This is a genomic window from Paenibacillus sp. FSL K6-2862, from assembly GCF_038005125.1.
In the GTDB taxonomy this organism is placed as follows: Bacteria; Bacillota; Bacilli; order Paenibacillales; family Paenibacillaceae; genus Paenibacillus; species Paenibacillus illinoisensis_A.
On record NZ_JBBOSN010000001.1, the window covers coordinates 5,362,223 to 5,419,893 of the forward strand.

Genomic DNA, 57,671 nt, shown 5'->3' on the forward strand with positions numbered 1-57,671 from the left:
GCGTCGGTTCAACCCGGAAGGCGCGGTCTTCCGGAAGGAACATCAATATTTGGTTCAGACCCTGCAGATCTCGCAGTGCAAGCTTGTCGGTGGTCGGAACAACATATTCCCCTTTTTTCTCATATTGCTTGCCTTCCAGGCCATTGGACAACAGTGCCTGAAGTTCCGGTTCGTTTAATTGATCCAGGAATGCGAGCACCTTTTTCAGATCTTCTTCCGTTTTCACACCACTTTTGGAGACGGCGATCATACCGGAGTAACCTGAGGTTGGCATGTCACGCAGCCCTTTCGGTCCTTCCACCGCCTGAAGCACATCCACCCGTCCTGTGGCCGATGGGTCCTTCTCCAGAATTTTTTGCTCCATCCGCTGTGCGTTATCCGCTACATCAATCATGACACCCGCCTGCCCGTTGACAAACGGATCAGGCAGCTTGGTCGCATCCATCACGGCAAAGTCCTTGTTCACCAACCCTTCGCTGTAAATCTGACGAAAAAACTTCAGTGCCTCCATATACTCGGGTGTTTCGTGTGCAGGAATCAAATTACCGCTGCCATCATCGCCCCATTTGTTGGGTGCACCAAACCAGATTTGCATGTTGTCCCACGGTCCGTTAAATTTGCTCGCTACCAAACCGTACGTATCATCCTTGCCGTTGCCATCCGGATCATCTGTAGTGAATGCTTTCAGCACATTATAAAGATCGTCCAGATTTTTGGGTGCTTCCAGACCCAGATTTTCCAGCCAATCCTTCCGGATCGTAATTCCGTTACGTCCCAGCGGCCTTCCCCGGTAGATGCCGTAGGTTTTTCCGTCAATGGAGGCATTGTTCGTAATAATTTCGTTCATCTGGCTCAAGTTCGGGTAGTCTTTCAGATAAGGCCCCAGCTCCCAGAAAGCCCCGGTACGTGCAGCGTTAATGAAGCTTGGGGATTTGCCGAGCACGACCATCACGTCGGGCAGCTTGCCCGAAGCCAGAGTAATGTTGAATTTATCCTCATAAGAGCTGCTCGGTACCCATTGCAGATTCACATCCACTTTGGTTAATTCCTCAAGTTTCTGGATGACCGGACTGTTTTCAGGCGGATTTTCCGCTTCAAAGTTCGGAAGCATGATGGTAATTTGATCGGTTCCACCTGAAGCCGCTTCGCCCGTATCGTTGGTTTTGTCCGTGGAGCAAGCTCCCAGAACCGTGCTCAGTAACAATGTTGCCGAAAGTACAAGTGCTGTTTTTTTGATTCCCGCTTTCTGTCCCATACGTTCTCCCCCTTGGCTTTTAGCCTTTGATTGAGCCTAACATGACACCTTTGGCAAAATGCTTTTGCAAAAACGGATACACGAGCAAAATCGGAATGGTACCTACCACGATGACGGCCATTTTAATGGACTGTTCCGGTGGCTGTACGAAATTGGGATCCATATTGGCCATATCCCCAACGCTTGCCTGCGAGAGCAGCACAATCTGCCTCAGCATCACCTGCAGCGGCCATTTGTCACTGTCGGAAATGTACAGGAGTGCCGAGAAGAAGTTATTCCAATGCCCTACGGCATAAAATAACGCAAACGTGGCAATCACCGGTTTGGATAAGGGCAGGACAATTCGCCAGAGTACCCCGAGATCCGAGCAACCGTCGATACGGGCCGCTTCCTCCAGCCCGGGCGGCATTTGCTGAAAAAAGTTTTTGACAACAATTAAATTAAATGCGCTGATTGCGCCAGGAAGCATAAGGGCCCAGTAAGAATCGAGCAATCCTAGTCCACGGATGACGAGATACGTCGGGATCATTCCTCCGCCGAACAGCATGGAGAAGATCACCATATTCATCATGACGTTGCGTCCCCAGAAGTCGCTTCTGGATAGCGGATAAGCCATCGTCAGCGTGAAGAACAGATTGACCAGCGTCCCTGCTACCGTTACAAATACGGAGACGCCAATGCTGCGGAAAATGGTGGACGAAGAAAAAATATATTCATACGCGCTGAAGGAGAAGACTTTCGGAATGAGAAAGAAGCTGCGTTCCGTAATCTCGGCTTCAGTCGCGAACGAATTCCCTATAATATACAGGAAAGGAAGGACAGTCAGTATGCCCAGGATACCCAGCATGACGTAGTTGAAAATATCAAATACTTTGCCGGCAGGGCTGTTGTAGAGACGGCTGTTCATGGGCTTTCCTCCTTATGAATTCATGCAGAATGCCTGCTTAATAAATCCCTGGATGACCAAATCTTTTGGCAAGTTTATTGCTGCCGAGCACCAGGATGATACCCACCACCGATTTGAATAATCCTACTGCGGTACTGTAGCTGAATGCCCCTTGTGTGATCCCTACCGTATAGACATAGGTATCAAATACATCGGCCACATCGCGATTAAGCGAATTGGTCATCAGATAAATCTGTTCAAATCCCGTATCCAAAAAGTTCCCCAGTCTAAGGATTAGCAAAATGACAATGGTTGTGCGAATCGCCGGCAGCGTAATGTGCCACATGCGTCGCAATCGTCCCGCACCATCCACAATGGAGGCCTCATACTGCTCGGTGTCCACGCCTGCGAGTGCGGCCAGGAAGATGATTGTTCCCCAGCCCATCTCCTTCCACATCATTTGAATAATAATAAGTGGACGGAACGAACCCGGACTGGATAATACATCAATTGGCTTTCCAGTTATCCAGGCAATCAGGTCGTACAGTACCCCGCCTTGAGGGGTCAGGAAGACGTAAGTGATACTGGCAATAATCACCATGGACACGAAATGGGGTACATACACCAGCGTTTGAATCGTTCTCTTGAAGAAAGCTATCCTGATTTCATTTAATAAAAGGGCGATAATGATCGGTGCCGGGAAAAAGAATATGAGATCATATATGGCAAGGACCAGCGTGTTACGCAGTAACCGGAAAAAGTCCGGATTGGAGAAAAAGGTCGTAAAGTTCTCCATGCCCACCCATTCACTGTTCTTGATACCGAGAAAAGGCTGATAGTCCTGAAAAGCAATGACGATTCCCCACATGGGCAAATATTTAAAGATAACAAAGTACAGAAATCCGGGAAGCACAAGCACGTACAGCCATTTGTTGCGCTTGATCTGCCTCTTCCAGTTGGACTCTCGCTTCATCGGCATGGTGGCCATTTCCGCCTGGGCTGCCGCTGCGGCATTTCCATTCCATTCGGTCTTTCCGTTCATAATCTCTCCCCTCCCTTATTTATGTAAGCGTTATCAATTGAACTTGTAATTCAGACTATACAGAGCCCCATTTTCCGGCAACCTTCATTTTTTGCTCATGTACTGGGAGAGGCCACAAAGCCCGCTATGACGCCACTTTTGCTTCAATTTGGACATTTTGCATAATACCCCATTGCACATTTTTGCAGCCTTATCCTTCTTTGTTTTCATCCTCCTTCATAACAAGAAAAACCGGAATCCGATGAGTCGGATCCCGGTGAGACAGCAAGGTGGTACACAGATCATTTACCAAACCACTGATCCCGATACTGGCTTGGCGTTACCCCCTCCTGTTTTTTGAAGATGCGATTAAAATAGCTATGCTGATAACCAACAGCAGCTGCGATGTCATTAATTTTCATTGTTGTCTCACGCAGCAGCTGTTTGGCCGCCTCCATTCGGACCTTTGTCAAATAATCAATAAAGTTCATGCCCGATACTTGCTTGAAGGCTTTGCTGAGCGCATAAGGTGTCATCTGTTCTGCATCTGCGCAGCCTTCCAGTGAAATTTCGTTACGATAATGCTCATCCATATACTGCATCGTCCGTTCCACCACCTGTTTGAGCGGTTCCTGCGATCGAATCTCGATTTCCTGTATATAGGGTACCAGCACCTTACTCATCATCCAATGCTTCATCTGTTCAGGTTCGCGGATTGCAGACAATCGCTCGTACATATTGCTGCCTCCGAACAGCTTATAAGGTGTTACCCCCGTCTGCAGCATCATATGCTGAACACTTCCGAGCAGCTGCAGCATCATCTGCTGCACCTGAAACTCGGTACTGCCCGCCCGGGCGATTTCGCCCATAAACTGTTCCAGCACCCGATCCGCTTCCTCCTGCTTGCCGAGCCTGATCGCCTGAATCATCTCACGTTCCAAGCCCAGCGGATAAGCTGCTTCTTCTGCTCTGCGGAAACACTGTTCATCTTCCAGATCGAGTATCTGACTCCCTTCCTCTATGCTGCGATAAGCAACCGCCTGTTCCATCTCAACAAATATGCCGGGCAGCTCATGCAAGGAATCAGCGGAGTGACTAATCATGACCGTGACATTCATTTTTAGCGTCTTCCCGATAACCTCTACCAGCTCCTGACCCCAGAGCAATGCCTGCGGTTTGAGCTGTTCATCCTTCGGTGCTATGACAAGCATGGCTGAAGAGAGGTCATGAAAGTTCATCATACTGACTTGGTTAAAATAGTTTTTGGCCACCTCTTCAATGATGTTTACAGCTGCAAAGGTCACCAGGCCAGTATCCTGGCTTCCAAATCGTCCCTGCAGCCGGGCATAACCCGTGAAATACATTTGCAGCAGCAAAAATTGCTGGCCCTCCACTTCGAATCCGAGATTCTTCATTCGCTTCTGGAGGTCTTCCTCGTTGTAGGCATATAAGTGTCCTTGAACCAGCTGCAGTACAAAGCTGTCACGCAAATGCGGCAGCTGCTCCTGCAGTTGACGGTGTGCGGTAAGACTCCGGGAAGTCAGCTCATTCCATTGCTGTTCCAGCAGCTGGAATTCGTCCAGCTTCGGATTGGCCTGAGCCTCATGTTTGCCTGGTGTCAGTAGATGAAGCATTCTCGCCACAGGGGAGTAAATCCGCCGTGAAGCAAGCCAGGATAACATGAGCCCCAGCAGCAGGCTGCCTGCGCTCGCAATGACAATAATTTTGGATACCAGCTTCACCGGTGATGTCACAGATGTCAGCGGTGCAGCGGAGACATACGTCCATTCCGAATCAATTCGGCTTAAGGAGCCGTAGGATACGGAGTAGGTCTGATCTTCATATTTGAACAAGAAAGATGTGCTGTCAGCATGCTGTGCAACCTCTTCCTTAAGCTGCTGTTCAAAGGCTGAATTCTGCTGGCCCCCTCCCGGATTACCGGTGACCAGCGTATTGCCTTCCTGATCCATAAGAAAGGTTAGGCCTTCGTCATAGGGAGTAAGCGTTTTCAATAAACTGGCGACTTTCTCGTTGTCCAGGGTAATGATCAGTGCACCGAATGGATTATTATGCTCGCCCGGGATTTTATGTACCAGAACCAGCGCGTTGCCTGCATCGGTATGCAGCAGGCTGCTATTCATGGCAGCTGCTGGTTCAATGCTCGCGTTTGATACCCAGTCTGTCCAGTACACATGATTGCCCATGGCTAGGTAACGGTCATAGGCTTTTATTTTCGCATCATCTAATAATTCGTTATACTCCCGGTTAAACAGGATCGGCTTAGGTTCCTGCAAATACAGCTGTGCAGACTTAATCAGAGGATGTGACCCTTCCAGTACATATAATGTGGTGACGATCTCCTGCGTTTCATTAAAATAATAGACAAAGTCGAGGGTTCGCAGTGCATTGCCAAACCTTGGTTCAAAGGCCCAATGCGACAGGGTCATCTCCAGGTAGGCCAGCTGGTCGTCCACATTGCGTGCCCGATTCTCGATCTGGCTTTGATGCATGCGATTGAATTCATTTTCCATTCTGCCAACAACCAGCTGGTACATCACGATTCCTGTAATCAAACCGGGGATGCTGGCAATGAGCAAAATAATCATCAGGCTATTCCGGTAAAAACGTCCTTTATGGCGTCCAGGAGTAAATCGGGGCAAACGCACCCATCGACCTGGCGGCCTCTCTCTTTTAGTCGTTTCCATCATCATTCACCTGCCTGCTTGCATGTGGTCTCACTATCATGGGAACTTCCCCAACTCCCCTGCTGAGAAAATATGGATGAAATCCGTTTCCTGTATTATACTCACAATTTCCGGCGGAATGGAACGGTACACAGCCGATCATTTTTTAACCAATGTTTTATTAAGATGCCAAAATGGATTACAATAGGATAAAGCAAAACATGAAGGAGGCTTTTTTTAATGAAAGAACAGGCTTATTTTCAGGAGAATAGAGAAAAACATCTGGCAGAACTGAATGAATGGCTGTCCATTCCCAGTATTTCGGCCATTTCGGCGCATAAAGAGGATATTAACCGTGCTGCACAATGGGCGGCAGATGCACTGACACGTGCAGGCATGGAAAATGTAGAGGTTATTCAAACCGCTGGACATCCCATTGTTTATGCTGACCACCTGCATGCTCCTGGCAAACCAACAGCACTGATCTATGGACACTATGACGTACAACCTGTCGATCCGCTTAACCTGTGGGACACGCCTCCCTTCGAACCTACTGTTCGGGACGGAAAACTGTTCGCACGTGGGGCAACAGATGACAAAGGACAGATCTTCTTACATATTAAAGCAGTAGAAGCCCTGCTCGCTGAAAACAAGGAACTTCCGGTTAACGTGAAATTCTGTATCGAAGGCGAAGAGGAAATCTCCAGCCCGAACCTGCCGATTTACCTGAATGACAATACGGACAAGCTTCGTGCAGACATGGTATTGATCTCCGATACTTCCCTGCTCGAAAAAGGGAAACCGGCGATCTCCACAGGCCTGCGCGGTCTTTGCTCGCTCGAGGTGGATCTGAATACGGCCAACACCGACCTGCACTCCGGCTCCTTCGGTGGTGGCGTACCGAACGCACTTCATGCGCTCGTATCCCTGCTCGCTTCGCTGCATGATGAGCAAGGCCGCGTGAGCGTGGATGGTTTCTATGATGGCGTTCTCCCCCTCTCACCGGAAATGAGAGAAGAGTTCGTGAAGCAAGGCTTCAATGAAGAGCAGCTTCGCCAGGATCTTGGACTCGAGCAACTGTACGGTGAAGAAGGCTACTCGTTCGTGGAACGTGTTGGCGCACGTCCAACGCTGGAGCTGAACGGTGTATGGGGCGGCTTCCAGGGTGAAGGTACCAAAACCGTCATTCCAAAAGAGGCTCATGCCAAAATCACATGCCGCCTTGTTGCTGACCAAGACCCGCAACAGGTGCTGGATCGCATTGAAGCACACCTCCGTGCACACGTACAGCCAGGTGCCACGCTGCATGTGAAACAAATCGAGAAAGCCTTTGCGTTCAATACCGATCCGACCGATCCGATCCTGCAAAAAGCGGCTGACGCTTACGAGCAGGTGTATGGTGTTCGTGCCCTGTTTACCAAAGATGGCGGTTCCATCCCGATCGTTGAGAAGCTCTCCCGTGTACTCGGCGTACCTGCCGTGATGATGGGCTTTGGTTTGCCGGATGAGAACCTGCACGCACCGAATGAACACTTCAACCTGGAGAACTTTGATAAAGGGTTGTTGACGATCGTACAATTCTTGAAGAGCTTGTAAGTTGAAAAACTCGTTACACGAGGACACTACGCAGGGAGAACAAGCTTCCGATCGCTGTTATCCCCGGATTTCTTTGATTTCCTTTCTCAAAGGGAGAAATTCCGGTGATAAACGCGAACGCTCCACTTCTTCAGCCTTTTTCTCCCCGCTCCGTTAATCGTGTAAATAGTTACCCAACTTAAGTTATATAGAGGAATAACAAAATAAAAGCGATGGCCCTAACGGCTGTCGCTTTTATTTGGGTCGATTTCGTTCCCTTCACTATTTTTCAGCATTTCCCGTAACTTAATTTACGATCGAGGTTATCTTTACATGTGGATAGAGGTTAAGTGCAATCAAAAAGAGTGTCCCATTTGATTTATGACGGGACACTCTTTTTGTCGTTAGAATTAGTAGCGCTAGAATAGAAGTTAATGTTTAATCGGGCAGTAGACCATTTAACGAACTGAGCGAGCGTTATTAGGCTGATTCTATGAGATGGTTGGGTTAACGTATCAGAGACGTGTTATTCCATGCTGTGGACGTATCCCGAATAGGTAAACGTTGTATTAACGTGACTGGAGTTCGTTATCTTCGGCATTCTTTACGAATCCTTGCGATAAGGTGGTATGGATTCGTTAGGATTGTTGCAATACAAAAGAGAGACTCCCCTTGTGGAAGTCTCTCTTGGTTTACATCACTTATGTTCTAAATGTCGTAAATCTTAGCTTGTGCACCATCTGCGTCAGATGGGTAATCTCCTGCTGAACATTGGACGTATCCGTCCCCGCCATCGCCTGATTGGCCCGCAGTGTTCTACGGGTATTCAGCATGCCATCGATCAATTTCATGACTGTGTTTCGTCCACGATGATCGACAATCATATATTTTTTGCGTGCATCCAGCTCTACCCATACGATATTGCGGAATGAGTTAAACAGGTGTCTGCGGTACTGCTCCATATCGGCTTCATTGTAATGCTCACCATAAAAGGCATAATATCCGTGCACGTGCAGTTTTTCCGCCAGCTCTGTGAGGAATGGATCGAACTCGAGCATAGCGTTACGTTCCATGTTTCACGCCTCCGTTATGCGTGATCCGCAGATCCCGTCTTTTTTTGAGACTATTTTAACATATTACTCACCCGATTGCCTCTTCAGCGGAAAACCGTCATGCTTCCAATCTTAGTCCCTGATGATAAAGTTCTGTTCTTTTCCCTCACCAAACACCCTAACCGCAAATCAGTCTGCCTTTAACCCATACACCCTCAATACCCAATTCCTGGTTAAGCAAAACGATATCTGCCTGTTTCCCTGCAGCCAGGGAACCGGTGCGATGGTCGATTCCGAGCAGGCGTGCCGGGGTGAGACTAGCTGCGCGAGATGCAGCGCTCAGGCTCATGCCCACGTCTTGTACCAGATAGCGGAAGCCACGAATCATCGTTAGTGTGCTTCCAGCGAGGGCACCGCCATCCTTTAATCTGGCTACGCCCTCCTTCACGATCACGGGCAAGTCGCCGATTTTGTATTCCCCGTCTTCCAGCCCGGCAGCGGACATGGCATCTGTGATCAGCACGAGTTGATCGGCAGACTGCTTGAGCTGGGCCAGGATGGATATTGCCGCAGGGTGCACATGAATGCCATCAGCAATCACTTCAGCGCTGATTCTAGGATCACTCAGCACGGCTCCCGCGGCCCCGGGATTACGATGATGCAGCGGAGTCATTGCATTGTACGTATGTACCGCGTGATGCAGCCCGGCTTCAACTGCTCGCTCCACCTCTTCGTATGTCGCATCCGTGTGACCGAGCGCTGCTGTAATCCGCTGCTGACGCAGCCATGCAATGACTTCAAGTGCCCCTTCCCGTTCTGGTGCCAGCGTAACCTGGCGAATCAGGCCGGGATACTCTTTTTCCCATTCTGCGAGCCATGAAACATTGGGCAGTACGATATGCTCCGGATTTTGTGCACCAGGCCATTTTGGACTGAAAAACGGTCCTTCCAGATGCACACCCTCAAGCTGCGCGTATGGCATGGGCTTGGAACGATAACGGTCCACTTCAGCGAGCACCTGATCCAGTCTGCCCTTCGGAGCAGTCATGGACGTTGCAAGCATGGCGGTTGTACCCTGCGTGCTGTGAAATGAAGTAATCTTGTCCAACACTTCTTGGCTCGCATCCATGAAATCCTCTCCATAACCACCGTGGACATGGATATCAATGAACCCGGGGACGATAACGCCCCCATCGGGTATAGTCAAGACTACCGCTTGATCACGAATGGATGCCGGCAGACCTTCCAGTGACCCAGCATATATGATTTTCCCTTCCGTCCAGGCGAGCAGGCCATCCTGCGCCAGACCTTCAGGCAGTACCATTTTACCGCGAAGAAGATATATGGGGCTGCCGCTCTCTTTGTTGGATTGGACTATATCAGTTCCGTTCATTTTACCAACCTCCCGGCAGCACGATCCAGCAGTACAACCACATTCGGATGGCATTGCAGCAAGGACGCAGGACACTGGGTTGTGATCGGCCCCATGAAGGCCTCGCGAATGATTTCGGCCTTTTCCTCACCGCGGGCGATCAGCAAAATTTGTTTGGCTTTCAGAATCGTACCTACGCCCATCGTTATGGCCTGAGCAGGCACTTCATCAATACTTGCAAAAAAACGGGCATTGGCCTTGCGGGTCTCTTCTTTCAGATCCACCACATGCGTGCGTCCGGTCAGTTCATCCCCCGGTTCGTTAAAGCCAATGTGACCATTGTGTCCAATACCCAGCAGCTGAAGATCTACAGGTCCGCGATCATCCAGCCGCTGTTCATACATGGCACATTCCTGGTCCAAGTCGGTTGCTTGCCCGTTTGGTACATGCGTTTTCGCCAGATCGATATCAATATGATGAAAGAGCTGCTCATTCATGAAGCTCCGATAGCTCTCCTGATGCTCCACCGGAAGCCCGACGTATTCATCCAGATTGAAGGAAGAAGCCTGCGCGAAGCTTACCAGCCCCTTCTGGTACAAGTTAATGAGCTGTTTATAAATGCCCACCGGAGAACTTCCCGTTGCGAGTCCGAGCACAGCCCGTGGTTTCGTTTGCAGCAAGCTGGCAATCAGGCCAGCACCTGTAGCATTAAGATCTTCTTCATTTTCAAAAATACGAATGTTCATCTCACGCACCTCCATGTTGTTGAACTCGATAGGACTGCACATTGTGATACGATTGTTCCAGTTTGGGGATAAAGCGGTCGAAATCGGCACTCATCATGCCTGTGAACAAAATATCAATGACATGCAGCAGCGCAATCCGGGAAGCCATATCTCCCCGTCTCATGCCCTCTTCCAGTGAAGACGTAAATAGCGGAATATCGGATACTCCGGCAAGCTTGTTGTTACCGTAGGAAGTAAGTGAGATCGTTGCAGCTCCCGCCTGTTTGGCGCAATGCAGGGCATCGATGGTCTCAGGCGTTTCACCCGAGTAGGACACGGCCATGGCCACATCTCCTTCACTTAGCGAGGAAGCTGACGTAATCTGCATATGTGAATCCGAAAAGGCCGTACAGCTTTTGCCGATTCGCACGAGTTTCTGATAGAAATCCTGTGTCACGATGGATGAGGTCGCAACACCGTACAGGTCAATGCGACGGGCTTGGCATAATAGCTGAACCGCATGCTCCAATCTGCCCAAATCCAGCAGCCGGGTGGTATCCGCAATGGAGGCAAGGTGGTTGGCCTCTATGGCCTCCACAATTTTGGACAACGGATTGCCTGCCACGATATCCTGATAAGCCGTTTTGTCCGTTGAATGAGACAGCTCTGCAGCGAGCTTCATTTTGAAATCCGGGAAGCCCTTAAAGTGAAAGGACTTACAGAAACGGGTGACCGTTGCCGGACTGGTACCGCTTTGTTCAGCAAGATAATTAATCGTCCAGCCGGGGATATCCGACGGAGATTGCAAAATAACCTCTGCAATTCGCCGTTCCTGTGATGGAAGTCCATCCAGCTCTTGCTGTAAGGCATGTATGATGGCTGCCATGAGCATACTCCTCTGAAAATAATTTTTATATTTTTATGATAAATAAAGAAAATAATTTTTATAACTTCATTTTAATCAAGCTCCATCTGCAAATCAAGGGAATTTACTCCATGTTCAAAATGAAAGTTTAGAACGACGCTTCTTGAAGCAGACAAGTCATAAGGCTTATAGTAAGAGATGAATGCAGTCTATGGATCAACGAAGGAGCTCCCCCAAGTGAATCAACGACAACAACAAAAGATCATCCCTTCCTCCTGGGTTATTGCTGTCAAGCAAAGCGGTGGTCGGGACTATTATGCCCTGTATGCAATCGACTGGAAACGTGGCGGAAGAATGAGCTGGGAAGGCTGGGACCGCCTGGAGGATTTGTTGCAGTTTCATATTCCAGTCAGGCGAAAAGCAGGAAGTCGGAAGTCTGCTTCGCAACCAGCTGCCAAAATTGCCAAAAAGGCGCTCTATCTGCATCTGGATGAGGCCCGGTACGAGGCGTTGGAGCAGCTCTTTTATCAGCCTTTTTCGAAGAGATCATGGAGATTGTTTATTCGAGAAAACAGCCTTATGTAGGAGGATCATTTCTTTTCAGGTTATAACAAAAAAAGCCTCTCCCTAATCCGACTAAGAACAGGGAAAGACTTTGAAATGAACCCAAATATACTTCCATCCATTCCGTTAACTCATCTTATACATTGTGTGGCAAGGCTATCTTGTCTCAAATCAATAAACTACTCCAGACCGTCATACCGCTTCAAAAACTCACTGGCCAGGCTACTTTCTGTCATCAATACAACCGATTGATTTTCCAGTTCTTCAGCCTCATCATCATCGGTCATGGATATGAAGAACGTAATGTCTGCCTTGGAATGTCCGTAACGGGCAAAAAATTCATCAGGTGTTTCATTCACGACCTTGGCAATCAGTTGTATCATCTCATCCTTATAATTCTGAACATCTTCCGTTGCATACAACAATCGGCTGATATGGTTGAAATGCGTATCTCCTCCATACTGATATTCTGAGCAGCCCCATCGATAGTAGATTTCATCCTGTTCACTGTCACACAGGCCTTCTTCTTTCATCCTGGCAATATGCCTCGCAAGCGATTCCTCCGTATTTGCTGCCATAAACAGGGTGATCCAGTCACTGTCTGTTCCAAACACGCAAGCATATACTTTTTCATGCTGCATCTCTTGCAGCGTTTGCTCCAGATCGGGAAGAAAGCCGGCTCTAAACTTTTCCTCAAATTCCTTTAAGAAGTGATCCATTTTTCTTTCCTCTCATTTCGTATGTAATCATGATCTATAAGCTTATTATGGTTGATTTTAACAATGGGGGCAACCGCTATCACTCGATTTTGACTTGTCACTTTATGATTGGCCACCCGTCTAAAAAAGCAAAAAAGCCTTGCCCCATTCTTCATCATTGGAGAATAGAGAAAGGCTTTCATGCTGCTTCAACTTCCTAACTGTTATTCGCGTCAGATCTTCAGTTCTCCGAGCTTAATCAGCTCTACAACTGCTTGCGAACGACCCTTAACATTGAGTTTCTGCATCACATTCGAAATATGGTTACGCACCGTTTTCTCGCTGATGAATAACTGCCCTGCGATGTCACGCGTCGTTTTGTCCTGAACCAGCAATTCGAATACTTCGCGTTCACGGTGGGTCAACAAAAATTTGCTTTTATGATCGATACCCTTCAATGTTCACCCCTCCTTGCTCGGGTTGTGTTGGTGTAACAAGGTTAAGGGGATACAGTCAACTCATCTTATGTCAGGTCAAGGGCGATGGTTCAGTTTTATGAAAAAAATGGGCTGCCATTTGTTGATCCTTCGTAATGGAAGATACACACCGTTATGTAGTTCTGCTTTTTCTTAGATGTTGCGATATAAAATATGCCTTTGCCACTGATGTTCCCATCCGCGCAAAGGCATATTTGTTTAGCTGTTGTTACCGATGATTAGGATTCATAATGCCATCATTGTTGTTATTGTTACGGTTCATCATGCCATCGCCGAGGATTCCATCACGACGCTGATCCATGGCATTAGTCGGGAAGATACGCTCAACCATGGACTGGAACGTGTCGATCATGCCGCTAACCGGTTTGCCGTTACGAATATCGTCGGCATATGTCTGCACATGATCAACGAAATCCGGGTTTGCCGATACATAGACATTCTCTACATTCGGTGCAAATTGCTTGATTTTTGCCGCAACTTTGCCTTTGATCTCTTCAGACGTGTTGTCATCCGAGCTGTCCTGACGTTGTCCTACGCCTTGTCCTTCACTTTGCATTCCATAATGGCCATCACTCATCGTACGTTCTCTGCCCGTGTTCGTGAGTCCGCGCATCATGCCGAAGGTTCCGGTACCCATCGTTCCGTAAATGCTGCGGTCATTCCCCATATGGCTGCGGTCTGTAGCCGAACCGGTGTTCAATCCTGGCGCAATACCACTGGTCGTGTACGGTGACATCGTTCCGTCGCCCGCATGAACGCGCATACCACCCATATCCTGATTCATGCTCTCCGTTCGCATGGTTCCACTCGCACGATTCCGCAAAGTACCGTTCATCGTGCTGTTATGGTTCCCGTTACGATTTGATTGACTATCCATCTTGCCGGCATGACCGTCTGTTAAACGGACAGCAACATAAGCGTTACGGTCGGTTAACAGTACATTGGCCGACTTGATCTCTTTCATTTCGGTAATGCGTTTTGCCAGTTCATCACTGGATTTCAGGTCAGTGACATTGTGCATGCGATAACTCTTGGCACGAATGCCATCCATTCCATTGGTCTCCACACCATAACGGTTCAGCCCGCGAACTTCCTGACCCGCATTATTGGTTTGCATATTGTTGTTATCCCGGCCATCACCACACCCTGTCAGTCCGGCCATTACAAAAATTGCAGTAGACAATGATAAGCTGATTGCTTTCGCCTTTTTGGCTGCTGGCATGTCTCATCCTCCAATGTGTATGGTTTTGGTCACAAGGATAGGATGCACTTCTGGTGTACCCGATATGCTGAAAGGATCTGGAACCTCTACCTGCACAAAATAAACGAAAAAACGGCGCCAACACATAATGTGCAGCACCGCTTCTTTCCAAATCAACATAACGGTTTGGTTTACCTAAACCGCGTAAATCCACTTTTCCAAGACTACTCAGTGGATGAGGTTGAATCTTCACTTCCAGTTCCTGCATCGTCAGCTGCCTTCACCGTATCGGGAAACTTCTCCGCATCCTGCAAGGCATCCGCCTGAAGGGAATATGCCCACTGACCATCTGGTGTAATCACGTAGATGATACCGGGTTCCGATGCAACGGTAAGCCCCCGGTACACGTCGGTTACATTCTCTCCATTTACTTTCTGCTCAACGGAAAGAGTGAATCGTGGTACAGCATCCTTGAGCTCGGAAGCTTTACGGACTTCGTCTGCAGTGGAAAGATTTTTTATTTTGCCGATGAGAGATACGGCTTCCGTGGATTCAACCGTCTCACCATTGAGCGTCCATGTCCGATCGGCCGCACCGTCTTCCGAAGCCGACTTCAGTACCCAGGTCGCTGCTTCTCCTTCCCAGTCCAGAGAAGCCACATTCGTATCATCGAGATTAAACGGTGTTGTATCGAGTAGATCATGCCTTGTCAGCTCCACATTGCTGATCGACTCAGACTTTACAGCAACAACAGGCCCGGAATTCACCTGCACATAACGGGCATCATCTGCCGGAAGCTGTCCGCCGATCTTTAATGTGATGTCACGGCTGTCCTTGGTTTTGATATCCAGACGGGAAGCAGTCGAACCCAATCCATACTTCTCCAGATCGGTCGGCGTCTCTTCCACAACCAATTCCTGTTCTGCTCCGCTTAGCGCATCAAGCCAGCTGCTGATGGTATAACCGTTAAGCGGATACGCCTTGGGTTCCACCATGCTCCATACGCCGTCTTTCAGCTCCAATTGGGCAGATGAAGAGGATGAATCCTCTGCTTCGGTCTTACCTGTACTAAGGTCATGAATGGTAATTGACTGGATATCATCAGACTGAATGCCAAGCAGCTGGACCTTCACCGCTTCTTCTTCGCGAAAATAATTCTGATTGGCCGCATAAATCCAGCCCACAATCAGTACCAACACGACCAGAATCGTCGGAATCCATTTCTTCATACGCGTCTGCGCCTCCACCATAAGAATACACCTATGATAACAAAGATAAGCGGGAAACCCACAATCGCAACGAAGAAAATCGTTCTGGCCTGCTCACCATTCAGGTAAGCCACTTCATAACCAGCCTGCACCCGCGGGCGAATGGTTAACCCGTCCTCTTTTTCACTTAAATAATTGAAGGTATTCAAAATGAAGTCACGGTTACCGCCATTCCCGATTTCCGAATCCTGCATGAAGATGGAAGATCCAAGGATCACAGCTTTCGGTTTGCCTTCGATCGTATCTGCTGCATATCCTAGCTCGACAGGTCCCTGGATATCCTGATCCGGATCATTCGCTGTTTCGTTTTGCAGCAAGCCTTCAATATTCGTCTCACCATAACTATCATTCGAAGATTGAATCAGTGGCGACAGTGTATATTTCTCCTGTTCCTTGCTTGTTAGGGCAATCGACAGGGATAACATCGGATACAACTGACTTGCGGACAGTTTATCTGTAATGGCATGTGTACCGTATTCGGGTACAACCCATAACGGGCCCATCGTGCTGGCCTGCTGGTTGTCCACCATTACGGCATGCTCATCAACCACACCATAATCCGCCATGAGCGTATCAATATTTTTCCAACTCGATTTCATATCCTCCACAAAACCGAGGGACAACATCAGCTTGCCACCATTGCTCAGATAGGTTCGAATGGCTTTTAATTCAGCATCACTAAGATCACGCTGCGGGCCAATGATCGCAAGTACGTCCGCATCTTCGGGAACCACTCCGGCCTGATTGAGCTGCAGTTCTTCTGTTGTAATATTGTTTTGCTCCAGGGACGAACGAAGCGTGGTCAACTGATCCAGGCCAAGCTCCTCATGCCCTGTAAGGAATACCATTTTCTTCATTTCGGTGGAAGACAGATTCATCAGAGCCTGTGTTAATTTTTCCTCCCCCGTGAATTGGTATGACCCATCACTGCCATCCCCTACTGCTGTAAACAGACTGGCGATATCAATAACTTTATATTGATCCCCCTGCTCCAGGACGATGGAACTGCCTGTGATGCCGTATTTCGAGGCCAGCGTCGGTTCCTGTGTCAGATTATACTGTTCCATCTTCAGCTTGCTGTTTCGCTTGGTATACTCTTGAACCATGTCCGTCACTTCGCGATTCAAGACGGTATTGTTGGCGTTCTCCACCGTTAATACCTTAATGCTAACGTCATCCTTTACATTTTTGATCGCGGTCAGTGACTGGTCCGATAAGGTGTAATGTTTGTTTGCCGTCAGATCCAGCTGGAATCCGCCAAGCGAATTCAGAAACAGCGTAAGCAAAATGAAAATGCCGATGACCGCTACAGACAGCACCGTACTATTCGTATGACTTAACCATTTTTTCATCTTCTCACCTCCACCGCTTCCGTTCCACGATTTGAATGCTCAGTAGCAGAAATACGCCCGATAGCGTCACATAATACAAGATATCCGGTCCACTGAGCACACCCTTCATGAAGCTGTCAAAACGGTTTGTCAGCGCAAATGGATCAAGCCATTTCTGCAGAGCAGAACCGGTATTACCTGCAAATGAATCAAGCATCCACAATACGAGCAAAATAATAAAACCAGCCACTGCAGACACCATCTGATGCTGAGATAACGTAGAAGCAAACAATCCGATCGCCATCATACTGCCGCCCAGGAAGAAGAGTCCCAGCGCCGACAGCCAAACCGAAGTCACATCCAATGTTCCGAAGAACGACATGATGAACGGATAGACCAAACTGCACAGAATAAGCACGATCAGAATGGCCAGAGAGGCCAGATACTTACCAAATACGACTTCGGTTACCCGAGCCGGGGAGGTCAGCAGCAGCTCATCTGTACCCTGCCTGAATTCCTCTGCCACCAGTCTCATGGTTAATAAAGGCACCACAAACAGCAGCATGGATAAGGTATCACCGAGCACAAGGCGATAATCCACAATACTGGGCTGGTAATACACGAAACTGGAGTAAAACAATAAACTTGTCATCAGCACATAGACCGCGAAGGCGAAATAGGATGTGGGTGACAAAAAATACGCCTGAAGTTCCTTATTGCAAATAGCCATCATTCGTCTCATTTGGATTCCTCCTCTGTTGGCGAATCCGCAGAGTCTTCACGAACCGGGTCAGGCGTATCTTTATCCGGTGACTCATTGTCTAGTTCCGTTGTAGTCAGCTTCAGGAAGATCTGCTCCAGACTGAGATTTTCCTTCTTCATTTCCAGAATCGGCAGTCCCGCTCCGGATAAAAGATAAAACAGCTCTTCCCGGAAGTCATCGGATGACTCTCCGGTAAGCAGCATTTTGACCGTTTCCTGCTGATCTGTGCCGCCGTTTCCGTCTGAGGGTTGAATAACTTCCCTCCTCACCTTCTCCCAAGGTGTCAGCAAATGATGTAGTTGCTGCTCTGTTGCCTTGACTTCAATGGATACCTTAAACTGATCCCCCATCGAAGAACCAAAGTGCTGTGGTGAACCGTCAAGTACGAGCTGGCCCTGGTTAATAATCAACATCCGGTTACATAGCGCGCTGACTTCAGGCAGAATATGCGTACTGAGCAGCACCGTATGATTTTCACCGAGTTCCCGGATCAGATCACGAATCTCCATAATCTGATTGGGGTCCAGCCCTGATGTAGGTTCATCAAGGACGAGCAGATCAGGCTTGTGGATAATGGCTCCCGCAAGTCCCAGGCGCTGTTTATAACCTTTGGATAGTCCGCGCACCAGTTGTTTTTCCCGTTGCTGAAGCCCCAGCCTGCTGACCATCTCACTGATCCGCAGTTTAATCTCCCGTGCCGGAACATCCCTCAGGTTCGCCACGAATTTCAAATAGGACTGCACCGTCATGTCCGGATATAGCGGCGGTGTTTCAGGAAGATAACCGATTTTGGAACGAACAGCTCTTCCCTGATCATGCACAGATTGTCCATCAACCACAATCGAACCGGCGGTGGGTTGCAGGTAACCGGTGATCATCCGCATCGTTGTCGTTTTGCCGGCACCATTAGGCCCCAGAAAACCAACAATCTCACCGCGCTCCATTGTGAAATCCAGTTGATGCACGCCGCGCCGTCCATCATACACTTTGCTGACCTGTTTCACTTCGAGCACATTATTCATCCTTTCCCGTTAAAATACCCGTGTGCCATCAATCAATCCAGATGGTCTACACGGGAAGTTCCTTGTATCTTACGGGGTCTATCCTAAACCCAGCTTAATGACACTTAAAAGAAAGATTAAAAATATATGTCCAAAATGTGAACAACTTAGGTTTCACCCACACCCTGTGCATTGGGGAAACGTACCATACAGTACAGGAGTCAGCATTTTGCATAATTCGATTCCACTCGCTCCAAGGGACAATATTATAGACGAATAGGACCATTTCCATCTATATATTGAGGATTGGAAGTCGCTTATTGGATTTATGCAAAATGCTCAGGAGTATGAGTTCCTGCACAAAAGTCAGAGGGTGAACCGTGTGAAAGTATTATTCACGTTTTTTGTACCAAGCGGTGGCGTGGATACCTTGAACCGCTTGCGGACAGCCGTTCTGCAACGTCATGGCATTGAAGCGCATCTATTGTACCTTTATACAGGATCGGGTTTGCAGAACAGCACTGGTACTCCGGTCTTCACCGCGTCCAATGATGAAGAAATACGTTTTTTGATACACAGCCAGCATTATGACGCCATTATTGTGACTTCGGATATTTCCATGCCTGGTAGATTGAGAGGACTCGGCTATACAGGACGAATTATATTTGAAGCTCAGGGTCTCGGTACGAGAGATCAGGCACTGGAAACGATTCAGATGGCGATTCCTTACCTCCAGGCCCATTGTGACGCTGCTGTTCTGCCTCCTACCGATCACTTGCTGGATATGTTTATTCATATCTGCCCTTGGCTGCACCGGTTTGTTATCCCCAATATGCTGGACACCGATACGTTTGCTCCAGTTCCCGTAGACACTCCCCCCTACCCCGTTTTGGCTTGGGTCGGGAGGCTGGAACACAACAAAAACTGGAGAGAATACTTGAGCATATCCAGTAAGATCATCAAAAAAATTCCCGAAGCCAGACTTTGGCTGTTTCATGATCCAAGCTTGGCCAATCCTGAAGACGAAGTGATGTTCCGTCACATGTTGGCTGAATATGGCTTGGAGGACCGCATCGGCATCTTTGTCAATGTTCCTCACTCGCAGATGCCCACGTTCTACTCCATGATTGCTGCTTCTGGAGGAATCATGCTCTCGACATCCCTTCTTGAAGGCTTTGGTTATGCGGTTGCCGAAGCCATCAGCTGCGGCTGCCCGGTACTCAGCACCGATTCGGATGGTGTACGTTCGTTCATTACTCATAACAAGACAGGCAAATTCTATCCTTTGGGCAATGTAAATGCAGCAGTAGATGAAGCGGTCGAACTCATGCGTAACCAAAAATTGCGTAAATATATCCGTGAACAGGGCAGAGAGCATATGACCGCCTCATTCTCTCCGGATCGGTACGCTATTTCCTTCCGGGAAATGATGACAGCCCTGAGAATCTTCTCATGAGCAATGCAAAAAGGCAGTTCAGAACATATCTGAACTGCCTCGGATTAAAGAGATTAAGCACCTATTCATAAAATAGGATGATCCATTAGTGCCCCATCATCATGGCCGGATCCGGTTCATCCCCGGTCTGGAGCGTTTCTTCCTGCATTCGTTTTGGTTTACGGAGGATAAGACTCAGTAAACAACCGAACAATGCAATACATGCGGCCAGGAAAAACGTGTCGTTGAAACCAGACACGAGGCCCTTAATGACAGATCCAACGTCCGTTCCACTTGTATTGGTCGCAATTCGGGAAGTCAGGAAACCAGTCAAACCAGCAACCGCAAATGATACAACGACTTGTTGTGCAGCAGCGGTAAGCGGTGTGACCCGACCAACCAATTTGCGCGGAGCAGCGTTTAGCACATGCGTATTCAGTGGCATCATGGATAGACCCATACCGAGTCCCATCATCACGAGACTAAGAATAATCAGACCCAGACCCGTCTCGGATGTAATAGAAGACAGGATAAAGAGTGCCCCCGAGATGATACCCAGACCCACGAATGCGAGGGGTCTCGCCCCGATTTTATCAAACAAACGGCCACCAAGCGGCATGCCTACACCGGATGCTAAAGCTTGTGGTAGCAGGATTAACCCTGTTTCCAAAGCTGTGTAGCCTTTGATCTGCTGCAGGTAGAGCGGAATCAAAATCATGGCCCCAAACAAAGCAATTTGTGAAACCCATGCAAGAATAATACCACGTGTAAAATCGTAGGATTTGAAGACCCGTAGTTCCAGCAATGGATTTTGGTGACGCAGCTCCACAATGATGAAAAGGATCAACGCTACGCCTCCAACGATTACACCTGTCAGTGTTGAAGTGGACGTCCAACTTGTGCCACCCTCACTTACACCATAGGCGAGCATAGAGAATGCGATCGGTGCGAGAATCATGCCAAGCAGGTCAAGCGCGGGTGTTCTTCCACGGTCTGTATCAGGCAGAAATTTGATACATAGAATAAAAGCAGCAATACCTATTGGCAGATTGATCAGGAAGATCCAGTGCCAGCTGAGGGACTGAATAAACCAGCCAGACAATACCGGTCCCAGTGCAGGAGCCAGCAGCATTGGAATCCCGAGCATGCCCATGATGGAGCCCCTTCTTTCTGGTGGAGCCAGTCGAAAAACCATAGCCATCCCAATAGGAGCCACCATTCCTCCGCCAAGACCCTGGATAATCCGATACACAATCAATTGCTCGGGAGACTGTGCAATCGAGCATAATACCGATCCGAGGGTAAACATGGCTATGGTGAACAGAAATACTCTTTTGGCACCGAAACGATCCGTGAGCCATCCGGCTAATGGGATAACTGCCGACAAAGCCAAGGTATAGCCCGTTACGGTCCATTGGATTGTCTTCAGATCTGTCTCGAAGTACTGTACCAGATTCGGAATCGCGACGTTCACGACCGTACTATCCAGAATGACCATGATCATACCAACGATGATGGCTAAGAGCGGAAGAATAATTGTTCTGATCGAGAACTCCTCCGGATTCTGGTTAACTGCTGTTTGTTGTTTCATTGACCACTCTCTTTTCCGGCTTGGAGGAATTTCCCTCACGTACAGCCTTATAATCATGACTGATTCAAACATTTGTTTTAAACCGTCGTTTTAAACTTTTGTTTTAACCATGGTTTTATTTTAATGAAAATACCTTTGCTGTCAAGCTATTTTCTTATGTAAAATTCAGTATAAGCAAACACAAAAAAGGGAACAGGCTCTCTCCTGCTCCGCCGATTTGGCTAGTTTTCCAAATTGTATTTTGCCTAACTAATCTGACAACTTAATCATCTGGTGTTCAGAGAGCACACCCAATGTCTGTCCACAAGCACTTCTGCAATATACCCTAATCTCCAGATGATAGGGCCTGCTCTTATTGCTGATAATTCGCAGTTGCCACATATGAGGTGAAACGTTCAGGTCATGAATGATGTGATTACGGCTGCTACCGGTCGACTCTGCTCCAATATGAAAGATATGCCTGTACAGTTCTCCACTGGTTGGGCTGATCCCGCCGACATATACATCCGCTCCGTCGTCCCCTGCGAATGCAACCTCCACGTCGATATACTTTATCGGAACAGCCGTTTGAAGCATGCCCTCATGGATTTCCAATATATATGCACCCACACTTGTGCCTCCTTCTGCTGTGTACGACCTGGTAATAGTTTATGCTGCCCTGCATCCTATGCCAGTTGTATTCACCCATTTTTGACAGATGTACCTTCCTGCCCGGCCTTTGGCACGGCTTCTCTCATAGAATAGAAGGATAGCAGAACCGCCTGTGCAGGCCGTGACAAGGAGGTACTTATGAAAGTTCTGCTCGTTACCTACTGGGAGCTTACACAAATGGGAGGCATCTGGACCTATGTAAAACAGCTCGCCGACAGGTTGATGGCACTTGGCGTTGAAGTCGATATCATGGGAACGAATGGCGCGAAGAATGAAGTTTATATCCGTAACCTGAATCGGAACTTTTCCAAAGAAAACGTATCGCCTATGCTGCAAGCCAAGCTCAATCCGACAGATCTTCCACAATTTACAGCCGATCCTCTCCTCGCATATTACGAACTGAACCGATATGCATTTGAAATGGCTGCTGCCTGTCTGGGTGTAGAACAGTATGACATGATTCATGCACAAGATCCTGTGGCAGCCGTGGCGATGAAACGAATTCTGAAGAAGAACACCCCCATGGTAACCAGTTATCACGGAGCACTTGCACGCGAAACCTTTTATGATGAGCAAAAATCCAACCCGCAGCTTACGCTTCCAGCCTATTTGCAATCCAGACGCGGACGCTATTTCCTCTCACTGGAGCAGCGGAGCGCCGCACAATCCGAGCTTATTCTGGTATCCAGCCGCTGGATCAAAAGTACACTGACATCACTGCAGGTTCCTGAAGACAAATTCCGGCTGATCCCTTATGCTGTGGACCTTCCCGCTTACCGTTCCCAGGCATCCGTCCGGTTCCGACAGCGGCCCCCTGCAGGCAAGAAGGTCATTGCCTTCACAGGCAGACTGGAATTTATCAAAGGCGTTCATGTACTGATCAACGCTCTGGCCAGCCTAAAGCAACTTCGCTCTGATTGGGTCTGCTGGATTGCGGGAGAAGGGAATTTGATGGAAGACCTGCGTTCCCAGGCTAATGATCTTGGTGTTGGAGGAGATATCGTATTCTGGGGCAAATTGGACAACATCCCATCATTCCTGCGCCGTGCCGATATTTATGTACAGCCCAGCCTGCAGGACACGCAGCCCTTCTCGGTTACGGAAGCCCAGCTTGCCGGACTTCCTGTTATCGTAAGCGGCACGGCAGGCATGCCGGAGATGGTTGAGCCTGCTCATACCGGTTGGGTCGTTCCTCCGCAGGATGTGGACTCCCTGAGCGCACTATTGAACGCCCTGTTGCAGGATGACGCCACTCGTATGCGAGTCGGCGCACAGGCCAAGGCTTGGGCAGAGAAATACCGCTCCCTGGAGGAAATGGGAATGCGCACACTACAGGTATATCAGGAAGCAATTCAAAAAGGAGGACACCCGATATGACCCTGCTTGTACCGAGTGATTTATATAATGGCTGGTTTTCCGTCCCTGTCTCTACCCCCCACATTGAAGTGAATTACGAGATTATGAATGCCTTGGTAGAAACACTCCCCAAGGGGTATACCCTGCCTGATCCGGAAGCAATGGCTATTATGTGCTCTAATGATTAATCATATTGGGGATGCTGACCCTCTTGCTGCAAGAGGGTTATTTCCATTGAAAGACGATCTAAATCATGCAAAAAGCAAAAAGAGAGCATCCCCACTGGTCCACAACTCAGGAGAACCAGAAGAAATTCCCTCTCTTTTACGTGCTTTTTTACCTTTTATGTCCGAATGTACCCATGATTACTGCCAATAACCGCCGATCTGAAGCAGATTCAGCAAAATTGGCCGATGTTTGGCCTGAACCATTTCCATCTCGGCTTTTAATGCTTCAAAGTGTTTTTTGGTTCCCATTGAATCATGAACCCGGTAACACATCAAGGGCTCGTTGAAATAAAACAGCTCGTAGACCGGAAATAATCTCAGCCACATCTCATAGTCATGGGTATAGCGGAACTCGGTGTCAAACATGCCGAACTTCCGAAATGCATCCATCTCCAGCATCACGGTACAGCCGTTAATGGGACAGCCTTCGAGCAGCACCTGCAGCATCTCGAGACGGCTGCCTACTTCAGGCTGAACCGTATCCATCCATTCACTGTTTTCATTGACATAATGATAGGCCCCATGGCAGAAGGAAGCTTTTACCTTAAGCATGAATTCCAGCTGTTTCTCCACCCGATCCAGCAGCATTACGTCATCCGAGCTGAGCCAGACGAAATAGTCCCCCGACGCACGCTTGATCCCTTCATTCAGGGCTGTTGCCGTCCCCCCATTCTCCTTTCGAACATAGGTGATACGATCCGTAAATGGTTTCAACTTCTCCACATGCTGCGTAGAGCCGTCATCCACCACGATAACCTCGATATGAGGATATGTCTGGTTCAGAGCACTGTGAACAGCCTGCTCAATATAAGCACAGTTGTAAAACGGGATGACAATAGAAACTTTGGGTTCCATTCGGGCCTCCCCTTTCCTCGCCTCTCTATAAAACATCTACCCTTATCATATGATGGAACCGCCTCCGGTTCGCGGGCATCTGTGAGGGAAAGTTCATGAATTACGCATGAGCGGATACATAGAAAAGAGGGTATTATGGTATCTCGCTCCCATAACCCCTCAATCCCTTCATACGGTTCAACCACCCATGGCTGCAATTCGCTGCAGCAAAGGTTCACGATATCTGGACCAGACCATGGAAGCCTCCTTGCCAATTGTCTCCGCATGACGCACCGACCCCATCCCGCCGTGCCAGCGATATGCCGTAAGAGGTTCATTCAGGTATGGAAAACGATATCCATTCAGCAGGATACGCAGCCAGAGATCCAGATCATGCGTATATGGAAGCAGCTCATCGAAGAGACCTACGGCTCCGAACAGATCCTTGCGAATCATGACGGTACAACCATTGACAGGATTGCCACCCACGAAACGGCGCAGCCAGTCAACGTCGGCCATCGGTTCTGCTCCGCCATGCAGCTTGGTAACCGCCGAATGTTCATTGATGTAATGAAAGTTGGTATGTGAGGCAAGCACATTTTCCCGCTGCATGAACTCGACCTGATAACGTATTTTATCCGGATAGAGAAGATCATCCGAGCTTAGCCAGACCACATAATCACCCGAAGCATGACGAATGCCGTGATTAAGTGCCGAGGCTGTGCCGCCGTTGCTTTTGCCAAGCACATAGATATAAGGCAGGTAGGGCTGGAGAAGCTCCGCATGCCTTGTAGAGCCGTCGTCCACCACAATGATCTCCACGTTGGTATACGTCTGGTTTATCGCACTTTGGATCGCCTGCTGCACATAAGGGCAATTGTAGAATGGAATGACAACGGATACTTTTGGATTCATTTGGCCCCTCCCCCTTGCTTCCGAACATCGCTCAGAATATCCTGAAGGGATTGGGCAAATGGAATCTGAGGCTGCCATCCCAGTTTACGCAGCAGCGATAACTCCTCTTCCTTGCCAGCCCCATCTGGCCCTGAAGAGGCTCCGTCCCAGCGGACAGGCACTTCTGCCTCTGACATGGAGAGCAAGGTATCTGCGATTTCGCCCAGACTGCGCTCCGTCCCGGAAACCACCGGGTAGACAGTTCCCGTAGTTCCATGCACAAGTAGTGTGGCATAGGCTCTGACCGCATCCCGTACATCCAGGAAATCCCGTGTATTATCCCGCCCGGATAGACGGAAAGCTTCACGTTTGCCCTCTTGCTCACAGGCAACCACATGCCGTGCGAGCAGCGAACAGATGCCTGTAGAAGGACCGGCCCCGATCAAATTTCCGGGCTCAGCCAGCATGATCTGCTGCCCAAACAGGGACATCCATGACAATGACACCATCTCTTCCAGCGCTTTGCTGAGACTGTAAGGATGAGGAGGCTCTGGTTTTCGGCCTGGTTCGACGGTGTATTTCAACCGGGATCCCACGATGACTGTCCTTGCTGATGGACAGCTTCGAAGAGCATCCAGTAAATACAGGACAGCCATCACATTCGTTTCCAGTACAAGCAGCGGGTCCGACCAGGAGTCGGGGACTGAGTTTTTCCCTGCGAGATGCAGCGCGTAATCCGGCTGCACCTCATCAATCAGTTGACGCACCTGCTGTTTATCATTAAGATCACACACATGTACAGCTACGCCTTCGCCAAACGAATGCACGCCTGCTCGCCGCACCACGGCGGCAACCTTAGCACCGACGCTCTTAAAATAAGCTACAGCATGTCGTCCGGTAAAACCGGAGGCCCCTGTAATCAGTACGTTCTTGCCCGTTAGCTCTGCTCCATCCATAATGCCAGCTCCTTCAGCATCGTAGAATAATCCGGAAGGTCTGTCTTCACATCCTCGCGTGTGGAAACGAGGGTACGATCCTGCACAAGACTGTCATCAGGCACAATATTCACATCTTGCTTGTTCCAGGTCTGCTGGAAAAGAAGCAGCAGATCGTGCTTGCTAACCGGTTCAGGATGCGCCAGATGAATCAGGCCACTGACAGGTGACGCCAGATAATGATCCACCCATTTTGCCAGCTCCAGTGTAGTTACACCGTTCCAGAACACACGCGTATATCCACCCACTTCACCTGTGCGGGACATAAACCAATGCATCAGGCCGATGCCGCCCTTCCGGATTTCGGGCCCAATTATGGAGGTGCGGATCGTGAGGTGCCCTGGATCATGAACCTCACCCAGTGCCTTGGTAATCGCGTAGGATGATGTCCCATCCGTAACATCATTCTCCGTATAGGAACCACGATCCCCGCTGAAGACACAGTCCGTGCTGATATGAATGAGTCGGGCGCCAATGGTGTCGGCCACCCTCCGCAAACGATGCGGAAGGAAGCCGTTAATGTGATAAGCGGTAATTTTATCTTCATCTGCGAAGCTGTTCAGCACACCAACAGCATTAACGATAACGTCCGGGTGCACAGCCTCCACCAGACGATCCACCATATAGCTGTCATTTACATCCAGCAGCAGACCGTTCGGGTCAGACACATCCCGCGTGGTGTAGAAGACACTGTGCAGACCTTGACGGCGGAAATAGTCGACCATAACATGGCCGGCCATTCCGTTTCCCCCAAGTATCAGGAGCTTCATGACAGGAATCCTCCGCGTTTCAGAATGTCGCGAATCTCCTCTTTCGTCATCAGCTGATGTTCTGAACTGAAGCTGCTAAAGGAAACCGGAGGGCAGTTCGTGTAATGCTCACGCAATCCCGGGATGCCGAGTGTAGGGAGAATGACCAGATATTGTTCGTCATAAACAACCGTTGTCATGCTCTCGAATTCACTCATCAGAATTTCATGAATTTTCTCACCAGGCCGGGTACCACGTTCCACAATGGCCACGTTCTCTACGCCGGAATCCTCGATCAGCACTTCTGCAAGGTCCACAATTTTGCACGTAGGCATCGTCATGACAAAAATTTCCCCGCCTACACTCTCTACGGAAGCCTTGAACAGCAACGTGATGGCATCCTTCAGTGTGAGGAAGAAACGGGTCATATTCATATCCGTGATGGATACTTGACCTTTCTGACGAATCTGGTTCTTGAAGAGATGCACCACGCTGCCGTTGGTGCCAAGTACATTCCCGCCCCGTACAGTCACAAATCGGGTATTACTGTGCAGCAAATTCGCATATACAATTAATTTCTCGCCGATCGCCTTGGTCATGCCATAGAAATTAGATGGGTTGGCCGCCTTGTCAGTCGAGATATAAATGACCTTTTTAACATGGTTTTCGATGGCAGCCTCAATCACGTTCTGAGTACCAATCACGTTGGTTTTGAGCGCTTCATAAGGCTGATCTTCACATACCGGCACATGTTTGAGCGCCGCCAGATGGAATACATAGTCCACTTGCTGGCAAGCCGCCGTTAATGCTTCCTTGTCACGAATATCCCCAATTCGGAAGTGAAGGCGAGGATCCTCGAACTCGCGGCTCATGGCCACCTGGCTTGATTCATTCCGGGAGTAAACGATGATTTCCTTTGGGTTTTGAGGCAGCAGTTGAGCCACGAGTTCATACCCCCATGATCCAGTACCGCCTGTCACGAGTATACGTTTATTTTCAAACATGTATTTTCCCTCCAAGCAGAAATTTGACCACTTTACCGGATACATCTGTTGCCTTGTAACCTTGCGGGCATTCCCAGTCACTTGCCATCTCCGTCATGACCTTCACACATCCCGCAATGCGGGCTGCATCCAGACCGGAGACTACGTTGCTGCCGCAGTCCACCGTCTCCGGACGTTCGGTTGTCCGTCGCATGGTGACTGTGGGTACCCCCATGATGCAGCATTCTTCCTGAACGGTTCCGCTGTCCGTCAGTGCACAGCGTGCATGTCGTTCCAGCATGACGAAGTCAAAAAATCCGAACGGTTCGTGGAATTCCACAAGCGGATTCATCTCCAGCTGCAAATGTTCTGCGATACGGATGGCCGTTCGGGGATGGATGCTGCAGATCACCCGCAGGCCGTGTTCTTCCGCAACCTGGTTCAGTCCTTTCATGATCTCCAGCAGATGAGGCGGATGATCTACATTTTCTGCCCGGTGGGCGGTTACCAAAAAGTACTGCCCAGACTTCAGCTTGAGCTTTTTCAGTATTTTACTGGCGTTCACTTGGGCGTCATAATGACGCATGACTTCGTATATCGGATTGCCCGTGAGCACAATTCGCCGACTGGGCACACCTTCATTAACCAGGTGCTTCTTGCTCTGTTCGGTATAAGGCATGTTAATGGTCGATATGGCATCGATGACCTTTCGATTTTTCTCTTCGGGCACATCCAGATCGAAGCATCGATTGCCTGCCTCCATATGAACGACCGGAATCCCCATGCGTTCAGCCAGCACGGCACAGAGTGCACTGTTGGTATCACCCAGCAGCAGCACTTTGTCCGGCTTTTCCTGAAGCAGCAGATCTTCCATTTGAGTAAACATGGAGGATAGCTGACGGCCCAGCGAGGCAGCTTCGTCCTGAAGGACGTAGTCTGGCGCCCGCAGGCCCATTTCCTTGAAAAACTGACCGCTGAGACTTTCCGTGAAGTTCTGTCCTGTGTGCACAAGAATATGCTTGGACGCGTACTGGTCCAGCTTGGAAATGATCAGGCTGAGCCGGATAATCTCTGGTCTCGTGCCCAGCACCGTCATGATCTTCATCGTTATCCCGCCTTCATCGTGTATTGGAACCTTTCCGACGCGCCCGGCGCCTTGACCTGGCAGTCGTGCGCTTGCGAGCCGTTGGTTTCGCCCTGTACAGATGCTTTCTCTTTTGCTGAGCCGCTTTTCGGGTTCGCTTTTTTACCCCCGTTTTCCGTTTCCTGACCTTGCTCGCCGGACGCTTTTCAATCACATCAGCGGGAACAGGGTGGCCTACGGCAATCGGCGGAAGTGGAGAAAGTGGTAATGCCTGAATAACCGACAGCGGGAACAGAAGTGCTCTGACTGCCCCGGGGTCCAGAGCAAGTACGGTACGCAATCCGCCTTCTCCCCAGGTATACACCGGGCCATTCGGTGCCTGAATGTAAGGGAACCACCCAGGGTACCGCAGCAACCACTGTGTCACCATCGTATGCATGCCAGCTCTGTAGGTTTCAATTCCATACAATCGTTCCGCTTCTGCCCGGCCTTGCCATGCAATATCGGACGCCAGCTCCGTGTCATTCAGCAGTGTCGTCGCCAAGACGGCAAGTGCATTGCTGTCTCCGGGAGGAGCAAGAAATTGGCCGCTGCCGACTCCTTCCAGCAGCTCCGACAGACCGCCCTGGGCAAAAGCAATAACCGGTTTCGCAAAATAAACGCCCTCCAGCGCAGTCATGCCAAAGCCTTCCTTGACCATGCTCGGAATAACCACCATATCCATCGCTGTATAGGCAAGAGATACATTCTCTTCAAATGTCGTAAAGGTAAACCTGCGGGCATATCCTGATTTCTTCACCCGTGCTACGCATTCGTCATAGTACTTTTTGTCTGCTGGCGCACCAATGATCCAGTACCTGGCTTTTGAGTGGGTTTCGCAGAGCTGCAGAGCCATGTCAATAAAAGGTCTCAGGCCTTTGGCGTCATATATAAAAGAAGAGATATAGCCGATACAGACATGCGAGTTCCTGAAACCGAGCTCCTTGCGCTTGCGTTCACGCAAATGAAGCCAGCGGTCCGGGGCAGGCAGTGCCGGGTCCCAGGTTGGTGGAAGAACGGACAGCTTCCCGCTCAAGCCCGCATGTTTGAACGGGGCCGCAGCCGTCTCGGATATGCCGATAATCCAGTCCGAATATCGGTCTATCATCTGCACCGCTTCGTCTGTATGAGCATTGATCTGAATAATCTCCGTAATCTTCCAGATGACTGGAATCTGCAACGATTTGGCTGCAACGGCAGGCAGCACATTCACACAGGTATTCGTCAATACCAGCGCAGGAGAAGTTTCCCTGATGAGGGAAACCACGTCCTGATAAGCTGGTGTGTAGCGAAGCTGTTCTGCATCATTTGCAATGCCCTGGTAGGGTGTGTACACACCGTGAAGCATGGGCAGCGAGCATATCTTGACCTGAATGTCGAATCTTCGCGCAAGTCCGGCGAGCTTGCCTTCCTGTGGAGCAACAAGCACGCAGTCGAAGATGGAGCCCATTTCCCTCATAAAATGGAGCAAAAGTTTCTCTGCCCCCGTAATACTCCGGGTATTGCACACATGGGAAAACAACATGAGTTTCGGTTTAGTCGCCATGGCTGCACGGACCACTGCATGCATATCGCATGCAGGTCTGTGCACACCTCCTCCCGACCGGAAATTAAGGGAATATAATGGTAAGCATTTCATTAATCCTTCTGCCATACGTGTGTTCCTTGAGCGTCCGTTCCAATCCGCGGAGTGCAATTTCACGGCGCTCTTTCTCGTGAGTAAGATAGTATTCAACCTTGTCGAGCAGCTCTTGAGGAGAAGAATAGGTTTCAATCTCTACACCTGGCTTATAGAACCGTGCCAGGTCATCACGTGCATCCGTTAACTGCAGTGTTGCGGAAGCCGAGATCTCAAATGTTCTTGGGTTCGGCGAAGCTGGTGGTATTTTGAGATGGTTGTTATTAACGGAATCATCCTCGTGGGAACGGTGCAGGTTGATCACAATTTTAGTCCCGTTATATACATCATTGGTTTCCTGCGGACTCATCCAGCGTCCATGCTCAATCTTCTCGCCATAGGCTTCATAGCCAGGCAGACGGTCCCACCAGATGCCATTAAATACCGTATTGTGTGACATGATCTGTGCCATGATTGGATTGAAGAAATAAACCCGGTTCCAGTAGGCCGATCCGATAAAACTGACGTCCCGGTGCAGGGGAGATGGCGTTGTGATCGGGAAGTAATGATTGGTGAATGCCGCAAACGGCAGGTAGTGTACAGACGCACAGCCGCTCTGACGATATAGTTCTACGCAGTTTAATTCGAGTGTGAAGATATGATCGAAATGATGCACACGTTCCATCGTCATATCTGTGTAGTACGGATCATCCGTCAGCCAGATTGCTGTCTGGATGCCTGCCTGACGAATCGCATCGATATGCTCAAGCGGAATGTCCATGCCATCCAGGACAAGAACCAAATCGGGGCGATTTTGCAGCGCAATTTCAGATACCGGCTGCCGCGGATCGGTCAGCGACACCTGAGCAACCATGCCTTGCAGGGTGGCCATAATCGCCTCATCCAGCGGTGAATAAGGGAATCCTTTACCCGAGGAGACGTACAGGACGTGAATCTGCCGGAAAGGCAGCGGTTCCTGTGCGCAATTGACAATATAGTTGGCACGTCCGCGCAGGTAGCCTTCTTCCTTGCCTGCATCATAACCGGCATGCTGCCCGTTTTTGCGTGCCTGTTCAGCCAGGCTGAGTACTGGCGTATGAAAATTCCTCTTTTTACGGTGTTTGATAGACATACCGCCACTCCTTCTGTTTGAAATAACATTCGCTGTATTGCGGGCTTACTGTTCTACACATGTTCCAGCAGCTGGGCGATTCGGCGGGCAAACGTATGCTGGTTCAACGTGGTCAACAGCCCACGCCAAGCCATGGCCTGCCGTTCTTGCTCATGTTTCAGGTAATATTTGATTTTGCTCTCCAGTTCGGCTGCTGTCGTAAACGTCTCAATGTCGTAACCCGGCTGGTAAAAGCGGGGCAAGTCACCGCGTGCATCCGTAATCTGCATTGTGCCGCAGGCACTGATTTCATACGTTCTTGGATTAATGGATCGCCCTTGCAGATGATGCGTATTGCGATTGTCCTCGCCATTCTCGCAGGTCCGGTGAACATTAATGACAATCTTGGCGCCGTTGTAATAATTAACAGTTGAGCTTGGATCGATCCATCCCTCATGGATAAAAGGGCCGAGTACATCCGACCGTGTCAGCCGTTGCCACTGACCGCCGGCAATGAATACCTTTTTGGTCGCCAGAAAAGGGGCCAGCTCATCGAACAAGGCGATCCGGTTCCAGAAGCCTGTGCCGATAAAACAAATATCGTATTGGTGCTGAGGCTCGATGCGACGAGGCTGGAACATGCCGGGATTAACCGCGAGTGGCATATAGATGACTCTCCTCGCTCCGTTCCCTCCGTAAAATGGAACCGCAGCTTCTTCATGCGTGAACACCACATCGTAATGCCTGCAGATGGTCGCCGTATCTTCGGTGAAATACGGATCATCTACAAACCATACTGCTGTCCGAATACCGAGAGCCCGTATCCCGTCTACCTGTTCCAGGTGATCCGCAGGAAAAACGTGCAATCCGTTCATGACCAACACGACATCCGGCCTGTGCTGACTTGCATCCTGCAGCATGGTTGCCGGCGACCCGACAACACATTCACGCACAGACTGCTGCAGTGCTAAGATGACACCTTCATCGATGGCATCAAATCCTTGCGGAATGTACAGTACTTTCATATCCCGCATGGTCGGCTCAAACATCTGAACTCGCTCCATCATGGCCTGACAGCCGCCGAATCTGCGGCCTTCAGCATATCCGCTGCGGTAAGCTATCTTCGCTTCCGGGAGCGATCGGTGTCGTTTTTTTGCCACATCCTTCACCCTGTCTTCCTTTCAGGAGATTCCGTATCCGTCTCTCCCCGAGATTGGTCTTCCCTCTAAAGGATATGCCCCGGGGTCAGATGCATCATGGACGGGTGTCCTGCAAGGCACAAAATTGGCGTCTGCCCTCCACATTGGCCTGTACGGGCATGTCCGCTTCTGCGGCCATGCAAATCACCCGGTGGGATAAATCCCCCCGGGTGATCATATGTGCTGGACCTGCAGCGATCCGTCTGTCGCTAATCAGGTCTATTCGGTTATTGTGCCTTGTACGCCAGCTGATGTCCGTCTTCGAAACCCTTGGCGAAACCCGCGTTGAATCCCTCGTTGTACGCCTCGTTGTAACCCTGACTGTACGCGTTGTCCGGGTTCGGATCGGTAGGGGTAGCCGGGACGACTGGTTGTACGGGCTTCGGACTCCGGTGCCGCCGTACCGAACGTTTCTTTTTTTTGAGCCACGCACTACGTCCTTTAAGCGTGCGTTTGTGCAGTACACGTTTGCCTTTGATGGCACGCAGCTTACGGACTTTGCGCAGACGGGCACCACGTGTAAGCAAAGCTCTTTTCGTTCTAAGCTTCAACTTTTTCTTTCTCAACATATCAACATTCCTCCTGTATGTCCCGAACGATACGTACCGCATATTCAGGTTCTTTGAGCCACGGCAAGCCGGGCTCCCCTTGCTGAATTCGTGCTAACCTGATCCCCGTAACCATACGGGACATTTCTTCCTGATACCTGCTCAGCAGACGAATGTTCTCGGCAAGATTGCGGGCAGATACTTCCGAATGAGCGGTTACGCTGGCTACACTGTCCAGAATGCGTGCCAGGGCCTGCTGGCTGTGTGCAATGGATTCAATGAGAGCCAGTTTAACTTCCTGCTCACGCTGCAGCAGACTCATTTTCCCATGTCTCCAAGATCCATACCGCCAAACATGCCTCCGTCCATCCCGCCTTCTTCAGCACTGTTATCGACCATGACAGCTTTCAAGTTGTTGCAGAGCCCTGTTTCCATCCGGGTTAATCCTTCCAGCATTTCAACCAGTTGATCATGCATTTTCAGCGGTTCTGCCACCTGATCACCGTGCGTTAGAAATGCTTCACCGTTCAGGTGATTCAGCGCCCAATTCCGAACTTTCTCAGCTTCAATCGCCTTGGCTTCCAAGATCAGTGCAATGTTCCATTGCATCTTGGCTGCAGCATCCAGCATCAGTATGAGACTTTGTTCTCTGCTCATGTTCTCTCACCCGCCTTCCGGGCTTATTCTTCCTCTTGACCTGCCATCTCCCGCATGACCTGGGTCAGCGTTTCGGCAACAGCTTCTTCCAGATCCGCAAGGCCCCCCAAATAGGAGATGATGCTTTTGTTGATTTGTCCAGAGCTATCCAGCAGACCCTCTACGCCATCCAGCTCCGGTTCGATATCCGGCAAATGATTAATAATTTCAGACATCCGCACAGCGACTTGACGTTTGGCATCCAATACTCGTGCAAGCTGCTGGTGTGAGTGTGCAATATGTGTGAGTATTTCATCAACTTTGCTCTGCATGGTCCTCCTCCTTACCGTCACGGCCTGCTTCACCCATAGAAAAACCCGGCCTATCAGCATTTGCCTGCTACAGCATATGCCGGGCCGGGATCGTCAGTTACTCCAGCTTGCGCCTATATCGTCAAATGACATAACTCCAATCAGAGGAGTATCGGCTCAGGAATTGGCGGGTTCGTTCCTGCTTGGGCCGTAAAAAGATTTCCTCAGGTGTTCCTTGCTCCACGACATGCCCCCCATCCATGAAGATAACCCGATTCGCCACTTCACGCGCAAAACCCATTTCATGGGTAACAACGATCATCGTGATGCCCTCCTGGGCAATCGAACGAATGACCGATAATACCTCTCCGACCAGCTCTGGATCCAGGGCAGAAGTCGGTTCATCGAACAGGATGACCTCTGGATTCAGAGCCAGTGCGCGGGCAATGCCGACCCGCTGCTGCTGTCCGCCAGACAGCATGCTTGGATACTCATTGATTTTGGCAGAAAGCCCTACTTGTTCAAGTACACGCAGGGCACGTGCACGGGCATCTGCCTTGGACATCTTCTGTGCCACAATTAGCCCTTCCGTGACGTTATCCAGCACCGTTTTGTGTTTGAACAAATTGTAATGCTGAAAAACCATGGCCGTTTTCCGTCTGATCTGCACGATATCGTGTTTGCGCGCATGTTTGCAGTCCACGCCCAATCCGCTGATCTGGACCTTGCCTTCATCTGCACGTTCCAGGAAGTTCACACAGCGCAGCAATGTTGTTTTGCCCGACCCGCTTGGTCCAAGAATGGCGACCACATCCCCCTGCTCTACCGTCAGATCAATGCCTTTCAGCACTTCCTGCTTGCCAAAAGACTTGTGGATATTGCTTAGTGTAATCATGAAACCCCTCCTTTGCTATACAAGGCGACCCGGCGTTCCAGCAGAGCGGTAATCCGTTCGGCGATGATTGTCAGGCCCCAATAGATCACTGCCGCTGCAATGAAAGCCTCCAGAAATTTCAAACTGACGGATGCAACGACATCTGCCTTTCCGAGAATATCCATCTGTGAAACCGTGAAGGCCAGCGTCGATCCATGGAGAAATCCGACAAACATGCTGCACAGATTGGGCAATACAGCACCGATCGCCTGAGGGAGAATGATGCGCCGCAAGGCCTGTGAGGTACTCATGCCTACGGCATGCGCAGCCTCCATCTGTCCACGTTCCACAGCGAGAATACCCGAACGGATAATCTCGGACATATACGCTCCGGCTGTTAGCGAGAAGGCAATCAATACAAATACCAGGATAGGTATGGAAGCCGATTGAAAAGCCCATCCGTACCGTTCAGAGAGTTTATCAATAATCATCGGTATACCGTAATAGATCAGAAACAGATGCATGAGCATCGGCGTACCGCGCAGAAAGGAAACGTAGAAAGCGGCTACCCGGTGAATCCATGGTACCTGATAGATTCGAATCAGCGCAGTGGCAAGACCGATCCCGAAACCTGCTATCAGCGGCACAATCGTGATCACGAGTGTCAGTGGCAATGCCGTCAGAATTTTGAAAAAAGACGTATAAATAAACTGGAGATCAATGGACATATGCTCACCCCGCTATTCGTTTCAAGCGTTCAGCTCTGACCGCTGGCTTAGGCATCGTGTTTTTGCGTTCATGACGCTGCAGTCTGCGTTCAGCAAGAGCAAACCCTTTTTCAAGGACAATAACTATAACATAATAAACAACCGACAAGCTGATATACACCTCAAGCGCATGTGACGTTGCTGAGATCAGCGTCTGCCCTCTACCCACCATATCCATGACACCGATGGAAAAAGCAAGGGACGTGTCCTTCAGCGAACCGATCAGCGTATTCGCCATATTGGGGAAAGCCACAATAAGCGCTTGGGGAACAACAATCCGCCGAAAGGACTGAAACGTAGTCATCCCTGCTGCATAAGCCGCTTCGGTCTGGCCCTTGTCAACACTGCGAACGGCTCCGCGGAAGATCTCCGCAAAGGATGCAGCATCGCTAAGTGCATAGGTCACGATGACAAATACCAGTGGATCGGTTCTGGACAGGTCAATGCCAATTGGCTTAAGCAATTCGGGCAGGCCGTAATAGACCAGAAACAGCTTGATGAGAATCGGTGTGCCGCGCATGAAAGATACATACAGGGTGGCGAGCTGACTCAGTACCGGAATTCGGTAGAGTCTAGGAACTGCCAGAAGCACACCGCCTACCAGACCAAGCACTATGGACCCGCCCAGCACGATCAGAGTTATATGCAGATATCTTAACAGTTCCGGGATGAAATCCAGAACCAAGGATATATCAAATGCTTTTCCCATTACCGCTTGCACACCTTTCTCAGGCTACTCTTCAACCGTATAATCCGCACCAAGCCACTCTGTGCTCAGCTTGCTTAATGTTCCGTCTTCCTTGATTGATTTGAGAGCTTCATCGACTTTGGTTTTGAGTTCCTGCTCGTCCTTGTTGAGGATAAAATATACTTTGGAATTCGATAAAGCTTCTCCAACTGTTTTTAATTGGGCATCCACAGCCTTATTCTGATAGTCGATGGCGAACTGCGTACTGATCGTTGCATCCACCCGGCCTGATTTGATCTGGGTAATCGTGTCTTCCCCGGCTCCCGAGTATACGATATCAATGCTGTTGCCATTGTCCGCATTCCACTTCTCAGCCAGAACAGCCGCATTGCTCGTTGCACCCACAATCAGTTTTTTCCCTTTCAGATCGTCAATGGAATTCACATCCTGGTTTTTCTGACTCACGACTACTTTGTTGGGGAAAATATTATAAGCTTCATCATTAAACAGGAACTTCGCCTGTCTCTCTTCATTCACTTCCATCTGATGAGCGATCAGATCAATTTTTTTCGTCTCCAGGCTGAGCAGCAGGTTTTTGAACTCCATGGTGCTGAATTCAAACTCATACTCCGGCAGCCGTTTATCAATCTCGCGAATCAATTCCACATCGTATCCAGTCAATTTGCCATTCTCATCAATGAAGCATACATTCGGAAATTGCGTACCTGTACCTACGATAATCTTCTTCACTGTATCTTGACCGGACGCAGATGTGGTCTCCGCTTCATTTGAAGCATTGCCTGTGCTGCATCCTGCCAGCACCGCGAGCATAGTTACGAACAGCAGCGCTGTCCGAAATGGATGAATCCCCCATTTTTTAGCCATTCCCGATCTCCTCCAACAGACTGTGTTACACAGCCAATATAATGTAAACTCCCATTTCTCCGATTCTTAACTAACCATTCTTACTTGTATAGTCGGAATTAGGTTGATCAAAGAATATCACCCTGGGTTATCCTGAGGCAATACGAAGCCTAATAGGACATCCTGATAATGTTATAGAACTTCTCTATTCGGACATTGCCTATGAAATTCATACACCAAAAAAAGCCCCTCCCCATCTGGTCTGGCGGAGAAAAGGCTTCTTCGATTTGTGATGTTATCTATCTGCGACTGGCCCACTTAATTTTACGTGCGACTTCCAGTCGCTGTGATTGCAGGAGGCCAATTCGTTCTTTGCATTTGTCGCGTTCATCCTGGGTGTGTGCTGCATGCAGCTGGTTGCACAGCCCCGTCAGCTTACTGTTGATATAATCCAGCCTTGTCCATAATTCCTCTTCTGGTGTCCGCTGCTGCTCCGCTGCCGGCTGAAATATCTTGAGCTGGTGGATAAGGGACTGCTGCCATTCCTGATCCTGAATTTGGATGGCAAAATGCAAAAGATCCAGATAATCGTCGATTTGCAACGATACGCCGCAATCAGGTTTAGTATTCATTGTCGTCTCTCTCCTTATTTCAGTGCTTGCTGGAATCAGTTACTTCTATTTTACAGGAAAAGGGCTGCTTTAGGCGAGGGTTGAAAGTACGAAATTTGGAAATTTTTTTGGTTTTTTTGTGCATAAAAGTTTTCAGTTATCGTATAGACCGTTTGGATTGGAACATTCTTTTCCTAAAGTCTGATTTACGATAAAATGACTCCAAAATGAGTTGCTTCAAAGAAGGTTCACTTACACAGCAATAACCACCTATACAGCATAAAACCCGCTTCAAGGCATATTCCTTGGCGGGTCTTCGTCATTTAAAACTTCTGCATTAGCCTAGCATCTGTTCAAGCCTTCTCATGGGTAGGCTGCCTCGTCAGAAGCAACATTATAAATGAGATGATAATGATGGAAACTGTCCATGCCCATGCCATGGTCTGATTACCGGAATCGACTGCAACATAGATGGCTGTAGGTACGGTTTGGGTTTTGCCAGGAATATTTCCAGCAATCATCAGTGTGGCCCCGAATTCCCCCAGTGCACGAGCGAATCCCAATATAAAAGCAGTCATAAGCGCACGTCCGGCCAGCGGCAGCGAAATGTAACGGAATACCTGCCACTCATTCGCCCCGATCGATCTGCCCGCATCTTCCAGATCCTTATCAATACCGCTGAAACCGGACTTCATGGTCTGATAAATGAGCGGGAAGGCTACAACCACCGAGGCAATCACCGCCGCCCACCAGGAGAAAATGACCGGCGCCGAGAAGATGGCTTCAATCCATTGTCCGAGCAGACTTTTGCGTCCCAGCAAAACGAGTAACAGAAAGCCAACCACGGTTGGCGGAAGCACCAGCGGCAGCATAAACACGGTTTCCAGCACAATTTTGCCTCGAAAAGAGCGGCGTGACATCCACCAGGCTACAGCAATGCCGAGCACGGCTGCGATTACGCTGGACAACAGAGCAACCTGAAGTGACAGGCGAACAGGTGACCAGAATGCGCTCCAGTCGATCTCCGTACCAATCATTCGGGAACAGAGAACCCGTATTTCGCAAATACATCCAGCACTTCAGGCGTTTGCAAATACGCGTAAAATTGTTCTGCTTCTGTCCGGTGTTTCGTTCCCTCAATAATGCCTACCGGATAATTCGCCGGTGTATAACTGTTCTTGTCCACCTCAAATGCAATTTTCACCTGATCCGAGGTCAGCGCATCCGTTTTGTACACAAATCCCGCGTCTGCATTCCCAGTCTCTACATACTGCAGAACCTGTCTGACATCCTTGCCCTGCACAAGCTTGCTTTCGAGCTGATCCCACAGATTGGCATTCGTCAGTGCTTCCTTCGCATAGGTTCCTGCCGGAACACTTTCCGGAATCCCGATGGCTACGGTTTTAACAGAATCCGCTGTCAGATCCTGCTCGTTTGATACCGCATTTTCACTACCTGCTGGAATGATTGTGACAAGTGAGTTCTGCAGCAAATTCTTCTGGTCAGCAGATGCAATCAGGTTCTCGTCTACCAGAGCATTCATATTTTTCGTTGCCGCCGATACAAAAATATCAGCAGGTGCACCCTGTTCAATCTGCTGCTGCAGTGCTCCCGATGCCCCGAAGTTAAAGTTAAGTTCGATATAAGGGTGGGCAAGCTCATAATTGGTTTCGATTTCTTTCATCGCATCGGTCAGACTTGCTGCCGCGGAGATGGTTAATTCTACGGTTTCCTGCGGCTCTGTATTCGCTGCTGAATTAGCATCTCCTGATGTCGAAGGTGCCGAGGACACCGGCTCAACTGCTGTAGATGAATCCGCACTATCCGCACCAGCACCACACCCCGCCAATACAAGAGCCATCCCGAGAGACATGCTCCCCAGTATGTATCCTATTCCTTTTCTCAATTCTTCTCCCCCTGATCCTTCTACACGTTATATTTAGTTATAACTAGTTATAATTAATTATATTTCATTATACATAAGATCGGTCAAATGGGAAGGTCTAGTTTATACACTCCTGCAGTAATGGTATAGTACAAGAGACTGTATCAAACCTTTCAGCAAACTACACATGATGTTGATGAACTTGATCATATATGCTTTTGCCATCCTGAAGGAGGATCTTCACACATGACAGAGGAGCAATCCTATACGACCGAAGAAATATCCAAGCTGCTCAAAATATCCAAACTAACCGTGTATGACCTGATTAAAAAAGGAGACCTTGTCGCTTATCGCGTCGGCAAACAAATGAGGATTGATGCCACCGACCTGGAAGCATATAAGCGGCGTGCCAAGCAGCTGCAGTCCTCAGCCGGGCCGCTATCCGCTTCGAGTCAATCCTCGGCAACAGCGCCAGTAATGGATAGTGCTGATTCAAGTAAATCTTTGGCTGCACCTGTTCAGGACTATTCCAATGCCCCAGTCAGACCGGTATCCGAAGCATCCCGCATAGTACGTGGGGAGTCTTCTGCCCCCCATGCAGCGCGGCATGTCGTCATTACCGGGCAGGATGTGAGCCTGGATATTCTCATGCGCCATATGGAGAAACAAACGCGGGACATTCGTCCACTGCGCTCTTTCATGGGCAGCCTGGACGGACTTATATCCATGTACCGCGGTGAGTCTGACCTGGTCAGCACGCATCTGCTCGATGGGGATACGGGCGAATATAATTTGCCCTACATCCGAAAAATTCTGATTGGCTGGTCCTACGTCGTTGTAAACCTGCTCTCAAGACCAGCAGGATTGTATGTACAGCGCGGTAACCCGCGCGGCTTACAAGGCTGGGCAGACCTGGATCAGCCAGACCTGCGACTCGCTAACCGCGAGAAAGGTTCCGGGGCGCGTGTCCTGCTTGATGAGCAGCTGCGTTTGCACGGGATTCCTTCTTCCGGCCTGATCGGTTATAACCTGGAAGAGACCAGTCATATGGGTGTTGCCGCGAAAGTCAGTTCCGGTGAAGCCGATGTGGGCATTGGCATTGAAAAGGCTGCGCGCCTTGTTGGTCAGGTTGATTTCATTCCACTGACTCAGGAGCGCTATGATCTGGTTATGTTAAAGAAACCGGGCAATGAGATGTGGACCGATTCGGTCCTGCGCATTCTTCAATCTTCGGAGTTCAGACAGGAACTGCAATCCTTCGAAGGCTATGACGTTTCCCGTACAGGTGAGATTTTGTACGAAGTATAATATTGACTTCATGTACAAGTTTGCCAAAACACACACTTGTGCTCCCTACGTCAACACTGTACGGCCCGTTAGTTAAAGAAAGCAGCTGATCACATGATCAGCTGCTTTCTTAGATTTATTGAGCTATCGTTTCCCGTTAGCTTAACTGGACCGAGAGCCGAATGACCCGAAGCGTGAATATGAAGTTAGCCGATGGATACGCCATCTTTGAACTACTTACTTACACTTTTCCCCTTAATCAACTTCTTAAAAGAAGTGTATTCTTTATTAGATCTTATAAAATTTAATATCTCATTGGCACACTCACTCGAACTCATTATTTCAGTATTGAATTCAAGATCATATTCATTAAAGCAATACACGTTATCGTATTGTGAACTTGCTAAGCCAACCTCCCTGTCTCCTCTAACTTGTTCTCTTCTAGCAAGTTCTTCCTTTGAACACTTAACTACTACGAATATGACAGGGTGATCTGAGAATAATTCAATACAAGTATTGAACCATTTGTCATTACCTATAACAGCATCTACAATTACGTTGTTTCCCATCGCAGATAATAGTTTTATTGTCGAGTAGTATAATGAAATCAACGGATCTGCAAGAATTTGATTTACTAATTGTCCATCCTCTGCACCATTTGTTTCCATATTCGGATATGTGCTGTTAAGGAAATCTTTATAACTATGAAATAACCCATTAATAAAATTATCAAATGATAAATGTTGAAATGGGATATCACTTTGATTTAATAATTCATTAGATATGCTTGTCTTTCCAGAACTTGAAGTACCATTAAGAAGAACTATAATCCCTGGCTTCAATAGAATCCGCCTTTCTTAATTATATTTTTGCGCACCTCTCAGATAACACACATTTACAAAGCCACCGTCCGGGAACGGCCACTCTTCGTATACATTTCCGAACCGACTTACTTGACCGGCCCCATCCAGGTTGAAATCGTCTTCTGCTGGTGCGGCAACGGCGGTTTCAACTTCCCGTTATCGATCAAATGCTTCAAAATATAAGCGACAAGCCGGCCTCCGCCGGTGTTGCCTCTCACCATGTAAGCAAGCTGCGGCTCCAAATGCTTCGGCTGATTTTGCAGGAACAGCTTGAGCATTTTATCGTAGAGCTTGCCGACAGCAGGCGCATACAGAGCGGACAAATCCGGCATTGCCTTGTTCAACCGATCCAACGTTTGCGGAGAGTCGATCCAGACCGCATTGAACTTGTACCCCTCCTCCGTCTTGCGGATGTACCCCTTCTCCAGCAGAAACGAATATTGCTCGCTGTTCTCTTCGTTGTCGGGCAGTTCCCCTTGTTGGAACGCATGACAAATCTCGACATTCCGGTATTCCAGGAAACGCCAATCCATCTCGCGGTCACTCCAGTACGTATTGAATTGCCACAAGTATAAAGGAGTGTCTTCGACGTAGCGGAGCGACGGACCGAAGGTGACGTAACTACTCATATCAAAACCCGGATCGGTATCGTAGCTCCGGTTTAACGCCGCATAGGCAATATACTGACCTCCGTCCCTTCGTATTGGTGCGACCGCATCGAAGTTTTCGCCCGCAGGCATGCTCCGCCAAGATTGCTCCTCGACGTTCTTGGGCAGCAAGGTCCAGAGCAGGAAGTTATAGTCGCCGTCCGGAACGTACACTCCGCTATCCTCAACTTGCCGGCGAACTTCCATTAACGCGTCAAAATGAACATCGGCCACTTCGGCGGCGCAATCTTGCCAAAATTGATGACCGGCTACGGCCAATTCAAAGAGGTCCCAGATGATGGTGTTGCTTTGATATTTGCCGGGAGAGGTTTGGATGAGAAAATTGTAATCGGCCAGGTGCCGGACTTCGCCTTCCAGCAAAGACGGCGGCATTCCGAGCTCCTCCGCGATTTGATGTACGGTACGCGCCTTGTGATAAGCCGCGTAAACGATATTTTGCGCCAAGGCGCGTCCAAGAAAATCGTTGGTTTCGCCCAGTTTGCCGGCCGAACCGGAATGGCCCATTTCCCCCATGCTGACTGGATTGACACTTAAAGTTCCTGTTGTACGCATACGTTTCATCCCTTTCCGCAACTTCTTTTTAGCCTCGCTCAAATGCCACTTCACCGTGCCTACAGGAATGTTCAGAGCAATCGCGATATCGCCGATTTTAAGCTCGTCGTAGTAATGCATGACCACGATCCGGCGATGGATGTCGGACAGAAACGCGACTTCTCGGCGGAGCTCGCGGTAAGCTTCGGTTACCAGTAGCCGGTCAAGCGGCTCCCGGGAAGGGGCGGCCGACAGTTCGGACATGCCGTTGATTTCGATTGCTTGGGGAGCGTTCGCACGCTTTTTCAACCAATTCACCCAAGTGTATCGGGCAACCGTCCAGACGTAAGCGTCAAGGCTTCTAATGTCCCGCACCCCAGAGAAGGATTTCAACAACTGTAGCATAATCTCCTGAGCCAGATCCTCCGCCTCGGCCCGCTGCTTGACCCGGTTTAACGCAAAACCGAAAATCGGTTTGACATAGCTCCGAATCGCTTCCGCTGCTTTTTTTCCGTTTTTACCAGTTGAATCCATCTTTTTCCTCCATAGTTGCATCTGTAATTCCTGACAATTATATAGTGTGCCAAGCGAAATAAAGGTTGGGATTATTTCAAAAAAATTTGGGCGTCCTACCGGATCACTTCATACATATATAATTACAAACATCATGAGTAGGTCATTTAAATGGTTAAAGAGATGTTATAAACTTTTTGTTAAACAAGTTGAAGTTTGCTTTAGATGTAAAGGTCTCACTTTTAGTATATAAAGATACTTCTTTTCCGTTCAACTATGGGAGGATACAAACTAGGAGCACGAACCGAAGTTCTTCTTCGGGTCTTGGGGTACTGCTTCGTTCCGTAGTTAACCAGGAGTTAAAACTACCCATGACGCATGTGCGTCATGGGTAGTTTTTGATCGCAATCGTATCTGCCGGATTTCTCCTTTACCTTACGATTTTTAATCTTTCTTGTCCGCAACCAACCGTGAGAGGCCAGATGCCCCAAATACTCAGCAGATCTATTCAGCAAAACTGCCCGTTAGTTGAAAAAAGAAGCTGATCACTTTGACCAGCCTCTTTCTTAGTTTTTACGCTATCGTTTCCCGTTAGCTTAGTCGTTAAAATTTTTGAATAGTGATTATGGATGATCATATAAAGAAACACGGAGATGCCTGACATCGCTTATCGGTGGGCGTCCGAATAAACGCGAGTATTCCCGATTGAACTGAGAAGGGCTTTCGTAACCGACGCGAAAACCTGCGGTGGCAGCATCTAAGTTCTCCATGAGCAGCAGTCGCCGTGCCGTTTGCAACCGAATTATCTTCTGATACTGCAATGGACTCATTGCCGTTACTTTTTTGAAGTGTTTGTGTAAAGATGTGGAGCTCATGTTAACCTTTTTTGCTAACTCACTAATGACAAGAGGCTCGGAATAATTCCGGTTAATAAGATGGATCGCTTGGGATATGCTATGAGCATAGCTGCCGACCAGTGCGAACTGCCTGAGCAACGTCCCCTGCTCGCCTTGTAGCACCCGATAAAATATTTCGCGGACGATAAGCGGAGCAAGCATTGGGATATCCTTCGGTGTATCTAAAAGTTGGACGAGGCGAAGAATCGCATCTAGTAAGGGAGGCGTAGACCTATTCACCAAGATCCCTCGTCCAGTATCCCTGTTCCTCTGTGGGTTAGCCTTGTTGACGATATCTAGAAGAACATCTGGACTAAGCGTTAATTGTAGACTTAAGTATGGTATCTGCGGCGATGCATGAGTAATTTTACCGATAACGGGCAAATGAACGGAGGTGACCATGTAGGTAGCCGAGTCATACCGGATATTTTCCCCGGCCAACGTGGCAATTTTAGAGCCTTGGGCGATCACATATAGAGAGGGCATGTTGACCGTATGAGTCGGCTCTGTTTCTTTCGATGCCCGCCTGAAACAAAGCTCGTTAATGGCTGAATTGTGTGTACCGTCTATCGGAGCATGGAGCTGAATCAGCCGAGCCAATTCTTGCTGATAGGTCGAAATGGTAAGCCTGGGAAAGAGTTGCTTCATAATCACCAATCCTTTTCTTCTATACCTTGAGAATATTGTATCCAGACAGACAGGATTAGGCAAAGAACGCGAAGTAATCGTCTACCGGATATTCTTCGCCCTCTTTTATACTTCAACTAGTAAGTCAACAGTACTTGCGACTACTATTGGAATGAAAGAAGGATCGGGCGATGAGCGTAGAAGAGAACATAACCATGTCAGGAATCAAAGGCAAAGTCGTTGTTATTACGGGCGCAAGCAGCGGAATTGGCGAGGCGGCCGCACTCTTGCTTGCCGAGCGTGGCGCTAAGATTGTGCTTGGAGCAAGAGGCACGGATAGACTTGAAGCACTTGCGAAGCGCATTACAGAACGGGGCAGTGAGGCCATTTATATGAGCTGTGACGTGCAACGGAGAGAAGACATGTCTAATCTTGTCTCCTTGGCATACGAACAGTATGGCAAGCTTGATGTATTCATTAACAATGCCGGTATTATGCCGATTTCACCCCTTGATGAATTGCGTGTTGAAGACTGGGAGTCAATGATTGATATCAATATGAAGGGCGTACTATACGGTATCGCCGCCGCTCTGCCTGTCTTTCGCAAGCAGGGGTTTGGTCATTTTGTCAACACCGCTTCTACAGCCGGGCATAAAACGGTACCGAATCAATCCGTCTATTCAGGCACGAAGTTCGCTGTTCGCGCGATCTCAGAGGGGATGCGCCAAGAGGCTGGCAAACAACTACGCGTAACAATCATATCGCCTGGTATCGTACAAACAAATTTTACGGAGAGCGTTACAAATAAGGAGGTTAGAAACCGTCTCGCTGCTATCCGGGACGAGTTAGCTATGCCGCCGAATGCAGTTGCTCGCGCTATAGCATTCGCAATTGAGCAACCAGACGATATTGATGTGAATGAAATTGTAATCCGTCCGACTGCACAGGTCTAAGATATGGCGAAGTTAACCAGTTTTTACTGGTTGACTTCTTTTGTTCATAGGAGGTATAGCGTGATGGGGAGCAGTTAATCATACTAGCCAATAGGGCGGTTCAAACAATATTTTAGCTTAAAACTAACCTGCCCGTTAGCTTAACGAAAAATGAAGCAGCTGCCAACCGGTAACCCGTTAGATTGAAGTTTACAGTTACAGTATGACGATTAAATAGAAAAGAACTGCTAATACAAAACGATAAAGAGCAAACCACTCCAATCGAAGTCGCTTGATCAATCTAATAAACGTTACTACCGCAATCATAGCCACAAGAAAGGAAGTCATAAATCCAATTAACATCAGATACAAATCGTCTAAACGAAGTAAATCGATGCTATCGTATAAGTCCAACAAGGTAGCACCAAACATAACAGGTACAGAAATAATGAACGTAAAATCTGCGGCAGCTTTTTGGCTAGTACCGAGCAAAAGGCCACCTGAAATTGTCGAACCTGATCTCGAAAAACCTGGCCACAAGGCCAGACATTGGAATAAGCCAATCCCAAAAGCTTGTTTGTAACTAATCCTATCCATTGTATCAATGCTGGTAGTTCTCTTACTCCGTGATGCGATGATCATTAATAATCCACCAGCAATTAAACCAAATAAGACAGGTGTAGGGCCGAATAATTGGCTTTTTATAGTGTCCTTTAATAGAAGATATACGATTAATGCTGGTAACATAGCCAAAATCATATGTATTACGTTTAATCCTTTACTTGCTGAAAAATCCATTTTAATTAAGTTTGACCCAATCTCCATATACCTTTTCCAATAAAGAATTAGAACTGCCATCACTGCACCCAACTGTATAACAATTTTAAAGGTGATTGCCGCGTCTCCCTCAAAGTCAAGTAGATTGCCTGCTAAAATAAGATGTCCAGTAGACGATACGGGTAAGAATTCAGTTAACCCTTCTATTATCCCAAGTATGATTGCTTTTATTGGATCAGTCATTAGAAGATACCCCCTTTACGAAATAAACTCGCTTAACAAATTCAATTATAAGGGTGAATGACTATTTATTCCCATCGATTAGCATAACAATATTCATTTCAGTGTGACATTATCGTCACATCATTTAATTGATATACAGATCATATTGATGAATCTTGTTCCACTATCCTGCCAAGTCATATATCACTTTGTTCAGGCGAAACCCAAGCAAAAGACGCCGCTGGCACGGCGCCTTTTCTATTACTACATCTATAATAGAGCCTGCTTCTTCCTCATCAATCCAGAGTCACTTCGTATAACCAGAAGTATGTTGCATTAGCTCTGCATTCGATTGGACTCAGCGCCAGAATATGCCCTTCTCATCCCGTTCAACTTGTTCGAGCAAATCCTCAAAGTCGGGACAAGGCTCAATAACATCTACGGCATTCCAGCTGCTAGATTCATCCTGGGCATATACCTTCCATTGTTCACCTTCCCAATGAAACCGGGCGATCGGCAGCACATCCCATTGATACCTTTCACCCGCTGGCCTTTCCTCCGTAAGAATGAGCTCGTCACCATTCATCACATAGGTCAGCTTAACCATCGTGCGGAGCGGTGCAGGCACCTTCTCGTGGATATACCCATTCATGAGCGACTGAATTCTTCGAATGGTAAACGAGTCCAGCATATCAGTTCACAGCCTTTCATTTGCCAAAATGAATGTCCTCTGCGTTACCAGCTGGACTTGGTCACACCCGGAATCTGTCCCTGATGGGCCAGTTCGCGGAAGACAATACGTGAAACCTTGAATTTGCGCAAATATCCTCTTGGACGTCCCGTCAGTTCGCAGCGATTTTTTAGTCTCGTTGGAGAGGCGTTACGCGGCAGCTTCTGCAGTGCTTCGTAATCTCCTTTTTCCTTCAGCTCCCGGCGCAGCTCAGCGTACTTGGCTACCGTTGCCTGACGCTGTTTTTCACGAACGACTTTTGATTTTTTGGCCATCATTTACAGCTCCTCTACGATTTTTTTGAACATGTTAAACCTTACAATTCCATTTACAGAACCTTCTTCCGATCAGACAGTTTCAACAGGCCACGGCAGGGGATTCTCAAACCCTCCCCAGTCGGCTTGCATCTCCTCATCACTGAGCAGGCACTGGTCCAGCTCATCCTCAATCATGTCACGCTCCATCTCGATCCCAATCATCACCAGCTCGGTCTGACGGTCTCCCCACTGGGCGTCCCATTTTTCCAGGACATCCGGCTCGGTTTGAAAAATGATTTCCTTGTCCGCTTCCGGTAAGGCCGCGACCCAATGTCCGGCAGGTCCAAACTGAATGGAAGGCCCCGCCTGGCTCAGGCTTGCTGCTACATCTCCTTCAGCCGCCAGCCAAACCAGGCCTTTGGCACGAACAACCTCTTCCGGCCAGTAGCTCATGAACTCAGCCAGACGTGCGGGATGGAATGGCTTCCTGCGACGGTACACGAAGGAGCCAATTCCGTACTCTTCCGTCTCGGGGGTGTGTGATTCTTTTTCCAGCTCCTGAATCCATCCGGCGGACATGCTCGCTTTTTCAAAATCAAAGAGACCGGTATTCAAAATCTCAGCAGGATTCACCTGCCCCTTCACGGTCCGAATAATCTTGGCATGGGGCTGAAGTTTACGGATGATGCCTTCAAGCTTGTTCAGCTCCACTTCATCGACCAGATCACATTTGTTCAGCAGCAGGACATCACACGTCTCAATCTGGTCAATCAGCAAATCCACCACGTCACGGGTATCTTCCTCTCCTGCTGCCTGACTCCGATCCAGAAGACTCTGTCCTGAGGCAAAGTCATGCCAGAACCGGTTGGCATCCACCACCGTTACCAGACAGTCCAGCTTCGCCAGACGGGTCAGATCAATACCCGATTCTTCATCGGCGTATGTAAAGGTCTGTGCTACCGGAACAGGCTCACTGATGCCCGTGGATTCAATCAGGATATAATCGAACTGGCCTTCGTTCGCCAGTTTCTCGATCTCCTGCATCAGATCATCCCGCAGCGTGCAGCAGATGCAGCCATTGGACAGCTCAACCAGCTTCTCTTCCGTTCTTGACAACGTGGCTTCTCCCTTGACCAGCGCTGCGTCAATGTTCACCTCACTCATGTCATTCACAATGACGGCTACCTTAAGCCCCTGCCGATTGTGCAGTACATGATTAAGGACCGTCGTTTTACCTGAACCAAGGTAACCGCTGAGGACCGTTACCGGAACTTGCTTTTGTGTCATTTATATCTGCTCCTTATAGTGACAGCCAATCTGTTATTGGCCTTATTAGTAATTATTACGATTAACAACAATGACTATAATCCTGTTGGCTTCTCTTGTCAAATCATTTTTGTAAAAAAAAGACCTACGATCTGGTTCCGGCAGTTCACATCATCATGATGCGTCCCGAAAAATCCAGTCCGTAAGCCATTTAACTTTTGCATCCGAATAGCAGCCTAAGTCAGTCAAGCACGAGTCGTGAAAATCAGCACATAAAAACGCATTGCCTGTACAGAGACCTTCCTCAGTTTGCAATAGAGAGCCTTTCTCTATTCCCTGATTCCATCCGTTTTCTAAATATGACGACCAGCATCATGGCAACCAAGGAAAGTAACGTACAGATCGTAAACATCGTGGAATAGGAGCTGCTCTGAACAATCAAACCCATGGCGAGTCCGCCCAAGGAGAAGCCCAGATCGTAGGAGGACATAAATATGCCCATCAATACATACCTGGAATCGGCAGGGAGCACGAAGGACAGGTACGTCGTTAATGTGGGATACATGAGTGCCAGGGCAAAACCACTAAACACCGCGGACAAATACACCAGTGGACCAATGAGCTCCAGCAGCGCGAGCATCTGGGTTCCCAGAGCTGCACACAGCAGTAATCCGGCAATTAGCCAGGTATTCCAGCTGCCGTCGGAAGGTATTTTTTTACGCAGCACAAATCGGCATAGAATAACAACCAGTCCCTGGATCGTTAAAAACACTCCGGCACTCGCAAGTCCCGTCGATACCATATACAGCGGAAGAAACGTCGCCGTTGCTCCAAATACGCAGGAAGCAAACAGCATGACTACACTGCTGATCAACAGTGGTGTACTGCGCCAAATACCACGAAAGGAGCGGATCATGTCCCTTAGCGTATATGACTGATTTTGCACCGTACGTCTGGGCAGATCTACACGGTATCCGATTAGCAGTGGCAGTACAGCCAAACCAATCATGAGGATCGTAAACCATATCTCGCGGGCACTTTCCCAGATTTGTATCGCCAGAATCGGAACGATCAGAGAGGGAACCATCGTAAAGAGTGTATACATGGATAACCCCTGTGCGCGGTCCTTATCTTCAAGCTTTTCTACAATGCCAGCCTGCATGGTCATGGAGAAAAACGCAGTCGCCACGCCTTGCAATGCCCGCAGCCAGAGGTAAGATTCCACATCACCAATCATGAAGAGCACCAGCGTTACGGCATGCAGAAGAAGCAGCCATTGCATGACCCGGAGGGGACCATGTTTCCCCAAAAGCTGTGCAGCTAGCGGCCTTAGAAGCATACACGTGAACATGTAAGCTCCCATCATGAGGCCTATTTCGGCCTGACTCAATCCTGCTGCTTCACTTCTCAGTGGAAGAATAATCGTTAAGGCCGAATTTGCGGCAAAAAATAAAAAAGCCAGCATATAAAACCGGATAAAGGAAAAAGAGACCGGATTTAATTTGCCATGATTGTTTGCAGAAGCATCCAAAAGTTTGTCCCCACTTTCTCACTATTGCCAGAACAGACAAGTCAAATAATCGTAATCATTATGATTAAAAGGACAATTTATCGTATACCGCTTGTCTTGTCAATGCTTGGTATGCGTACTTCCTATGCTAACAATGAAACAACAGAAAAAAGCCGACGCATTCCGCATCAGCCTTCCTGCTAGCTCATCGCTGACAATAGTCCCCTACGGTCATACGCAAAAATAATCATCAGTGCTCCAAGTACGGCACATATCAAATACATCCAGGAAAATGAAAACAGATCAGCAACCGGTCCCATAACGACACCCCCAAGTGAAACGCCCAAGTCCGCCGTTGCAATGAATAAACCAATGAGCACGTTGCGGTTCGTCTGTGGCAGGACAAAAGACAGATAGGTGGTCAGCGTTGGATATACGATTGCCTGCGCAATGCCCATGAGTCCCGCGCCCAGATAAAATAGGATTACACCTGCCTGAATAGACAATCCTACGCACGCAGCAGCGAGTGTCAGCAGCAGCATCGTACCCATCATAAATGAAGAGTGCCACGTTCCGTCCGATGGGATTTTTTTCCTAAGCGCAATACGGGCAACCACGACCACCGCAGCCTGTATCATCAGAAACACTCCAGCATTTCCGTAATTCAATTGTGGAGCGTACAGCGGAATAAACGCCGTTATGGCACCGAACACAATCGACGAGATGAGCATAATGACACTGCATTTGAACAAAAACGGATTACGGATCAGTTCCCCGAAGGAAGCCAGCATACCGGACTTCTGTCCAGTCTTGTCCTGTGCTGCGTCAATCCCTGGTTCCTTCGTTTTGTCCATTCTGACACTGTAACCAAACAGCCCCGTTATCATCGCAATCCCAATCATGAATATGGAGAAATAATCCATTCCGCCCGCATTCCACAGTCCCAGCGCAAGCACCGGCCCGGCAATGCCCGGAATATAGGAAAAGAGGGAATAGTATGAGATCCCCTGTGAACGATCCTTCTCGGGCAGTGCATCGATGATGCCAATCTGGAGCGCCATGGAGAAAAAGGCGGTAGACACCCCTTGCAGGGCACGGGCTGCGAAATAGCCCCCCAATCCCGTAAATGTATATAGGATCAGCGCCAGCCCATTTAGTATCAGAATGATTCGAAGTATCCTGATCGGGCCATGCTTTTGGATAATCTGACCTGCCCATGGCCTGAAAAACATCGTTGTGAACATGTACGCTCCCATGACGAGACCAATGACAGTGCTGCTTGCCCCCAATGATTCACCTCTTAGAGGGATGATAACATTGAGGATGGCGTTAGCGCTAAAGTATAAGAGCGTCAATAGATATAAACGCAGAAAAGGCCATGACAATGCTCCACTCACGGTGTGTTCTCCTTTAAAAAGTAATTAAATGATCCAGCAGCTTTCTCGCATACTCGGACTTCACGGTTTTCAGCTGCTGGATAGGCACCATTTCTTCTATGCGACCCTCTCTGAAAATGACCACTCTGTCACAAATATAAGCAGCTGCCTGAATATCGTGGGTGATGAATATATAGGTCAGCTGATAGATCTCTTTCAGCTCTTTCAGCACATGGAGCACCTGAGTCTGAACCGATACATCCAGTGAACTGATTGCTTCGTCCAGAACAATGCACTGAGGCTCTGTTGAAATGGCCCTGGCGATACAAACCCGCTGCACTTCTCCTCCTGACAATTCATGTGGATACCTGGATCGGTATGAATTGTCCAGCCCCACCTGGCTAAGCAGCACATCGATTTTGAGCGAATGGGCATTGCCTTCCGGGTTCTTTTTTTGTAGACGTAATGGTTCCATAATGGCTTCCTCGACCGTAAAAAACGGATTGATCGACGATTTGTAATCCTGAAAAACGGCACTGATCCGGCCCCTTCTCGCCTTTCTGTCCAGCACAGATCTGCCTTCGAGCGAAATCTTCCCTTGCTCCGGGCGCTCCATCCCCAAAATCAGTCTGCCCAAGGTGGATTTTCCGCTCCCGCTCTCCCCGATGATACCCAGGCATTCCCCGCGCGAGCATTCAAAGCTGACATCATGCAGAACGGATTTCCGGCCTCCGGAAAACAAGCCGCCTAGTGGATAGGATTTATGAACATGGTCAACGTTTAGCAATATGCTGTTCCTCCTGCATCAACTGCCTGAAATGATGGCTTAGCTCCCGGCGGGTGGATACCAAAAACTGTGTATACGGGTGCTGCGGTTTCGAAAAGACGGAGTGAATGCTGCCCGACTCCACAATATGTCCATCCTTCATGATCAGAACCTCATCCGCGATCTTCCGTACGACTCCCAGATCATGTGAAACAAAGATCATGGAGCATCCCATTCGTTCCCGCAATTGGATCAGCTGCTCGATCACTTCGTATTGGGAAATCGTATCCAGAGCCGTTGTAGGTTCATCCGCTATGATCACATCCGGTTCCAGCACGAGTGCCAGCGCAATCATGATTCGCTGCAGCATGCCTCCTGACAACTGGTGAGGATATTGATTCATGATATCCACCGGATTTCTCAGCATGACGCGTTCCATGGCCAATTTCATGTTCTGCTCCACTTCCTTGGCATTCCATCCGTAATGCGCCTGAAGGGTCTCTTTCAGATGAACGCCGATCACACAGGAGGGGTCAAATGCACCCATTCCGTTCTGGAGAATCATGCACAGATTCCGGCCCCTTTTTTTGCGCATGTCCTGCTCCGTGAGCTGGTTCAAATCTACCCCTTGGAACAGAATCCGGCCGGACTGCCGGATGGCTGGTTTATTCAGGCGCATGATGGACCTGCATGTCATCGACTTGCCGCTCCCACTTTCCCCTACAATGGCAAGGCACTGCCCTTGCTTCAACTGGAATGAACTATTGGGCACGATAACTTCTTCCGTAAGGGCATCCCATATTCGCAGTTGCTCAACTTCCAATATATTCATAAGAGACCTGTTCACCTCTCTTCCTTCCGCGAAGCTTGCCGCCCGGTTTGGACGTCATCAATTTGGGGTCAAGCGCCACTTGCAGCGCATCGGACAGAAAATTGAATGCTGATACGACCAAAACAATCGCAAGACCTGGCGCAAGCATTAGCTCTGGCCTGGAGAACATGACTTCTCTGGCCTCATTCAGCATCATGCCCCACTCGGCTTGCGGTGCCTGAACGCCCAATCCGAGAAATGACAGCCCGGAAATTTGCAGGATCATGGAGCAAATGGAGCTGCTCGAAATGACAGCAATGTCCGAAAAGGTAACGGGCAGAATGTGCTTGTGAATGATTCGCAGGTGGCTGATTCCCGAAGCCCTGGCGAATCTCACATAATCCATCTCGGAATATTGCATGACCGATGTACGAATAACCCGGGCAAACCATGCCCATTTCATGACCACAAAGGCGATCAGAATATTTTCAAGACCAGCGCCCAAAATGCCGACTACCGCAAGCGTCATCACGTATCCCGGAAAAGAAAGCATAATATCACAGATCCTCATGAGGATGGCGTCGGTTTTTCCTTTGAAGTAACCAGAGATGAACCCCACGAGTGCCCCCAGAAGAACAGAGGCCAGCAGAGCAGCCAATACCCACAGTACACTTGGCCGAATGCCATAGATCAGCCGCGACAACACACATCTGCCCAGATGATCATTGCCAAGGAGATACGACCACGATGCTGATGCATACCTGAGCTTCATGTTCACCTCTTCTGGATCATGCGGTGCAAACAAGGGAGCAAAAACGCCAGCAACGATCATCACCACGATAAAAGCAAGAGACGCCATGGCGAGCTTATCCTGGCTTAAATTGCGAAGGTTTCTCATTAGAATTCCTTTCTGAGTTTGGGATTCAGTGCCGCGTTCACGATATCGGAAAGCGTATTAAACAGCACAAATGTGACAGCCAGAATAAGCACGTACGCCTGGATAATCGGAAAATCCCGGCTCAGGATGGATCTGACGCTTAACCGGCCCAGACCTGGCCAGGCGAACACATTTTCAATCACAACCGTGCTTCCAAGTACAATAGGGATGGCCATACAAAAGATGGAAACGGACACCTGCAGCGAATTCCGCAAGATATGCAGTGTTACCTTTCTCTCGGGGATTCCGCTGGCTCGCGCGTATAGAACATAATCTTCGTTTAAATTGTTAAGCATGGAACTTCTGACGCTCCTGAAGTAGATACCTACATAACTTACCGTAATGACAATGACCGGAAGAATATAGCTCTGTGGTGAATCCATTCCGCTGGTGGGCAGCAGATCAAGCTTGACCGAGAAGTACCAGATCAGCATAGCTGCAAGCCAGTAGGAAGGTATCGCCGTGAGCAGAAAGGAGAAGCCACGTACAGACTTATCCATCATTTTCCCTTCCCTCATCGCACAGATTACACCTAACAGGATCGAGAAGAGGATAATGAAGAAAGAAGATATCAGCGTTAATTTGAGCGTGTTCACAAATGCCGGGCCAATCATGGACCAGACGGAATTTCCGGTCACATAGGACTCGCCAAAGTCCAGCTGAAGACAGGCCAGCAGCCAGTTTCCATATTGAATCATAAACGGCCGATCCATGCCGAGCTCTGCCTTGGTTTGGGCAATCAGCTCATCCGTAATCTGCGGAACTTCCTGCGCCTGCAGCACAACAACGGCCGGATCCAGCGGCGACAGATTGATCAGAACAAAGGTTAGAAACGAAATAATCAGCAGCAGGGGTATTGCAAGCAGAATCCGTTTGACGATAAAACTCCCCATATCCATCTCCTTTTTAACACAAAATCCAATGGACCCTATTGAAATTTCATGCGCTCAAATGGCAGCTCAAACTGGGTCTGCTTAAATGCAATGCCATCCAGTTTTTTGGGTGCCACGATCGTCATGCTTCCGTTGGTAAGAGGGATAAACACGGCTTCCTCGTGAACCATGGTCATGATGTCAGCATACAGTGCTTTCCTTGCACTCTCATCGGTGGACACCATCACGTCTTCAATCTTGGCGTACATTTCCTCGGCACCAGCCATCCCGCTTGTTGTGTGCAGATAGGCTGAGCTGGAGGCAAAAGCCGAAATGGTGCTCTGAGGATCATAAGCCAGTCCCCACGTTTGATTGAACAGCAGATCATACTCGCCCGTTGTTCTTCGGTTAGCGATGGAGGAGGATTCTTCGCCGATGATCGAAAGCTGGATACCGATATTTTTCAATTCATTTTGAATATATTCAGCCTGTGTTTTCTGCGTAGAGGAATTGCTGTCATAATACAAATCCATCTTCAGCTCTTGCCCTTCTTTGGTTCGTACAGCAGCACCACTGCCTAAATGCCAGCCCGCTTCGTCCAGCAGCTTCTCTGCAGTACTTACATCATAAGGTCGTGTCTTCAATTCCACGTCGGCGTAATTCACATTGGATGAGAATAGGGTCTGGGCAGGAGTCTGTGTTCCTTCAAAGATGTCGTTGCTTATGGTATCCCGATCGATGGCATGCCAGATGGCTTCCCGAACGGCTGTTTCACTGACCGGGTTATCCTTTTTGCTGCTGTTGGCCGCAATGATGCTCGTGTTCATCGGTTCACTTCGTATCACCTGATACTCCCCTGATTCAGCCAGTTGATTCATCGCATGAACATCAATACTGTCGGCCCCCCGGTCATCGGTGAACACGAAGTCAATTTCGCCTTTTTGCAAGGCCAGAAACGTTGTCTCTCCTGCCGGGAGAACTTTGGCTACGATTTTTTGAATTTCGGGTTTGCCTCCCCAATAATTTTCATTTGCAACAAACGTCGCGTTTTCATCCACCTTGTGCTCTGTAAGCATGTATGGTCCTGTTCCATGGTAACCATTTACACCATCTTTGGTCCCG

59 protein-coding genes (2 of these 59 running past the window's edge) are annotated in these 57,671 nt (G+C 48.8%); 8 read left to right on the forward strand and 51 right to left on the reverse strand.

The genetic code is table 11. The features are described 5' to 3' along the window. The 4 genes from MHB82_RS24215 to MHB82_RS24230 all read right to left on the reverse strand — a co-directional run. Window positions 1-1,255: the 5' portion of an extracellular solute-binding protein gene (locus MHB82_RS24215; RefSeq protein WP_341176054.1), read on the reverse strand. The gene continues 257 nt to the left of window position 1, outside the view; 1,255 of the gene's 1,512 nt are visible here — the first part of the coding sequence; it begins with the start codon at window positions 1,253-1,255; the stop codon falls past the left edge of the window. A 19-nt stretch (window positions 1,256-1,274) separates the two neighbouring features. Next, entirely contained in the window at window positions 1,275-2,162 is an 888-nt protein-coding gene (locus tag MHB82_RS24220) for a carbohydrate ABC transporter permease (RefSeq protein ID WP_095293262.1), read from the reverse strand. Between the two features lie 37 nt (window positions 2,163-2,199). Then, complete coding sequence (locus tag MHB82_RS24225) at window positions 2,200-3,129, reverse strand: ABC transporter permease (protein WP_164764292.1); 930 nt, start codon at window positions 3,127-3,129, stop codon at window positions 2,200-2,202. 335 nt (window positions 3,130-3,464) lie between these two features. Then, window positions 3,465-5,867: an AraC family transcriptional regulator gene (locus tag MHB82_RS24230; protein WP_341176055.1), complete on the reverse strand. Its 2,403-nt coding sequence runs from the start codon at window positions 5,865-5,867 to the stop codon at window positions 3,465-3,467. A gap of 219 nt (window positions 5,868-6,086) precedes the next feature. On the opposite strand from MHB82_RS24230, the gene MHB82_RS24235 reads away from it, so the two are divergent. After that, the gene (locus MHB82_RS24235) at window positions 6,087-7,442 is read left to right on the forward strand and encodes a dipeptidase (RefSeq protein WP_095361366.1); all 1,356 of its coding nucleotides are present in this window, start codon (window positions 6,087-6,089) and stop codon (window positions 7,440-7,442) included. A gap of 680 nt (window positions 7,443-8,122) precedes the next feature. On the opposite strand, the gene MHB82_RS24240 is transcribed toward MHB82_RS24235, so the two are convergent. From MHB82_RS24240 to MHB82_RS24255, 4 genes are all read right to left on the reverse strand, one after another. Next, window positions 8,123-8,494, reverse strand: coding sequence for a hypothetical protein (locus MHB82_RS24240; protein WP_336782827.1), 372 nt, complete (start codon window positions 8,492-8,494; stop codon window positions 8,123-8,125). Window positions 8,495-8,651: 157 nt separating this feature from the next. Continuing rightward, window positions 8,652-9,866: an N-acetylglucosamine-6-phosphate deacetylase gene (nagA, locus tag MHB82_RS24245; protein ID WP_110756405.1), complete on the reverse strand. Its 1,215-nt coding sequence runs from the start codon at window positions 9,864-9,866 to the stop codon at window positions 8,652-8,654. Further along, window positions 9,863-10,591, reverse strand: a complete 729-nt coding sequence (gene nagB / locus MHB82_RS24250) for a glucosamine-6-phosphate deaminase (protein ID WP_341176056.1) — start codon at window positions 10,589-10,591, stop codon at window positions 9,863-9,865. The genes nagA and nagB overlap by 4 nt, the downstream gene beginning before the upstream one ends. 1 nt (window position 10,592) lies before the next feature. After that, a complete protein-coding gene (locus MHB82_RS24255; RefSeq protein WP_095361363.1) occupies window positions 10,593-11,456 on the reverse strand; it encodes a MurR/RpiR family transcriptional regulator in 864 nt (287 codons plus the stop codon). A gap of 216 nt (window positions 11,457-11,672) precedes the next feature. Between MHB82_RS24255 and MHB82_RS24260 the strand changes: the two genes are divergently transcribed. Further along, window positions 11,673-12,020, forward strand: a complete 348-nt coding sequence (locus MHB82_RS24260; protein ID WP_110756409.1) for a hypothetical protein — start codon at window positions 11,673-11,675, stop codon at window positions 12,018-12,020. Window positions 12,021-12,178: 158 nt separating this feature from the next. Here MHB82_RS24260 and MHB82_RS24265 read toward each other — a convergent pair whose 3' ends face one another. The 7 genes from MHB82_RS24265 to MHB82_RS24295 all read right to left on the reverse strand — a co-directional run bounded on the left by MHB82_RS24265 (window position 12,179) and on the right by MHB82_RS24295 (window position 18,770). Continuing rightward, on the reverse strand, window positions 12,179-12,718 hold the full coding sequence (locus MHB82_RS24265) for a DUF4303 domain-containing protein (RefSeq protein ID WP_341176057.1): 540 nt from the start codon (window positions 12,716-12,718) through the stop codon (window positions 12,179-12,181). Between the two features lie 212 nt (window positions 12,719-12,930). Further along, on the reverse strand, window positions 12,931-13,155 hold the full coding sequence (locus MHB82_RS24270) for a helix-turn-helix domain-containing protein (RefSeq protein ID WP_017692532.1): 225 nt from the start codon (window positions 13,153-13,155) through the stop codon (window positions 12,931-12,933). A 247-nt stretch (window positions 13,156-13,402) separates the two neighbouring features. Further along, a complete protein-coding gene (locus MHB82_RS24275) occupies window positions 13,403-14,416 on the reverse strand; it encodes a YhcN/YlaJ family sporulation lipoprotein (protein WP_095361360.1) in 1,014 nt (337 codons plus the stop codon). Between the two features lie 203 nt (window positions 14,417-14,619). Beyond that, entirely contained in the window at window positions 14,620-15,624 is a 1,005-nt protein-coding gene (locus MHB82_RS24280; RefSeq protein WP_341176058.1) for a DUF4340 domain-containing protein, read from the reverse strand. Next, on the reverse strand, window positions 15,621-17,015 hold the full coding sequence (locus tag MHB82_RS24285; protein ID WP_341176059.1) for a GldG family protein: 1,395 nt from the start codon (window positions 17,013-17,015) through the stop codon (window positions 15,621-15,623). Before MHB82_RS24285 ends, MHB82_RS24280 begins: the two co-directional genes overlap by 4 nt. A gap of 4 nt (window positions 17,016-17,019) precedes the next feature. Further along, window positions 17,020-17,736 (reverse strand): ABC transporter permease subunit, encoded by a 717-nt coding sequence (locus tag MHB82_RS24290; RefSeq protein ID WP_341176060.1) that lies wholly within the window; start codon window positions 17,734-17,736, stop codon window positions 17,020-17,022. Next, window positions 17,733-18,770: an ABC transporter ATP-binding protein gene (locus MHB82_RS24295; protein ID WP_341176690.1), complete on the reverse strand. Its 1,038-nt coding sequence runs from the start codon at window positions 18,768-18,770 to the stop codon at window positions 17,733-17,735. Before MHB82_RS24295 ends, MHB82_RS24290 begins: the two co-directional genes overlap by 4 nt. A gap of 316 nt (window positions 18,771-19,086) precedes the next feature. Between MHB82_RS24295 and MHB82_RS24300 the strand changes: the two genes are divergently transcribed. Next, on the forward strand, window positions 19,087-20,214 hold the full coding sequence (locus MHB82_RS24300; RefSeq protein ID WP_341176061.1) for a glycosyltransferase family 4 protein: 1,128 nt from the start codon (window positions 19,087-19,089) through the stop codon (window positions 20,212-20,214). Between the two features lie 85 nt (window positions 20,215-20,299). Here the strand turns inward: MHB82_RS24300 and MHB82_RS24305 are convergent, their stop codons facing one another. Then, window positions 20,300-21,841 (reverse strand): MDR family MFS transporter, encoded by a 1,542-nt coding sequence (locus MHB82_RS24305; RefSeq protein ID WP_341176062.1) that lies wholly within the window; start codon window positions 21,839-21,841, stop codon window positions 20,300-20,302. A 192-nt stretch (window positions 21,842-22,033) separates the two neighbouring features. After that, entirely contained in the window at window positions 22,034-22,393 is a 360-nt protein-coding gene (locus tag MHB82_RS24310; protein WP_341176063.1) for a hypothetical protein, read from the reverse strand. Window positions 22,394-22,573: 180 nt separating this feature from the next. Here MHB82_RS24310 and MHB82_RS24315 point away from each other — a divergent pair, with 180 nt between their 5' ends. The 3 genes from MHB82_RS24315 to MHB82_RS24325 are packed head-to-tail and all read left to right on the forward strand — an operon-like array spanning window position 22,574 to window position 24,169. Next, entirely contained in the window at window positions 22,574-23,812 is a 1,239-nt protein-coding gene (locus MHB82_RS24315; protein ID WP_341176064.1) for a glycosyltransferase family 4 protein, read from the forward strand. Next, window positions 23,809-23,979, forward strand: coding sequence for a hypothetical protein (locus tag MHB82_RS24320; RefSeq protein ID WP_167301708.1), 171 nt, complete (start codon window positions 23,809-23,811; stop codon window positions 23,977-23,979). Before MHB82_RS24315 ends, MHB82_RS24320 begins: the two co-directional genes overlap by 4 nt. Continuing rightward, a complete protein-coding gene (locus tag MHB82_RS24325; RefSeq protein ID WP_146239781.1) occupies window positions 23,972-24,169 on the forward strand; it encodes a hypothetical protein in 198 nt (65 codons plus the stop codon). Before MHB82_RS24320 ends, MHB82_RS24325 begins: the two co-directional genes overlap by 8 nt. On the opposite strand, the gene MHB82_RS24330 is transcribed toward MHB82_RS24325, so the two are convergent. The 20 genes from MHB82_RS24330 to modA form a co-directional block, all read right to left on the reverse strand. Next, window positions 24,157-24,873, reverse strand: coding sequence for a glycosyltransferase (locus MHB82_RS24330; protein ID WP_095361351.1), 717 nt, complete (start codon window positions 24,871-24,873; stop codon window positions 24,157-24,159). The genes MHB82_RS24325 and MHB82_RS24330 overlap by 13 nt on opposite strands. A 177-nt stretch (window positions 24,874-25,050) precedes the next feature. After that, entirely contained in the window at window positions 25,051-25,767 is a 717-nt protein-coding gene (locus tag MHB82_RS24335) for a glycosyltransferase (RefSeq protein ID WP_095361350.1), read from the reverse strand. Then, window positions 25,764-26,702: an NAD-dependent epimerase/dehydratase family protein gene (locus MHB82_RS24340; protein ID WP_153979826.1), complete on the reverse strand. Its 939-nt coding sequence runs from the start codon at window positions 26,700-26,702 to the stop codon at window positions 25,764-25,766. The genes MHB82_RS24335 and MHB82_RS24340 overlap by 4 nt, the downstream gene beginning before the upstream one ends. Then, window positions 26,684-27,511: a dTDP-4-dehydrorhamnose reductase family protein gene (locus MHB82_RS24345; RefSeq protein WP_095291943.1), complete on the reverse strand. Its 828-nt coding sequence runs from the start codon at window positions 27,509-27,511 to the stop codon at window positions 26,684-26,686. Before MHB82_RS24345 ends, MHB82_RS24340 begins: the two co-directional genes overlap by 19 nt. After that, window positions 27,508-28,494: a polysaccharide biosynthesis protein gene (locus MHB82_RS24350; protein ID WP_341176065.1), complete on the reverse strand. Its 987-nt coding sequence runs from the start codon at window positions 28,492-28,494 to the stop codon at window positions 27,508-27,510. Before MHB82_RS24350 ends, MHB82_RS24345 begins: the two co-directional genes overlap by 4 nt. After that, window positions 28,487-29,578 (reverse strand): non-hydrolyzing UDP-N-acetylglucosamine 2-epimerase, encoded by a 1,092-nt coding sequence (gene wecB / locus MHB82_RS24355; protein WP_095291945.1) that lies wholly within the window; start codon window positions 29,576-29,578, stop codon window positions 28,487-28,489. The genes MHB82_RS24350 and wecB overlap by 8 nt, the downstream gene beginning before the upstream one ends. A 13-nt stretch (window positions 29,579-29,591) precedes the next feature. Next, entirely contained in the window at window positions 29,592-31,187 is a 1,596-nt protein-coding gene (locus MHB82_RS24360) for a glycosyltransferase family 4 protein (RefSeq protein WP_341176066.1), read from the reverse strand. 19 nt (window positions 31,188-31,206) lie between these two features. Beyond that, the gene (locus MHB82_RS24365; protein WP_341176067.1) at window positions 31,207-32,346 is read right to left on the reverse strand and encodes a CgeB family protein; all 1,140 of its coding nucleotides are present in this window, start codon (window positions 32,344-32,346) and stop codon (window positions 31,207-31,209) included. Between the two features lie 53 nt (window positions 32,347-32,399). Further along, complete coding sequence (locus tag MHB82_RS24370) at window positions 32,400-33,494, reverse strand: CgeB family protein (RefSeq protein WP_258377550.1); 1,095 nt, start codon at window positions 33,492-33,494, stop codon at window positions 32,400-32,402. Between the two features lie 257 nt (window positions 33,495-33,751). Further along, complete coding sequence (locus MHB82_RS24375) at window positions 33,752-34,093, reverse strand: hypothetical protein (protein WP_095361345.1); 342 nt, start codon at window positions 34,091-34,093, stop codon at window positions 33,752-33,754. 1 nt (window position 34,094) lies between these two features. Beyond that, entirely contained in the window at window positions 34,095-34,394 is a 300-nt protein-coding gene (locus MHB82_RS24380; protein ID WP_095291950.1) for a hypothetical protein, read from the reverse strand. Continuing rightward, window positions 34,391-34,729: a restriction endonuclease subunit S gene (locus tag MHB82_RS24385; RefSeq protein ID WP_095291951.1), complete on the reverse strand. Its 339-nt coding sequence runs from the start codon at window positions 34,727-34,729 to the stop codon at window positions 34,391-34,393. The genes MHB82_RS24380 and MHB82_RS24385 overlap by 4 nt, the downstream gene beginning before the upstream one ends. A gap of 23 nt (window positions 34,730-34,752) precedes the next feature. After that, window positions 34,753-35,040, reverse strand: coding sequence for a nucleoside-diphosphate sugar epimerase (locus tag MHB82_RS24390; RefSeq protein WP_095291953.1), 288 nt, complete (start codon window positions 35,038-35,040; stop codon window positions 34,753-34,755). Between the two features lie 121 nt (window positions 35,041-35,161). After that, the gene (locus MHB82_RS24395) at window positions 35,162-35,914 is read right to left on the reverse strand and encodes an amino acid ABC transporter ATP-binding protein (RefSeq protein ID WP_095361344.1); all 753 of its coding nucleotides are present in this window, start codon (window positions 35,912-35,914) and stop codon (window positions 35,162-35,164) included. Next, entirely contained in the window at window positions 35,911-36,621 is a 711-nt protein-coding gene (locus tag MHB82_RS24400) for an amino acid ABC transporter permease (protein ID WP_095361343.1), read from the reverse strand. The genes MHB82_RS24395 and MHB82_RS24400 overlap by 4 nt, the downstream gene beginning before the upstream one ends. A 4-nt stretch (window positions 36,622-36,625) precedes the next feature. Continuing rightward, the gene (locus MHB82_RS24405; RefSeq protein ID WP_341176068.1) at window positions 36,626-37,369 is read right to left on the reverse strand and encodes an amino acid ABC transporter permease; all 744 of its coding nucleotides are present in this window, start codon (window positions 37,367-37,369) and stop codon (window positions 36,626-36,628) included. Between the two features lie 24 nt (window positions 37,370-37,393). Beyond that, on the reverse strand, window positions 37,394-38,233 hold the full coding sequence (locus tag MHB82_RS24410; protein ID WP_110756450.1) for a transporter substrate-binding domain-containing protein: 840 nt from the start codon (window positions 38,231-38,233) through the stop codon (window positions 37,394-37,396). A 278-nt stretch (window positions 38,234-38,511) separates the two neighbouring features. Then, the gene (locus tag MHB82_RS24415; RefSeq protein WP_095291961.1) at window positions 38,512-38,844 is read right to left on the reverse strand and encodes a hypothetical protein; all 333 of its coding nucleotides are present in this window, start codon (window positions 38,842-38,844) and stop codon (window positions 38,512-38,514) included. Window positions 38,845-39,176: 332 nt separating this feature from the next. Further along, the gene (modB, locus tag MHB82_RS24420) at window positions 39,177-39,860 is read right to left on the reverse strand and encodes a molybdate ABC transporter permease subunit (RefSeq protein WP_341176069.1); all 684 of its coding nucleotides are present in this window, start codon (window positions 39,858-39,860) and stop codon (window positions 39,177-39,179) included. Then, window positions 39,857-40,696, reverse strand: a complete 840-nt coding sequence (modA, locus tag MHB82_RS24425) for a molybdate ABC transporter substrate-binding protein (RefSeq protein WP_341176691.1) — start codon at window positions 40,694-40,696, stop codon at window positions 39,857-39,859. The genes modB and modA overlap by 4 nt, the downstream gene beginning before the upstream one ends. A 258-nt stretch (window positions 40,697-40,954) precedes the next feature. Between modA and MHB82_RS24430 the strand changes: the two genes are divergently transcribed. Then, complete coding sequence (locus MHB82_RS24430) at window positions 40,955-42,016, forward strand: helix-turn-helix transcriptional regulator (RefSeq protein WP_341176070.1); 1,062 nt, start codon at window positions 40,955-40,957, stop codon at window positions 42,014-42,016. A 212-nt stretch (window positions 42,017-42,228) separates the two neighbouring features. Here MHB82_RS24430 and MHB82_RS24435 read toward each other — a convergent pair whose 3' ends face one another. From MHB82_RS24435 to MHB82_RS24445, 3 genes are all read right to left on the reverse strand, one after another. Continuing rightward, on the reverse strand, window positions 42,229-42,837 hold the full coding sequence (locus MHB82_RS24435) for a chloramphenicol phosphotransferase CPT family protein (RefSeq protein ID WP_341176071.1): 609 nt from the start codon (window positions 42,835-42,837) through the stop codon (window positions 42,229-42,231). Between the two features lie 107 nt (window positions 42,838-42,944). Next, entirely contained in the window at window positions 42,945-44,591 is a 1,647-nt protein-coding gene (locus MHB82_RS24440; RefSeq protein WP_341176072.1) for an RNA polymerase sigma factor, read from the reverse strand. A gap of 602 nt (window positions 44,592-45,193) precedes the next feature. Then, complete coding sequence (locus tag MHB82_RS24445) at window positions 45,194-46,114, reverse strand: AraC family transcriptional regulator (RefSeq protein ID WP_341176692.1); 921 nt, start codon at window positions 46,112-46,114, stop codon at window positions 45,194-45,196. 170 nt (window positions 46,115-46,284) lie between these two features. Between MHB82_RS24445 and MHB82_RS24450 the strand changes: the two genes are divergently transcribed. Next, window positions 46,285-47,046 carry an SDR family oxidoreductase gene (locus MHB82_RS24450; RefSeq protein WP_095361337.1) on the forward strand — a complete coding sequence of 254 codons (762 nt, stop codon included), beginning with the start codon at window positions 46,285-46,287 and terminating at the stop codon, window positions 47,044-47,046. A 195-nt stretch (window positions 47,047-47,241) separates the two neighbouring features. Here MHB82_RS24450 and MHB82_RS24455 read toward each other — a convergent pair whose 3' ends face one another. The 11 genes from MHB82_RS24455 to cntA all read right to left on the reverse strand — a co-directional run. Continuing rightward, complete coding sequence (locus tag MHB82_RS24455; RefSeq protein WP_341176073.1) at window positions 47,242-48,045, reverse strand: undecaprenyl-diphosphate phosphatase; 804 nt, start codon at window positions 48,043-48,045, stop codon at window positions 47,242-47,244. Between the two features lie 337 nt (window positions 48,046-48,382). Then, window positions 48,383-48,715 (reverse strand): DUF3024 domain-containing protein, encoded by a 333-nt coding sequence (locus tag MHB82_RS24460; RefSeq protein ID WP_110756464.1) that lies wholly within the window; start codon window positions 48,713-48,715, stop codon window positions 48,383-48,385. A 44-nt stretch (window positions 48,716-48,759) separates the two neighbouring features. Beyond that, a complete protein-coding gene (rpsN, locus tag MHB82_RS24465) occupies window positions 48,760-49,029 on the reverse strand; it encodes a 30S ribosomal protein S14 (protein WP_063566651.1) in 270 nt (89 codons plus the stop codon). 72 nt (window positions 49,030-49,101) lie between these two features. Further along, the gene (locus MHB82_RS24470) at window positions 49,102-50,298 is read right to left on the reverse strand and encodes a GTP-binding protein (protein ID WP_341176074.1); all 1,197 of its coding nucleotides are present in this window, start codon (window positions 50,296-50,298) and stop codon (window positions 49,102-49,104) included. A 283-nt stretch (window positions 50,299-50,581) separates the two neighbouring features. Further along, on the reverse strand, window positions 50,582-51,808 hold the full coding sequence (cntE, locus tag MHB82_RS24475; protein ID WP_341176075.1) for a staphylopine family metallophore export MFS transporter CntE: 1,227 nt from the start codon (window positions 51,806-51,808) through the stop codon (window positions 50,582-50,584). 179 nt (window positions 51,809-51,987) lie between these two features. Beyond that, window positions 51,988-53,184: a staphylopine family metallophore export MFS transporter CntE gene (gene cntE, locus MHB82_RS24480; protein WP_341176076.1), complete on the reverse strand. Its 1,197-nt coding sequence runs from the start codon at window positions 53,182-53,184 to the stop codon at window positions 51,988-51,990. Between the two features lie 13 nt (window positions 53,185-53,197). After that, window positions 53,198-53,950, reverse strand: coding sequence for an ABC transporter ATP-binding protein (locus tag MHB82_RS24485; protein ID WP_341176077.1), 753 nt, complete (start codon window positions 53,948-53,950; stop codon window positions 53,198-53,200). Then, entirely contained in the window at window positions 53,937-54,761 is an 825-nt protein-coding gene (cntD, locus tag MHB82_RS24490; RefSeq protein WP_341176078.1) for a staphylopine uptake ABC transporter ATP-binding protein CntD, read from the reverse strand. Before cntD ends, MHB82_RS24485 begins: the two co-directional genes overlap by 14 nt. Then, window positions 54,742-55,638: a staphylopine uptake ABC transporter permease subunit CntC gene (gene cntC / locus MHB82_RS24495; RefSeq protein WP_341176079.1), complete on the reverse strand. Its 897-nt coding sequence runs from the start codon at window positions 55,636-55,638 to the stop codon at window positions 54,742-54,744. The genes cntD and cntC overlap by 20 nt, the downstream gene beginning before the upstream one ends. Then, window positions 55,638-56,570: a nickel/cobalt ABC transporter permease gene (gene opp1B / locus MHB82_RS24500; RefSeq protein ID WP_341176080.1), complete on the reverse strand. Its 933-nt coding sequence runs from the start codon at window positions 56,568-56,570 to the stop codon at window positions 55,638-55,640. The genes cntC and opp1B overlap by 1 nt, the downstream gene beginning before the upstream one ends. A gap of 35 nt (window positions 56,571-56,605) precedes the next feature. Next, window positions 56,606-57,671: the 3' portion of a staphylopine-dependent metal ABC transporter substrate-binding lipoprotein gene (cntA, locus tag MHB82_RS24505; protein ID WP_341176693.1), read on the reverse strand. The gene runs 533 nt beyond the window's last position; only the last 1,066 of its 1,599 coding nucleotides appear in the window; its start codon lies beyond the right edge, outside the window; its stop codon occupies window positions 56,606-56,608.

Bases quoted from the DNA above. Each gene is read 5' to 3' on its own strand.
- MHB82_RS24300 (WP_341176061.1), top strand. From the start codon at position 19,087: ATGCAAAATGCTCAGGAGTATGAGTTCCTGCACAAAAGTCAGAGGGTG.
- MHB82_RS24235 (WP_095361366.1), top strand. From the start codon at position 6,087: ATGAAAGAACAGGCTTATTTTCAGGAGAATAGAGAAAAACATCTGGCA.
- MHB82_RS24365 (WP_341176067.1), bottom strand. From the start codon at position 32,346: ATGTCTATCAAACACCGTAAAAAGAGGAATTTTCATACGCCAGTACTC.
- MHB82_RS24290 (WP_341176060.1), bottom strand. From the start codon at position 17,736: ATGAGACGAATGATGGCTATTTGCAATAAGGAACTTCAGGCGTATTTT.
- MHB82_RS24220 (WP_095293262.1), bottom strand. From the start codon at position 2,162: ATGAACAGCCGTCTCTACAACAGCCCTGCCGGCAAAGTATTTGATATT.
- MHB82_RS24335 (WP_095361350.1), bottom strand. From the start codon at position 25,767: ATGAATCCAAAAGTATCCGTTGTCATTCCATTCTACAATTGCCCTTAT.
- MHB82_RS24400 (WP_095361343.1), bottom strand. From the start codon at position 36,621: ATGTCCATTGATCTCCAGTTTATTTATACGTCTTTTTTCAAAATTCTG.
- opp1B (WP_341176080.1), bottom strand. From the start codon at position 56,570: ATGGGGAGTTTTATCGTCAAACGGATTCTGCTTGCAATACCCCTGCTG.
- MHB82_RS24405 (WP_341176068.1), bottom strand. From the start codon at position 37,369: ATGGGAAAAGCATTTGATATATCCTTGGTTCTGGATTTCATCCCGGAA.
- MHB82_RS24330 (WP_095361351.1), bottom strand. From the start codon at position 24,873: ATGGAACCCAAAGTTTCTATTGTCATCCCGTTTTACAACTGTGCTTAT.
- MHB82_RS24225 (WP_164764292.1), bottom strand. From the start codon at position 3,129: ATGGCCACCATGCCGATGAAGCGAGAGTCCAACTGGAAGAGGCAGATC.
- MHB82_RS24385 (WP_095291951.1), bottom strand. From the start codon at position 34,729: ATGAGCAGAGAACAAAGTCTCATACTGATGCTGGATGCTGCAGCCAAG.
- MHB82_RS24375 (WP_095361345.1), bottom strand. From the start codon at position 34,093: ATGTTGAGAAAGAAAAAGTTGAAGCTTAGAACGAAAAGAGCTTTGCTT.
- rpsN (WP_063566651.1), bottom strand. From the start codon at position 49,029: ATGGCCAAAAAATCAAAAGTCGTTCGTGAAAAACAGCGTCAGGCAACG.
- modB (WP_341176069.1), bottom strand. From the start codon at position 39,860: ATGATTGGTACGGAGATCGACTGGAGCGCATTCTGGTCACCTGTTCGC.
- MHB82_RS24430 (WP_341176070.1), top strand. From the start codon at position 40,955: ATGACAGAGGAGCAATCCTATACGACCGAAGAAATATCCAAGCTGCTC.
- MHB82_RS24440 (WP_341176072.1), bottom strand. From the start codon at position 44,591: ATGGATTCAACTGGTAAAAACGGAAAAAAAGCAGCGGAAGCGATTCGG.
- MHB82_RS24230 (WP_341176055.1), bottom strand. From the start codon at position 5,867: ATGGAAACGACTAAAAGAGAGAGGCCGCCAGGTCGATGGGTGCGTTTG.
- MHB82_RS24450 (WP_095361337.1), top strand. From the start codon at position 46,285: ATGAGCGTAGAAGAGAACATAACCATGTCAGGAATCAAAGGCAAAGTC.
- wecB (WP_095291945.1), bottom strand. From the start codon at position 29,578: ATGAAGATCATGACGGTGCTGGGCACGAGACCAGAGATTATCCGGCTC.
- MHB82_RS24415 (WP_095291961.1), bottom strand. From the start codon at position 38,844: ATGAATACTAAACCTGATTGCGGCGTATCGTTGCAAATCGACGATTAT.
- MHB82_RS24265 (WP_341176057.1), bottom strand. From the start codon at position 12,718: ATGGATCACTTCTTAAAGGAATTTGAGGAAAAGTTTAGAGCCGGCTTT.
- MHB82_RS24445 (WP_341176692.1), bottom strand. From the start codon at position 46,114: ATGAAGCAACTCTTTCCCAGGCTTACCATTTCGACCTATCAGCAAGAA.
- modA (WP_341176691.1), bottom strand. From the start codon at position 40,696: ATGTCTCTCGGGATGGCTCTTGTATTGGCGGGGTGTGGTGCTGGTGCG.
- nagA (WP_110756405.1), bottom strand. From the start codon at position 9,866: ATGAACGGAACTGATATAGTCCAATCCAACAAAGAGAGCGGCAGCCCC.
- MHB82_RS24460 (WP_110756464.1), bottom strand. From the start codon at position 48,715: ATGCTGGACTCGTTTACCATTCGAAGAATTCAGTCGCTCATGAATGGG.
- MHB82_RS24240 (WP_336782827.1), bottom strand. From the start codon at position 8,494: ATGGAACGTAACGCTATGCTCGAGTTCGATCCATTCCTCACAGAGCTG.
- MHB82_RS24325 (WP_146239781.1), top strand. From the start codon at position 23,972: ATGATTAATCATATTGGGGATGCTGACCCTCTTGCTGCAAGAGGGTTA.
- MHB82_RS24315 (WP_341176064.1), top strand. From the start codon at position 22,574: ATGAAAGTTCTGCTCGTTACCTACTGGGAGCTTACACAAATGGGAGGC.
- cntC (WP_341176079.1), bottom strand. From the start codon at position 55,638: ATGAGAAACCTTCGCAATTTAAGCCAGGATAAGCTCGCCATGGCGTCT.
- MHB82_RS24470 (WP_341176074.1), bottom strand. From the start codon at position 50,298: ATGACACAAAAGCAAGTTCCGGTAACGGTCCTCAGCGGTTACCTTGGT.
- MHB82_RS24395 (WP_095361344.1), bottom strand. From the start codon at position 35,914: ATGATTACACTAAGCAATATCCACAAGTCTTTTGGCAAGCAGGAAGTG.
- nagB (WP_341176056.1), bottom strand. From the start codon at position 10,591: ATGAACATTCGTATTTTTGAAAATGAAGAAGATCTTAATGCTACAGGT.
- MHB82_RS24280 (WP_341176058.1), bottom strand. From the start codon at position 15,624: ATGAAGAAATGGATTCCGACGATTCTGGTCGTGTTGGTACTGATTGTG.
- MHB82_RS24305 (WP_341176062.1), bottom strand. From the start codon at position 21,841: ATGATTATAAGGCTGTACGTGAGGGAAATTCCTCCAAGCCGGAAAAGA.
- MHB82_RS24345 (WP_095291943.1), bottom strand. From the start codon at position 27,511: ATGAAGCTCCTGATACTTGGGGGAAACGGAATGGCCGGCCATGTTATG.
- MHB82_RS24320 (WP_167301708.1), top strand. From the start codon at position 23,809: ATGACCCTGCTTGTACCGAGTGATTTATATAATGGCTGGTTTTCCGTC.
- MHB82_RS24275 (WP_095361360.1), bottom strand. From the start codon at position 14,416: ATGCCAGCAGCCAAAAAGGCGAAAGCAATCAGCTTATCATTGTCTACT.
- MHB82_RS24380 (WP_095291950.1), bottom strand. From the start codon at position 34,394: ATGAGTCTGCTGCAGCGTGAGCAGGAAGTTAAACTGGCTCTCATTGAA.
- MHB82_RS24285 (WP_341176059.1), bottom strand. From the start codon at position 17,015: ATGAAAAAATGGTTAAGTCATACGAATAGTACGGTGCTGTCTGTAGCG.
- MHB82_RS24410 (WP_110756450.1), bottom strand. From the start codon at position 38,233: ATGGCTAAAAAATGGGGGATTCATCCATTTCGGACAGCGCTGCTGTTC.
- MHB82_RS24340 (WP_153979826.1), bottom strand. From the start codon at position 26,702: ATGGATGGAGCAGAGCTAACGGGCAAGAACGTACTGATTACAGGGGCC.
- MHB82_RS24255 (WP_095361363.1), bottom strand. From the start codon at position 11,456: ATGGCAGCCATCATACATGCCTTACAGCAAGAGCTGGATGGACTTCCA.
- MHB82_RS24455 (WP_341176073.1), bottom strand. From the start codon at position 48,045: ATGACTGATCCAATAAAAGCAATCATACTTGGGATAATAGAAGGGTTA.
- cntD (WP_341176078.1), bottom strand. From the start codon at position 54,761: ATGAATATATTGGAAGTTGAGCAACTGCGAATATGGGATGCCCTTACG.
- MHB82_RS24350 (WP_341176065.1), bottom strand. From the start codon at position 28,494: ATGTTTGAAAATAAACGTATACTCGTGACAGGCGGTACTGGATCATGG.
- MHB82_RS24390 (WP_095291953.1), bottom strand. From the start codon at position 35,040: ATGCAGAGCAAAGTTGATGAAATACTCACACATATTGCACACTCACAC.